The sequence below is a fragment of the Micromonospora qiuiae genome (genome assembly GCF_016863555.1).
Lineage (GTDB): Bacteria > Actinomycetota > Actinomycetes > Mycobacteriales > Micromonosporaceae > Micromonospora > Micromonospora qiuiae.
In genome coordinates this window covers 1-42,312 of record NZ_BOPC01000072.1, presented here as the reverse complement: position 1 = coordinate 42,312, position 42,312 = coordinate 1, and the positions used below count along the sequence as shown (strand labels likewise).

Below are 42,312 nucleotides of genomic sequence, written 5' to 3'. Positions count from 1 at the left end.
GGACCACTGTCCCGGCGGAGGAAGCACGACAACAGTTGCCTGAACTCGTGCGGGTGCTCGACCGCCGGCACGTGCCCGCATCGGCCGAGCACGTGCAGACGGACATCGGCCAGGTGTTCGAGTAAAGGCTGGGCTGCCGTCCCGAGCGGGACGACCCGATCCTCGGCGCCGTGCACGAGCAGCACGGGCGCGCGGACCGCTGCCAGCGTTTGCGCCGAGAGGGTGAGGTCGTCGACCCATCGTGCCCTAGGTGGAGGGAACAACGACGCGAATGCGCTCGCTCCCGCTCGCATCGCAGCTGCACGGGCATCGACGGCCGAATCGGTCACGAGCGCTTGGTCGAGGACGAGGCGACTCAGCATGTCTCGTGCCCCGAGCGGGCCGGCGGGGGCGGCCCAGATCGCGTCGAGCTCGGCGGAGAGCGGTGCCCCGGGGGCGCCCATCGTCGAGACCGCCACGACATGGGTGACCTGCTCAGGGCGCGCGGCCGCCAACGCCAGCGCCACGGCGCCGCCCATGGAGTGCCCCACCACGGCGTAGTACTCGATACCGAGAGCGTCCATCAGGCCCGCGGCCTGCTCCGTCCACAGCCGGAGCCCACCCCTGGAGCCCGCCGGCACAGGTGTACGGCCGAACCCCGCCTGGTCAGGAGCCACCAGGTGCCAGGACGTGCCCAGGGCCTGCGCCGTCGTTGCCCAGGCTCCGGACCCGGTCGTGCCGGGTCCGGAGCCGTGCAGCATCAGCACTGCGGGCCCGGTGCCGCTCTCCAGAAGGTGGACGGGGGAGCCGTGGACTGTAACGGTCCGAAGTGCCGTCACCGGGGCACGCCAGATGTGCTCATGCCGATGCGGGGTTGACGGACTTCGAGAAGAGCTCCATCATCGCTCTGCCGAATTGCGGCATGTCGGGCCACCCCCGGCAGGAGACGAGGTTGCCGTCCACGACGTCGGGAGCGTCGATGACCGTCGCGCCCGCGTTCTCCATGTCACCGGTGATGGGTGGAAAGCAGGCCGTCTTTCGACCCTTCAGTAGCCCGTACACCGCTGGTACCTGCGCGCCGTGGCACACCAGCGCGATGGGGAGGTTGCGCGCGAAGAAGTGCTCGGTGATGCGCCTGACGTCGGGGTCGACCCGGATCCATTCGGGGGCACGTCCCCCGGGGATGATGAGGGCGTCATAGCGCTCGACGTCGACCTCGGCCCAGGGCACGTCGACCGGCAGCTTCCGGCCGTTCTTCTCCACGTAGGCGTCGGAGTTGGGGTCGAACTCGTGGATGACCAGTTGCACGTCACGTCTCGTCCGTGACGAGACGTCAACGTCCCAGCCGCCCTCCTGCACCCGATAGTAGGGATACATGGTGTCGAGCTCCTCGGCGGCGTCGCCGGTCAGGATCAGCGCTCTGGGCACCTGCTTCTCCTCGCATCTGGGGGGCGGGTGAGGTAGATCCAATCCGATCCGATTGATTTAGCATTCCTCGGCCCGGCCCGCCCGTCAAGCCTCTACCGCCGTTCCGTCCGCGTCCTTGGCCTCGTCGAACAATCGTCGGAAACGCTCGCCGGATCGCAAGATGTGCCGACGCATCGCGTAGGCGGCGGCGTCGGGGTCACGCGCGGCGATCGCAGCCACAACTTGTTCGTGCTCGGCCATGGCCAAGTGAGTGACCTGGGTGTCGTGGTGCAGCCTGAAGAGGTGCACGTGGCTGTGCAGGCGAGCGAGCGCTTCACGGATGACCTGGTTCTCCGCGCTCAGGGCGACGAGATCGTGAAAAGCGGCGTCGCGTAGCCCGAAGGCACCATAGGCCATGGGGCCGTTGCCACCCTCCAGCTCCGCCATCTCCTCCAGCATTCGTCGCAGGCCGGCCACCTGCTCCGGGGATGCGCGTTCGGCGGATCTGCGTGCCGCTGCCGGCTCGAGGAGCAGGCGGACCTCGAGCATGTCCTCGAATCGGTGACGGGTGATTTGGGGAGGGATGCGGTAGCCGGCATGGGGCACACGCACGACCAGGCCCTCGGCCTCCATGCGGTTCAGAGCGTCTCGGATCGGCGTCTGCGAGACCCCCAGCTCTCGCGCCAGGACGTCGATCGTGACGCGGGAGCCGGGCTCGATCCGTAGCGACATCAGCTGTCCGAGCAGCGTGTCGTACACCTCGTCGGCAAGCCGGCCGCCCGATCTTCCCGGCGGCGTTCCGCCCGTCACGGCCCTACGGCCCCGCGCGATCATCGCTTCGTCGTCCATCGTGACGTGAGGCCCCTTCTTGCGCCTTGGTGAACCTGTTGACATCAATCACAGCGCTGCGGCATGCTGACGCCCCAGTCGATCGTATAGGAAAAGCGTTGGGTGCCCGTCATCCTGCGCCATCGCGGAACCGCCCGCCATCGCTCCACTTCGATCACCTAAAGCTCCGATGGGCATGCTCGACGTCCTGCTCGGTTCGTCACCTGGCCGCAGAGGAGCCGAAGGACTTCTCGACGGCATGAAGACCCAGTACATCGCGGCGTACTCGTGATGCCGGTCCGCGGGTCGGCCCCCGCGGCAGCCCGGCAACACGCCTGAACAACCCAGCAACTGCTCGGCGAAACACATAGCGAGGTTCTAGAAGTTTCCACCCAGAAAGCAGGCGAGAAGATGCGGCATACACGGCGAACAAGACGAATGCCCGCTCCCGGTCGAAAGGTGCAGTTGGCGACGGCGGCCATGCTGCTGGTGGCCACGACCGTGGCGGCTTGCGGCGACGGCCAGGACGACGGCGCGACGGCGAGCGCCCCCAAGGCGCCGGCGACCATCCCGGAGCTCACCAAGGACCCGCTGACCCTCAGCTTCATCTGGTTCGACTGGCCTCCCGCTCACGCGCTGGAAGACTTCGCGAACGCGGAGTACAAGAAGGAGCGGCCGAACGCGACCATCAAGGTCAACACCGTGCCGAACGCGAACTGGCACGACGCGATGTTCACCCAGTTCGCCGCGCGCAAGACCGACTTCGACATCGCGATCCTGGACTCGCAACACATCGGCGAGGCCGTGACGAACGGCAACATCCTCGACATCACCGACTTCGTCAAGAACAACATCGAGGTCGAGGCCTACAACCCGTACCTCCTGGCGGCCTACGGCCAGTTCCCCCAGGCGGAGACCGGCAAGCGCGACGAAAACGCCAGCCTGTACGGACTGCCGCTGCTCGGCGACACCTGGACGATGATCTACCGCAAGGACCTGATCGGCGACAAGCCACCGCAGACCTGGGACCAGATGATCTCAGTCGCCGAGAGGTGCCAGGCGGACAACCCTGGCGTCAGCGGGCTGGCTTTCCACCAGGCCAACGGCTCCGACGCCGCGGCCGTAACCTACAACACGGTCAACGGCGTCTACGGCGGCAACCTCTGGGACGCCAAGACGCGCAAGATCGAGGGCGTCCTCAACGACGCTGCGGGCCAGGAGGCGATGGACGTCCTGGTCAACAAGATGAAGCCGCTGACCGCCAAGGGATCCGGCAACTGGTTCATCGACGAGGTGAACGCGGCGGTCGCCCAGGGCAAGGCCTGCATCGCGTTCAACTGGATCGCCGCGAGCGGCGGCCTGCTTGATCCGAAGCAGTCGATGCTCGGCACCACGCGGGAGCAGATTCTCGACAAGCTGGGTTTTGCCACCTTGCCGAGCCAGAAGACGAACCTGGTCCCTCTCGGCGGTATGGGAATGCACGTGTCGGCCTACTCCGCCAAGGACAACCAGGCGGAGGCCCTGAACTTCATGAAGTGGTTCGAGCGGGCTGACATCCAGAAGAAGTGGGCCGCGGCTGGTGGTGTGCCATCGCGTACCGACGCCCTGGAGTCGCCCGAGTTCCTCAATGCCGGGCCCTTCAACCAGGTGTACACCGACTCGGTTCCGCGGATGCGGGACATGTGGAACGTGCCCGAGTACGCGCGCCTCGTCGACATTGAGAACACCAACGTGAACGCAGCTCTCAACGGCGCGAAGAAGCCGAAGGAGGCGCTCGACGACATCGCCAAGGAGCAGCAGAGCGTGCTCGACTCCAGCAGCCGCAAGGGCGGCGGCGGACTGTGAGCGCTCCCCTCCCCCTGGCGACCGACCACCCCGGGCAGGTGGCGCCAGCGGCGCCACCTGCACCGGGTCGGTCCCGCCGGCTGAGCGACCGCGGTCTCGCCGCGGCCTTCATCTCCCCCGCGCTGCTGTTGCTGCTCGCAATGTCGGTGTTCCCGTTGCTGTGGGCGTTGTACCTGTCTTTCACCGACTACTCGGCCACCCGCGGGGGGCCCGCCCATTTCGTTGGGTTCGGGAACTACACCGCCATCCTGGCTTCGGCGCAGGTCCACCAGAGGGCCTTGACGACGTTGATCTACGTGGTCGGCGCGGTCGGCCTGCAGACCGTGCTCGGTTTCACCATCGCCTACCTGATCTCACGGCGCACGCACGGGCGAGGACTGCTGACCACTCTGTTCCTGGTGCCGATGATGCTGTCACCGGTCGTGGTCGGGCTGTTCTGGCGATTCATGCTCGACGCGCAATTCGGCGTGATCAACAGCATGCTGGGCTCGCTCGGCCTGGGGCAGGTGGAGTGGCTCACCCGGCAGCGAACGGCGCTGATTTCCCTGATCGTGGTCGACACCTGGCAATGGACGCCGTTCATCATGCTCATCGCACTTGCGGGCCTTACCGCGGTTCCCAAGTACTTGTACGAGGCCGCCTCGATCGACCGGGCATCCGAGTGGTTCCGGTTCCGCACCATCACTCTTCCGCTGGTGTGGCCGCTGCTGCTCATTGCCGTGTTGTTCAGGGCCATCGAGGCCTTCCGGCTGTTCGACCTCGTCTACATCCTCACCAACGGAGGTCCGGGAGTCTCCACCGAGACGTTGTCGTTCCACGTCTACAAGGTCGCGTTCCTGGGCTTCAACACCGGAACCGCCTCGGCGTACGGGATTCTCATGGTCCTCGTCGTCATCGTCCTCACGCAGCTCTACCTGCGCTACTTGAACAAGCTCAAGGAGGACTGATGGCCGTCTCCGTCGACGAGGCCGTGTCCGCAGGTCCTGTCCGGGATCACACGCCGCCCGCGCGCCGCCGTGGCGGCCGGGGCCGCTCCGTGCTGGAGGTCGCGCTGCTGGCCGTACTGGCCGTCGTGATGCTCTTCCCGGTGCTGTGGATGATTCAGACGTCCATCAAGGAAAACCGGGACGTCTACGCCATTCCGGCCAAGTTTTTCGACTTTCAGGTCACCATGGATCATTTCAAGGACGTGTTCGTCGCTTCCGGCGGCGGCCGCTCGGCCCTGTCCGTGTCGTTCCTCAACTCCGTCGTCGTCGCCGGGGCATCCACGGTGCTGGCTACCGTGCTGGGAGTCCCGGCGGCCTGGGCGTACTCACGCTTCGCCGTGAAGGCCAAGAAGGACCAACTGTTCTTCATCCTGTCCACCCGCTTCATGCCGCCCGTGGTGGTCGTGATCCCGATCTTCCTGATGTACCGCCAAGTCGGACTCATCGACACCAAGCTCGGCTTGATCCTCATCTACGCCGCGTACAACCTGCCGTTCACGATCTGGATGATGAAGGGGTTCGTCGACGAGGTGCCCGCGGAGTACGAGGATGCCGCCATGCTCGACGGCTACACCCGCCTGCAGGCGTTCCGCCGTTTCACCCTTCCCCTGCTCGTGCCCGGCATTGCCGCGACGGCGGTCTTCGCACTCATCTTCTCGTGGAACGAGTTCGTGTTCGCCATCTTCCTAACCTCCAGCGACGATGTGCGGACGGCTCCACCCGCCATCGCCGGCCTCATCGGTGGCACCACTGTGGACTGGGGTCTCGTGGCCGCCGCCTCCGTGGTGTTCGCCCTACCCGTGCTCGTCTTCGCCTACCTGGTGCGCAAGCACCTCGTCGCCGGCGTGACGCTCGGGGCGGTGCGACGCTGATGGCGGGCATCGAGGTGAGCGCCCTGCACAAGCGCTACCCGGACGGCACGGTCGCTGTTGATCACGTGGACCTGTCCATCGGCGACGGCGAGCTGTTCGTGATGCTCGGCCCTTCGGGTTGCGGCAAGACGACCACCCTGCGGGCCATAGCCGGCCTGGAGAGGCAGACGACGGGCGACATCCGCATCGGCAACACGCTGGTCAACGACCTGCCGCCCGCCGAGCGTGACATCGCCATGGTGTTTCAGTTCTACGCTCTGTACCCGCATCTGAGAACCCGCGACAACCTGGCGTTCCCACTGCGGGCCGAGGGACTGCCCAAGGCGGAGGTGCGCGAGCGGGTCGACGAGGTAGCCCGGCTGATGCGGCTTGCTCCGCTCCTGGACCGGCGACCGCGCCGGCTGTCCGGCGGCGAGCAGCAGCGCGTCGCGCTCGCCCGCGCCCTGGTGCGGCGACCGCAGGCATTCCTCATGGACGAGCCCCTCACCAATCTGGACGCGGAGCTGAGGGCGGACATGCGCACGGAAATCAAGCACCTGCAGGGTGAGCTGGGGACGACGATGGTCTACGTCACCCACGACCAGGTCGAGGCGATGTCGCTAGGTCACCGAATCGCCATCCTCAACAAGGGCCGCGTCGAGCAGATCGGCACACCGCTGGAAGTCTACGAACGCCCGGCGAGTCTTTTCTGCGCCGCATTCATCGGCTCGCCGCCGATAAACCTGATCGAGGTGGAGGTGGCCGACGGGAAGCTGCGCAGCCAGGGCGGACTGGTCCTCACGCCACCGCCGGGCCTGCCGCGCGACCGTTGCCTGGTCGCCGGCGTCCGGCCGGAGGCGCTGGAAGTAACAGAACCAGGGGCGGAACGTTCGGTCCCGGCCCGCGTGGCCTCAGCGGAGTGGCTGGGCGACGAGATCATCTACGTCGTCGACCACGGCGGCCAACGCGACGTACGGGTTCGGATGCCACCGACTGGCCGTTTCGCCGCTGACGCAGCGGTCGGGCTGCGGCACACCGGCGGAACCCCGGCGGTCTACGACGTGAGCACGGAAGAGCTGGTGGCCTGATGGGAACCGTGGCAGTGCACGGGCTGCGCAAGTCCTTCGGCAAAGTCCAGGCCCTGGACGGGGTGACGCTGGACGTGCCGGACGGCTCGTTCTTCGTCGTGCTCGGACCCTCCGGGGCAGGCAAGACGACGACCCTGCGAGCGATCGCCGGCCTGGAGAAACTTGACGCCGGGTCGGTGCATCTGGACGGGAGGGACGCGACCGGTGACCCCCCGGCCGCACGCGACCTGGCCATGGTCTTTCAGAACTACGCCCTCTACCCGCGACACACGGCGTACGAGAATATCGCTTCGCCGCTGCGGGCACGCCGCTGTTCTTCGAGCGAGATCGCCGCTGCCGTCGAGCAGATGTCGCGCCTGCTGCACATCGAACGTCTGCTGCAGCGTCGTCCCGCGCAGTTGTCGGGCGGTGAGATGCAGCGGGTCGCCCTGGCCCGGGCGCTGGTCCGTCGCCCGCGCGCGTTTCTCATGGACGAGCCGCTGACGAACCTCGACCTCAAACTCCGCGTCGAGATGCGCACCGAGCTCACCCGCATCCACCGGAGCCTCGGAGCAACCTTCGTCTACGTGACCAACGACCAGGTCGAGGCCCTATCCATGGCCGACCAGGTCGCGGTCCTCAAGGAAGGGAAGGTGCAACAGGTCGGAACGCCGACCGAGGTGTACGAGCGTCCAGCCAACCAGTGGGTCGCAGGATTCGTCGGGAGCCCGCCGATCAGCCTGCTCGCCTGCCACGCCGAGGGAGATCGTTTGGTCGGTGCGGAAGGCTGGACGCTGCCGCGGCCCCGCTGGACCACGGCTGAGGACGGTCGTGCGCTGCTGCTGGGCCTGCGCGCGGAGGACCTGTCCGTCGAGCAGCGTGGAAACGCGTCGTTGCCGGGGGAGCTCTACGGGCTTGAGCCGCTCGGTGACCGAACGGTGGTCGACGTCCGAGTGGGAACGGAGATCCTCAAGGTCAAGGCACGACCCACCATCACCGGTACGCCGGGCGAGCGACTGCTTGTCACGGTCGATCTGGACCGTGCGCACCTGTTCGATGCGGGCACCGGGCTGTCACTGTCCGAGGCTGGGCGGTAACCGCGCCGGGCGGCGACGGCAACATGCGCCCGCACATGGCGATCGTGCCTCGGCGGACCGTCACCAGTGAGCACAGGAGGCGACGCAATGAGTGACCCGATGAACGCCCTGGCCCCCGAGCACCGGCGGCTCCGGATCGGCGACGCCTGGCGCGACGCCGCAAGCGGAGCGACCTTTGCCGTCGAGGACCCGGCCACCGGCAAGACCATCGCCGAGGTGGCGGACGCCGACGTCGTTGACGGGCTCGCCGCGCTGGACGTGGCGAGCAAGGCAATGACGGAGTGGGCGGCGACCCCACCGCGGAAACGGTCAGAGTTGTTGACCGCGACGTACCGGGCACTGACCGAGCGATCCGAGGAGGTCGCCCGGCTGATAACGCTCGAGATGGGCAAGCCGCTCGCCGAGGCTCGGGGAGAGGTGGCCTACGGCGCCGAGTTCTTCCGTTGGTTCGCCGAGGAGGCGGTACGCGTCGAGGGGCGCTACAGCACCGCTCCCGCAGGTGGATATCGCATCCTCACCGTGCCGAAGCCGGTCGGACCGTGCGTCTTCGTGACGCCCTGGAACTTTCCGTTGGCCATGGGTGCCCGCAAGATCGCTCCTGCGCTGGCGGCGGGCTGCACGACGATCACCAAGCCAGCAGCCCAGACGCCACTCACCATGCTGTTCCTGGCCCGAATCATGGAGGAGGTCGGCGTTCCCCCGGGCGTTGTCAACGTGGTGACCACCAAGCGTGCCGGCGAGGTGGTCTCAGCACTGCTAGCCGACAGTCGGACCCGCAAGCTTTCGTTCACCGGGTCGACCGAGGTCGGGCGCGTGCTGCTACGACAGGCTGCGGACAACGTGCTGCGCACCTCCATGGAACTGGGCGGCAACGCGGCCTTGATCGTGTGCGCCGACGCTGACCTGGACGTCGCGCTCGACGGTGCGATGGTGGCCAAGATGCGCAACATCGGGCAGTCCTGCATCGCGGCCAACCGGATCTACGTCGAGGAGCCGGTGCGCGAGGAGTTCACGGCGCGCTTCGCCGAGCGGATGGAAGCGCTTTCGGTGGGCCATGGTCTCGACGACGGCGTGGACGTCGGGGCGTTGATCGACGAGGCCTCGGTCACCAAGATCGACGAGCTCGTCGCCGACGCGGTCGATCGCGGCGCCCGGGTCTTGGTGGGCGGCGAGCGTCCGGATGGGCCGGGCCACTTCTACCCGCCTACGGTCCTCGTCGACGTGCCCGAAGATGCCCGGATGCTGGAGGCCGAGATCTTCGGCCCGGTGGCGCCGATCATCTCGTTCACGTCCGACGACGAGGTGATGGCGAAAGCCAACGACACCGAGCACGGCCTGGCCGGATACATCTTCACCCGTGACCTGCAGCGGGCGCTCCGGTTCACCGAGGGGCTAGATACCGGAATGCTCGGCATCAACCGTGGTCTGATATCGGACCCGTCAGCTCCGTTCGGAGGCGTGAAGCAGTCCGGGATCGGCAGGGAGGGGTCACACGAGGGCATTCTTGAGTACCTCGACCTCACCTACGCGTCGATCGACCTATCGTGATCGGCCTGCTGCGCCGGGCGCCCGGCGCGCGCGCCTGCGCCACCCGGGCGACCAACCTCGCCGACGTCGTCCCGGTCTCGCAGGTGACCTGGACGTGCACCCAGCAAATCGCCGCCGACGTTCCGGAAAGGCACTGACATGCTTGAGACCGTCCGCGGACCACGCCAGCTGATAGTGGGCGAAGGGGTCGCGCAGAACATCCCACGAGTGGTGGCCGAGAGTGGCTCGCGAGTCCTCATCGTGACCGACCAGGTCGTTCTGGAGCAGCCGGGCGTGGCCGGGATCGTGGCCGCCGTGCGGGAGAAAGTCGAGGTCGTCGAGGTGTTCTCCGACGCCACTCCAGACGTGCCACTCGCCGATGTCGACCTGGCCGTCTCGGTCGCCGCCGAGGTGGACGCCGACGTGATCCTCGCCATCGGGGGTGGCACGGTGATCGACCTCGCCAAAATCGTCGGCGTCATCTGGCGCCACGGTGGGACGCCGCGCGACTTCTACGGCGAATCGAAGGTGCCGGGGCCGACGATTCCTCTCGTCGCGGTCCCGACGACGTCAGGCACCGGCTCCGAGCTCACACCCGTCTCGGTGCTGACCGACCCGGACCGCGAGCTGAAGGTGGGGGTTTCCAGCGTCCACATCGTGCCCGACTTCGCCATCGTCGACCCCGAACTCACCTACACCTGCCCTGCGACCGTCACCGCCCACTCCGGCATCGACGCGTTCTGTCACGCGGTGGAGAGCTACACCGCGCGACCCCGGGCCCACGGACCGCGCGACCCGGTGGAGCAGGTGTTCCTCGGCCGCAACCCGATCACCGACCACTACGCGCTCCTGGCCGCGGAGCGGATCGCCCGTAGCTTGCTTCGTGCTGTCAGGGACGGAGGCGACACGGACGCGCGCGCGGACATGTCCTATGGGTCCATGCTCGCCGGGCTCGCCTTTTCCCACGCGGGCAACGCGGCCCCGCACGCTCTCCAGTACCCCATCGGCGCAGCCACGCACACGCCGCACGGCCTGGGCGTCGGGCTGCTACTGCCCTACGCGCTGGACGCGGCCAGGGATGCCATCGGCGACCGGTTGGCCATCCTCGCCGGGGTGTGCGGGCTCGACGTGACCGACGCCTCGGATGCCGAGGCCGCAGATACGTTCCTCACCTGGCTCGACGGGCTCCTTGCCGACATCGGCATCCCTCCCACCTTGGCGGACATCGGCGTGGCACGCGCCGACCTCCCGCGTTTCGCGGAGATGGCCAGTGGCGTCACCCGCTTGATCCAGAACCATCCAGGCCCGACCGACACCGCCAGCCTGACCGCGATCCTCGAAGCGGCCTGGACCGGGGATCGGACCCGACACGCCCTGACTCAGAGCAGAGACAGCGACCGGCCTTCCACATGACGGCGCGGTGCCCCACTCTGGGGGTCGGAATGCTCGGCTACGCCATCGCGCCCGACGTCGTAACCCTCCTCGGGTCACTCCCCCCGACCAGGCAGTAATGCTGATCCGGCTCACTGCTGTTGCAGTACCCGGCATTCACGCAGGAGGCCGGCGACGCCGCGGATGCTGTAGGTGCTCATGAAGTCGTAGACGTCCAGCGCCTCGCCGAACTCGTCCTCGATCTTCGAAAGGATTTCGACCGCCACCATCGAGTCGCCGCCGAGGTCCAGGAAGTCGTCGTGCACGCCGATCCATTTCAGGTTCATGGTGCCGGCCCAGATCGACAGGAGCCGTTCTTCGATGTGGTCGACCGGACCTTCGAACAGGGTACACGCGCCGGCGATGACGGCGGACCGGATGTATTCGGTGTCGAGTGCGTCGCCGGCGAGCGGCATGGCGTCGACGAGTAGCACACCGTCCAATCCGCAGCACGCACCGAGCCGGTCCCATACGTAGCCTCGAAGTTCCGGCCCACTCACGTACTGGGAGAACTCGACCACGCCGATCGTGGCGTCCCGATCATCGTGGCGTATCGTCGTCGCCCGGGCATTACGCACGGCCGAATGCTTCCGCAGGGTGGCTGCGAGCTCTGTCAAGCCAACCATCAACCGCTCCTTCCGTAACGGCGGCAGTCCGAGCCGTCGGCATCGATTGAGAACAGTCGCCAATGTGCCACGGAAGCCTGAGTGGTCGCAGAGACGGATCGGCAGAAATCTCGGAAGAGGTTGACTGCCGTTGCTTCTTCCCGCCCATCCTTGCCTGCGCCGGTCGAATCGGACCACAATTCACGCCGATGGGTGGCGAGCCTGCGACCGTTCGCTATTCGCCGCCATATTGTCGCCGACCGAGGGGGTAATGAACGATGAACGAGATCAGCTACGCACAGTCATCGCTCACCGAGGAGGACGTGCCAAGCACCACTACGGAGCGGGTCATCGCCGAGGTGTGGGCCGAGGTACTGAACCTTGACGAGGTCGGACGGCACGACAACTTCTTCGACCTCGGCGGCCATTCGGTGCTCGCGACGCAGGCCGTGGCCAGGTTGCGCGTCGCTCTGGGCCGGCACCTGCCGGAACGAGCGCTGTTCGACTGGCCGACCGTCGCGACCCTGGCCTCGGCCCTGCCCGGTTATCCCGTCTCCGAACAGGATGCACGTATCAGGCGCAGGTGAGCGACGGGTCCGGTGGGAGCCAAGCATGCCGTGCCCACCCGGGCCCGGGAGAACGGCTCCTCGCGGCGACCACCGGGCACAGCAATCAACCATGGGCGGACAAACCGATCAAGCCGGAACCTCACGACATGCCGGAACCTCGCGACATCGAGCGACAGCCAAACCATCCATCAGAATTACCGAGATTCGCCCATATACTCCAACAACAAGACTATCTACAGCCTGTCAAAGCGGCGCTGACGAATTGGGGTTACTCCGCGGTATCCCGGCTCGGCATCTCGCTCGAGTCCGTCCGCTTGCCACCCGAACGGCGACCAGGGCAAATGTGATTGACGTTCGTCGTTGCGTGATACCGTATGCTACTGGCATGGTGCGAGTCGAGTTCCGGGTTCTTGGAACATTGGAAGCCCTGGTCGATGGTTCCCCCGTGCCGATAACCTCCCCCCGGCAACGTACAGTGCTGGCCAATTTGCTGATGGCCGCCAACCATGTCGTGACCGTCGACAAGCTGATCGGCGCCGTTTGGGACGCTTCCCCGCCGTCCAGCGCGCGTGGTCAGATCCAGATCTGCATCTCCGCGCTGCGCCGGGCTCTCCGCAGCCCGGAGATCATCGACACCAACCCACTCGGGTATTCCATCCGGGTGGCTCGCCAGCAGCTCGACTACCTCATGTTCGACGACGCCCTCGCCCAGGGCCGGTCCGCCGCTGCCAAAGGGCGGCTGGACGAGGCGCTGACACATTTGGACCGCGCGATCGACATCTGGTCCGGCCCGGCGTTGGGCGGAGTACCCGGCCGGGCCGCGGAAGTCGTCTCCCACCGTCTGGAGGAGCGGCGGATCATGGCGCTGGAGGATCGCGCCGAGATCCGTCTGGGCCTGGGCGGTCATCGGGAGCTTGTCGAGGAGCTGGCCGCGTTGACCACGGAGCACCCCCTGCGGGAGCGCCTATGGGGGTTCCGAATGCTCGCTCTCTATCGGTCAGGACGGCAGGCTGAAGCCCTGGCGACGTACCGTACGGCCCGCAGCAACCTGGTGAACGAACTGGGCATCGAGCCGAGCCAGTACCTGCGCAAACTGGAACGCGCGATTCTCAGCCAGGACAACAGCATCAGCGGTCCCGTGGACGACAGACGTACCGGGACCGCCACGAGCGTGCACCCTCCGCAGGAGTTGCCCGCCGATCTGCCGGACTTCGTCGGCCATGCCGCGCTGATCGACGGCCTGGCCGCCACCCTGACCAGCGAGGACACCAAACAGATACCGATCGCCGTCATCACCGGCGCACCGGGCTGCGGCAAGACCTCGCTGGCCCTGCACGTCGCGCATCTGTTACGCACCAAGTTCGTCAACGGCAGCCTCTACGCCTGCCTCTACGGGAGCACCGCGCAGCCACGCTCGACCGACGCGGTGCTCAGCGACCTCCTGCACGGACTCGGCGTTGCCCCGGCGGCGATTCCGGTCGCGCCCGGGCAGCGGATCAACCTGCTACGCAGCCAGATGGCGATGCGACGGCTGCTGATCGTGCTGGACGATGTCGGCAACGAGGACCAGATCGCCGACCTGCTCCCCGGCGTGCCGGGTCCGGCGGTGCTGATCACCAGCCGCCGCAGGCTCGCCGGCATCCCGGGCGCTCGGGCCATCGATGTCGCCATGATGTCGGCCGACGAGAGCCTGACCCTGCTCGGCCGGATATGCGGAGAGCAGCGGGTCGCCGCGGCGCCCGACGCCGCTGCGGAGCTGACCCGGATGTGCGGCGGCCTGCCCCTGGCCGTGCGGATCGCCGCGGTCCGACTGGCTGCGCACCCGCACTGGGCGGTTGGCACCCTGCTGGACCGACTGCGCGACGAGCGGTCTCGGCTGGACGAACTGTCCCACGGCGACGTCGGGGTCCGCTCGCTGCTCGCTGACGTGTACGAGTCACTCACCGTGCCGGCGCAGACTCTGTTCTGGCTCCTCAGTGCACTGGAGATACACGAGTTCAGCGCCTGGACCGCGGCGGCTCTGCTGGACTGCGACACGAAGCGGGCGACGACACTCCTCGACGAGCTCGCGGACGTCCGGCTGCTGGAGGCTCACTTCTCCGCACTCACCAGGCAACCCCGCTACCGATTCCACGAGCTGGTGCGGGTGTTTGCGAGCGAGCACCGGCTGACGCAGGACGACAGGAAGGAGTGCGTAGAGGCGGTCACCCGGTCGCTCGGCGCCCTACTCGCCTTCGCCGAGGAGGCTCATCAACGGATCTATGGGGGGCGCTTCGCGGTTCTGCACGGCACGGCGCCCCGATGGGCCGGCGCACGTGCCGAGTTCGACCGTTTCCTCGGCGATCCGACGGCCTGGTTTGACGAGGAGCGCACCACGCTGGAGGTGGCGATCCGCCAGGCGGCGGAGCTGGAGCTGGACGAGCTGTGCTGGGAGTTGGCCATCGTTTCGGTCACCATGTACGAGAGACGCGGCCTGTTCGCCGAGTGGCGTACGGCGCACAACATCGCGCTGGAGGCCACCAGCAGGGCCGGCAATCGCCGGGGCAACGCCGCCGTGTTGGCGTCGCTCGGCTCGCTGGGCATCGCCCAACACGCCGAGGACGACGGCGAGAACCTGCTACACGCCATGAGCCTGTTCGATGCGGCCGGCGATCAGGCCGGGTCGGCATTGACGCTGCGCAACCTTGCTCACCTGGACCGAATTCAGGGCCGGCCCGCCATGGCGGTGCTGCGTTACGAGCAGGCCCTGGAGAAGTTTCGGGCAGTAGGCGATCTGGGCGCACAGGCCCATGTACTAAGTGGACTCGCTCGCAGCCACCTGGATCTCGGTTCCTCGGGCCGGGCTGAGATCCTGGCGAAGGAGTCGCTCGCACTGGGTGAACAACTCGGTAACCGGCGCCTTCAGGCACAGGCGTTGTACCGGCTCGGTGAGGTGTTCGCCGACTCAGGGCAGTCGCTGGCTGCGAAGGCCGTTTTCCAATCGGCACTGGATCTGGCTCGGGCGCAGGACGATCGCATCGGCCAGTCCTATGCCCTCAACGGCCTCGGCGGGGCCCTGTTGGACCAGAACGAATTCACGGCGGCCGAGATTCATTTCAGCGAGGCGGTCGAGATATGCCGGATGACGCACGAGCGGAATGTACACGCACACGCCTTGTTCGGGCTCGGTCGGGTCTACATGGGTCGGGGTGAGTTCGATACCGCGGAACAATTCTTCGTGCAGGCCGCGAACGCATTCGCAATGCAGAAGAACAACCCGTGGCACACGCGTTCCATCGAAGAGCTGGGCGCGTTGCGCCGGGCCGCCGGCCGGCTACCGGCGCGAGGTGGGAACGAGCCGACCGGAGAGAGGTGAAGACCGGGCCGTGATCAGCCCCGCCGGCCGGCCAACCGCCAACGTTCGAGCTTCCCGGCGGCCGAGCGCGGCACCTGATCGACGAACGTCACCCGCGTCGGCACCTTGTAGTTGGCCAGGCCGGCCCGGCAGTGCGCCATGAGCTCACCGCTGCTGACCGAGGCTCCCGGCTTGCAGACGACGTAGGCTCCGACCGTCGATCCGAGCACCTGCTCCTCGGTTGCCACCACCACGGCGTCCAGCACCGCGGGGTGTTCCAGCAACTGAGCCTCGACCTCGTTGGGATAGACCTTCTCGCCGCCCACGTTGATCACGTCGTGCCGTCTGGGGGTGAGGAACAGATAGCCGTCCTCATCGAGCCATCCGAAGTCGCCGACGCTGGCGAAACCGTCGGTCGTCGTTTCCAGCACCTGGCTGCCCAGGTATGCGTCTCCTCTGGAAACCCGGCCGGCGCGCATGAACACCTTACCGGTCTCTCCCGGGCCGAGCCGGTTCCCGGCGTCGTCCCTGATGCTGATCTTCGTAAAGAACCCGCGACCCACCGTTCCGGGCCGCTGTTGCCATTCGTCCCCACGCACCAGAGTGCCGCCGATGTTCTCGGTCGAGCTATACACCTCGTACAGATGTTGTGGCCCGACCAACTCGATCCACCGCTTTTTGGTGAACGAGTCGCACGACGCGGCCGTGTGCATCACCGTGCGCACGCTGGTGAAGGACGCCGGATCGGGCTGGACAAGCAGCAGGATGGTGCGCATGTGCGCCGGGGTGAGCTGGATCCATTCCACCGCGTACCGCTCGACCAGCTCCACCGTCCACGCCGGCAGGAAGTACGGCGGCAAAACGCTGGTGTTGCCGTCGAGGAGCCCGTCCAGCAGCGTGGTGAACGGGGCCGCATGGTGCAAGGGGCCGAGAATCAGTTGCCGCTGACCGGAGCGCCAGCCGGCGCGGCGGCGCAACGGCAACGGCACTTGGCGCGGCTCATAGACGAGCGGCCCGGGGCGAATCGCGATCTTCGGTCGGCCAGAACTGCCGCCGGTCGGCAGCAGGTAGGCGATCGGGCTGGTCATCGACGCCCGCGACCGCGGCCGGCCCACGTCGGCGTCGGCGTCGGCGTCGGCGTCGGCGTCGGCGTCGGCGTCGATGAGCTGAGCCCGTCCGTACGTCTGACCGATGAAGTTGAGGAGCTTCTCCCGCTCGGGTCCGGGCGAGGTGGGGTTCAGCGGCAGCAGTGGCAGCTCCGCGGAGAGGACAGCCACGATGTCGACCACCGTCTGGATCGTGTTGTTCGCCTCGATCGCGACCACGCCCGGACCGGTCCGCCGGGTGGCGGCCTCCACCAGTGCGTCCGCCTGCCGGCCGCTCCGCTCGGCCAACTCCCGCCACGTCAGTACCTGCTCGACGGAGTTCTCGTCGAAGCCGACGACCGCGGGTCGTTCGGTTGACATCTCCGCGATATCGGTGATCCGCTGACGGATCGATACGCTCATTCGGGCCTCCCACGATCGAGTGCGTCGTCATCCACCCGGCGGTCGGCGACATGCCGGACGGGCCGGCCGAGTGAACGAAACGCAAGCCCACGCGGCTTGGACCGAGCCGGCGCACACATGATGGACGCAAATCGATGATGGCTCGCAAACCCTGGCGCATGCAGAGAACAACCGGCAGAACAATGCACACGATCCGATCCGCGAGTCGTTGCCGGTTCTTCTCTACTGCGCGGTGCGGACCGCTCAATAACCTGGCGCACATGGTCTCACCAGGGCAGGTCGATAGCGCCGCGCCGAGCACTCGGACGATGCCGATCCACCAGGCAACCCGAACCCGCGGTCCTCGCCGCCGGGAGCGATCGGTGAGCCTGGTCCCGCGGCCATCGGTGACCGTGCGGTTCAGTGGAACGCGATCGGCCGAAGGGCCGCTCAATATGGGCCAATACAACATTTTGCAGTGGCTGCGCGGTGAGTCGGAGCAGTTCTTCGCGGCCGTCGCGGGAGAACTCGACGTCCCGGCCGCAGCCGTGGTCGATGACGTCGCCGAGGCACTCGCAGTCCTGATCGAACGCCACGAAGGACTGCGTACGACGTACGTCGACGGCGTCGAACCACGGCAGTTCGTGCACGCCACCGGCGACCTTGTCGTAGAGGTTTACGCGATCGAGGCCGCTGACCCACAACTCGTCGACCGGGCCAGCCTGTCCAGGGACCTCACCCGGCGGTTGCGCGCTGCGGGCGCATACCGCATCGGCGAACTGCCGGTCCGGGCCGCCCTCGCGGTGCTGCCGAGTGATGAGTCCACCAGCTCCGCCTGGGTGGTGCAGGCCGCGGTCATCGGCTGCTCGCATCTCGCTGTCGACTATCAGGCAATGGAGATCATCAAGCGAGAGTTCGCGGACCTGATCCGTGATCGCACCGCACAGCCGGCCGGCGGACCACCGATTCAGCCGTTGGACCTGGTCGCCCTGGAACGCACACCCAAGGCCCTGCGGCACGAGGAATCGGTTCTGAGCTACTGGAAAGATGGGTTCTTGCGCATGCCGCAGTGCCTGTACCCCGTCCCGCGGGTCGCTGCCGGCAGTGGGTCGGTAGCCGTCGAGATGACCTCCACCGCTGCCGGGATGGCGCTGCGAGCGGTGACAGCGCGCACCAGGACGAGCCGCGCCAGCGTCGTGCTGGCTGCGATCGGCGCGGTGCTCTCGCACCGGACCGGCACCCGGGAGCTCGTGCTCCCCACCATGTCCGCCAACCGCTTCGAGCCGCGCTTTCGGCAGCACGTCGGCAGCCTCGCGCAGCTCGCGTTGATCACGCTTACGATCAGTGACACCACCTTCGACCGGCTGGTCCGGCAGGCGTGGGCCGCAGTGGTCGACGCGAGCCGGCACGGGCGTTACGACGTGGATCGGCAGAGCGCCATCGCGCGCCGGGTCGAACACGAGCGCGGCGTCGTGTTCGACTGCGAACCGCTGTTCAACAACCTCGTCATCGAGTCCGGTCCGGCGATCGGCAGGGCTACGGCATCGGTGCCCACGCCGGGTGAACTGGACGCCGCGCGGCGCGCGACGCAGCTCCGGCGGCAACCGATGCCCGTCGGGACCACGCTGATCCGGTTCGATCTATACGGGACCGACGGACAGTTGCGTCTCGGCTGTTGGAGCAGCGACACCGGCCGCATCCCCGACGACGAGGTCGAATCGCTGCTCGTAGCGGTCGAGAACCTGTTGATCGCGGCCGGGTCCGGTGACCTCGACGCCCGAGGGATCCGCGGCTCGATCCCGCTGAGCCCGGTACAGCGGGGCCCAGGCTGGCTGCTCGTGGACGGCTGCTGGGTCGAGGTGACCGAAGTGCAACGGCTGCTCGACGACGCGCTGGCGTCCACCGGCGCCAAAGTCTTCGCAGCCGTGAACGGCCTGCCGTTGGTCGCTTATCTGGCGCGGACCGAGGCTGTACGCACTCCCGAACAGGCCCACGCCGCTTGCATGGCCGCGCTGAAGGCGTATCCGACGGCAATGGCGCCACAGAACTACGTCATCTGCGAACGCGTCCCGGGTGACCCCGATGACGCGGCAGCGTGGATCGACGTGTGCTGCCAGGGATCCGGCCGGAAGGGAGCCGACGGGTGACCACGAGCAGGATCAGAGGGGTGCTGATCATCGACAATATGCTTTCGCTCACGGCGGTTGGTTCACCGGGATCACGCAGAATCGCCGTAGCGATGGCCGAACCATTGCCGGTTTCGTGACGACAGGTGGCTCAAGATCGACGGAGGGCGCCTCTGTGGCGGCCCTCCGTAACCCTCGCGGGGGCTGATCAGCCCCATGGAGTGTCGTCGGCGACCACCGATGTGGGCAGCGTGGCGATCAGGCGCGGACCGGAAACCATTGATACTCGCAACTCGGCACCCCTTGTCTGCTTCGGCTCTCGTGCCGGCTGCCGCCGACAGGAACCAAGCTATGGCCGGTCGTTTTCAGCTCCCCATCACGACGCTTTTCCCGCCAGCCTGGACCTACTCGATCGGCGATAGCGATATGGAGGCGCCCGGAACGAGGATTGAGCAAGAATTGCCTACTCTCCACCAACGAAGGCGACCTTCCTCATGGCCTCATCGTCAGACTACCGGACCGATACGTCGCATGTCGGCGCCGCGGCGCTGATCTGCATACCCAGCGCCGGTAACGGCGACTTCCAGTTCGATCGGTGGCCCGACATCGTCGGCCCGTGGTGCGTTGTCCGCACATCGGCTGCGGGCGGTCTAGGCGGCGAAGCAGCGGGGGCGAGCGCCATGGCCTCAGCCCCTCCAGCGCCATCAGGGTTGCCGGAGCGGGCCGTGGAGCTCGTGGCCGACCTCATGCGCCGAGGGGTCGAGAAGTTCGCGTTGTTCGGCCACGAGAGCGCCGCGCTGCTCGGCTACCAGGTCGCGGTCGAGTTGGACCGGCGGGGCGCGCCGGCACCGCTGCGCCTGTTCGTGTCGGGCTGTCCGGCACCTCAGTATCTGAGCCGACATGCCGGCGAAACGCACGCCGAACCGACCGACGACGAACTGATAGAACGCGTGCTGGCGACTGCGGTGGCCATGGGCGGCAACCCGCTGCCATCGATCGTCGCGACCGGCGTGCGTGCGCTCCGGGCCGAACTGGCCGCGTTGCGGGCCTATCGGATGCCCCGCCCGGCGCCGCTGCGCTGCCCGCTGACCGCGATCCGGTGGCTGGACCAAGGCATCGAACCGGAGGCACTGGCCGGCTGGTCGGCGTACGGGGACATCGATCTGGTGCAGTTACCCGGATCCGGGTTGAGCTATGCGACCGACCCGGCCGACCTGTTGCGGGTCATCGGCGACAGCGCGCCGGCCGGTGACATCCGTTGGCCGGCCGAGTGGTGACAGGCCCACGTCGTCCGCGGCTCCACGCTGGCGTGGAGCCGCGGACGACAGACTCAGATCAACCCGGCCTCTACCCCGCAGGCCACAGCGTGGGCGCGGTTGCGAACCTGCAACCGCGACATCATGTCGTAGATGACGTTCTTCACGGTGTGGTTGGAACACATCAGTGACCGGGCGATCATCGCGTTGTCCTGGCCCTCGGCCATCAATGCGAGAACCCTCATCTGCCGGGGGGTCAGCGGTGATCGGCCGGCCGCCCGGGACGTTCCCGCCGGGTCCGGCGTACCGCCGCCCCCGAGCACCCCGACCAGCACCTCGTGTGGCAATCGGACCTCCCCGTCCCGGGCCGCCTGCAATGCGGCGGCCAATCGGCTCGGCGTGGCGTCGGCGAACCGGAGCATCACCAGAGTCCCTGAACGCAGTACGCGTACCACGTCCGCCGGCGAGAAGCGGTCCGCGACCACCAGCGTCCCCTGCGGCGCGGACCGCGGCTGCGGCGGGCATGCCACCAACGCCTCACTCACCGTAGCGACCGCGGTGACGATGACGGTGTCCGGTGATCCGTACGGCTCGGGCACCGACGTGACGCCGGCCTGCCGCAGCGCGGCCAGCACCTCGGCTCGGATGGTCGCGTCCGGGGCCACCACATGTGCGCTCGGTGCCGTCATCCTCTGCTCCCGCTCGCCGTTCACAACATCCCGGCCCGCAGGGCGAAGGCCACCGCGTGGGCCCGGTTGCGCAGCCGGAACCGCCGCGTGATGTCGTGCACGACACCCGTCACGGTGCGCGTCGAGTAGCACAGCTCCTGCGCGATCTCGCCGGTTTCCCGGCCGTCGGCGAGCAGTCGCAGCACCGCGCGTTCTCGGTCGCTGATGTCTGGCGCGAGAGTGCCAGCGGGAACGGCCGGCGCGGCGAGCAACCGGTCGAGCATGTCCGGCGAGACCGTGCAGTCCCCCGCACCGGCGGCCAGCACGGCTCGGGTGAGCCGGTCGGCGGTCGCCTCCCGGCGCCGGAGCAGGCCACGCGCACCAGCCGCGATGGCCCACAGCGCGGCAGCCGGCTCCACCTCGGGCACTATGAGCACCACCTCGGGCCGGTCCGCCCCGGCACGGACGGCCCGCACCGAATCCAGCGCGTCCTGACCCAGATGGTCGACCACCAGGACCGTTACCGCTGCCCTCTCCCGCGTCGTCACCACGACGATGTCCGGGCACCCGAGCATCGCGCTCGTCACGCCCGCCTCCAGCACGGGGTCGGTCGCCACAACATTGACCCATATCGGTTCGCCCATCACGCCTCCTTCGTCGCCGCGCCGTGGCGTGGCGTGGCGTCGGAATGTTTGGGCGTATGGTTCCGCGACGAGCTAACTGGTCGCTGTCAGGTCGCTGTCGGCTGCCGACGCAGGCCGATAGCAGAGCATCGAATCGCTATCACCGTGCAGCGGGCCCAGGCACTCGGCTACCAGGGCCCGTTGCCCGAGTGGGCTATCGAACAGCTGTCATCGCAGCCTGCGTGCCGGTCAGCACCACGGGGCTGAGGCGCCGCAGCGCCACCACGAGGTTGACCGCCGCGAGGGTGGACAGGGCCGCGAGGCCGAACAGGGTCGTCGTCACCCCGAAGCGGCCGATCGCCATCCCGCCAGCGAGGAAGCCCAGCGGGCCGGCGATGTTGCTGATGGTCATGACCGCCTGGATCACCTTCGCGCGAATATCGGCCGCGAACCGAGTGGCCAGGATGCTGAAGAACGGGGCGTTGGAGAGCGGGAGTGCCGCACCGGACACGGCGAGCACGGCGACCAGGGCCGGCACCGGCACGTTGAACAGCAGCACCCACCATGGAAGGACGAGTTGGAAGGCGGCCAGGCCGAAGACCAGCGCCGGGGACAACCGGCTGCCGAGCAGATAGCTGACGGCCGCCCCGGCGATCGCGCCGGCGCCGAAGCCCGAGAGCAGCAGCCCACCGACCTTGGCATCGCCACCGAAGCGCTCGAACGCCAGCAGCGGCAGCGCGAGCATCAGGACCCGCATGAGGAAGCCGAAGCTGACGGTCGTGACCATCACCCGGCGTAGGAAGTCGTCCGCGTGCAGCGCGCGTACGCCGGCCAGGATTCCCGTGTGGGCCGCGGTGACCTGCTGCGCCGGCGGCGGTTCCGCCCGCGATGTGCGCGGAACGAACCACCACAGCAGCAGACCGGACAACGCGTAGGTCGCGGCGTTGAACCACAGCACACTCTCCGCACCGAGCGCCGCGATCAGCACACCCGCCACGGCCGGGCCGGCGAGTGCGGCGACGTTGAAGCACCCTTCCAACACGCTGTTCGCCCGCATGAGCGCCTTCGGGTCCGAGCCGGCGAGCTCGGTGGCCAGGTCGCGTTGGGCGGCGAAATAGGGCACCCCGAGCACGCCGATCACCGCGACGATCGTCAGGAGCAGGGAGAAGCTGAGCCGGTCCACCGCGGCCAGCACAGGTACCGCCGCGATGGCCGCGGCCTGCGCGAAGTCGGCGACCACCATGGTTCGGCGTGCGCCGAACCGTTGAATCACCTCTCCGCCCGCGAATCCGAGCAGAGCCATGGGCAACACCGACACGGCGAAGACCAGACCTGCCCGCGGTGCCGAGCCGGTGCTCTCCAGAACCAGCCACGGCAGCGCGAGCGTCGCCATCTGGGTCCCGAAGGCGGAGCCGCCGCCGGCGGCGTACACCGCCGCGAGCGCCCGCCTGGCGGGGGCCAGTGCGGGCGCTTGCGCGGTTCGCATTTCGTTCACCGTCGCCCGGCCGGCTTGTCGATCAGAGCCGTCACGATGCGAGCGAGGTCCGCCACGTACTCCGTCATGACCGAGAAATGTTCACCCTTCATCCGATGGACCTCCACCTCGGCGGTTCGTTCGCGCCACCGCTCCAGGTAGTCGCTGAAGCTCTGTCCGGAACCGACGACCTCGTGCGCGCCCAGCGCCAGTTCGTCGCTGACGATCAGATCCAGGTGACCGGCGTATGGGCGGTCACGGTAGGAGAGCACCATCTCCATGACCTCCTCCCACATCCGCGCGACGGGCAGCCACATCGTTCCCGCGCCGCGCTCGGGCAGCGTGATCCCGTCGTCGCCGACGATGTCGTCCACGATGTGTTCGAGCAGCGCCAGAGTCTCCTGCCGAAGCAGCGACGTGTCCTCGTCCGGCGACGCCGCGTCGAGCCGCTCCAGGTTCGTCACACACTTCTTGAGCAGGGCGTACTCGTCCCAGAGGTGCTTCTTGCGCCAGGCGTCCTGCCCCGGGTCGAGCAGGATGAAGCTGACCTGTTCACCATCGGCTATCAGCCGGTTGGCCATCTCGCTGCTCACCCCGCTGCCGCCACACCAGCTGAAGATCCGGTACGGCCCGTGCGGGACGGCCTCCCGCAACTCGGCGAGGTAGCGAGCCGCCATCTCCTCGGTGGACGGGACCGTGCCGGTCGACGGGTCAGGGCCCGGCCATTCGAAGGCGACCACCGGCAGATCCGGGTCGAGGTGTTCGGCCAGCCGCCGGTACCAGTGCGCGCTGCCGCCGCCGGGATGCACGCATACCAGCGGGGGCTTGTCACCGGTACGGCGCAGCCAGAGCAACGCTGTGGCCGGCAGCCGCTTGCGATCGATCGACTCGGCGAGTGCCGCGAGCGTGCGGTGCTCGACGAAGGATCGAACGGTCGTCTCGATGCCGTGCCGGTCCCGCAACATCGCGATCGCCCGCAATGTCAGCAGTGAGTGCCCACCGAGGTCGAAGAAGTCGTCGTCACGGCCGACGCGGGGCAGGTTGAACAACTGGGTCCAGACTTCGGCCACGGCCAGTTCCGCCGGCGTGCGCGGTGCGCTGTATTCCCGTGCCGACGTTCCCAGCGCCGGCCGGGGCAGCGCGGCCCGGTCGAGCTTCCCGTTGTTGTTCAACGGGAGCCGGTCCAGGCGCACCCAGGCCGTCGGGACCAGGAAGCCGGGCACCCGGCTCCGCATCAGGTCACCGAGCCGGGCGGGGTCGGCCGGGCCGTTTTCGTCGAGAACGACGTATCCGACGAGCTGCTTGATCCCGTCCACGCCCTCGTACGCCGCCGCCGCGGCGGCCCGTACCGTGGGCAGCTCGGCGATCGCGACCTCCACCTCGCCCAGCTCGACACGGTGTCCGCGGATCTTCACCTGGTGATCGCGCCGCCCGATGAAATGGACGGTGCCGTCCGGGTCCTGGCGGACGATGTCCCCCGTGCGGTAGAGCCGGTTTCCCGGTGAGTTCCCGGAGGGGTCCGGTACGAAGCGCTCGGCGGTCAGGTCCGGGCGGCTCTGGTATCCGCGCGCGATGCCCGGACCACCCAGCAGCAGCTCACCCGGCACGCCGAACGGGACCGGGTCGAGGTTCTCGTCGACGACCTGCACGTAGGTGTGATTGATCGGCTTCCCGATCGGGATGACCTCGGTGACCGCAGGCAGCGGGATCCGCGGGTGGACGGTGGCAAACGTGGTGCTTTCGGTCGGGCCGTACCCGTTGGTGACCGCCACGCCGTGCTCCATCGCCTTACGCACGTGCTGCGACGACAGCACGTCACCACCGACCACCACCTCCCGCACCCCGGCCAGCGCTTGCGGCCGAACGTCCATGACGGTACTGAAGAGGCCGGTGGGCAGGAACAGCACGGTCACCCCGTGCCGGCGCAGGATCTCCTCGAGCTCGGCTGCGGTCGGCGTTTCCGGGGCGACGACCAGCCGCGCCCCGTTGCAGAGCGCGCCCCAGACTTCGAACGTCGACGCGTCGAAGGCGAGCGTGCCGGCCTGCAACAGGACCTGGTCGGCGTCCAGCTGCGCGTATTCCTGGCCGTGCACCAGCCGTACGACGCCGCGGTGCGGGACCAGCACGCCCTTCGGACGGCCGGTGGATCCCGAGGTGTATGTGATGTAGGCCAGGTTCTCCGGTGACAGTTGCACCTGTGGCGCGGTGGTCGGCCGGCTGTTCTCCGACCACCAGTCGGAGTCCAGGCTCAACGTGGTCAGCCCGGCACGCGCCGCGAAACGGTGCGCATGGCTCGGCCCGCTCACCAGGATCCGGGCGCCGGAATCGTCGAGGAGGTACTCGATGCGGCCGTCCGGGTACTTCGGGTCCAGCGGCAGGTAGCAGGCACCGGCCTTGAGGATGCCGAGCAGCGTGACCACCGCGTCGATCCCGCGGTCCAGGCAGACCGCGACGGGAGTTTCCAGGCCGGCGCCGTGCTCGCGAAGCGCCCACGCCAGTTGGTTGGCCTGGGCGTCGAGCTCGCCGTAGGTCAGGCGCGACTCGCCGCACTCGAGTGCGACGGCGTCCGGCCGGGCCTGTGCCTGGGTCGTGAACAGGTCGGTGACGCACACCTCGGGCAGCGCGGGCCAGTCCTGCTGCGGCACGGTGAACCGGTGCGCCGGGGTCGAGCCCAGGTCCACCGGATTCGCACCGTCGTCGGCGATCATCGCGCTGAGCAGTTCGAGGAAGGTCTCTCCCAGGGCGGTCAGCCGCTCCTGCGTCGCCCAGCCGGCCCGGCACTCCAGGCTCAGCTCGCCCGGGAAGGTCAACGTGACCAGGGTGAACTCGTTGGGGCTGTCGTCGACGACCGTGCCGAACACGTCCTGTTGCGCGTCGAGCACGTGGAAGTCGAGGTAGGAGAAGATGGCGCTGATCAGCGGTGTCCCGGAGCCCCAGGCGCGCTGCATCGCGGGGATCGGGTAACGCCGGTGCGGCCAGACGGCAAGCTCCTCGGCGAACACGGCGCGCACGAGGTCGCGCCAACGGGGCGCGCCCAGGTCCACCGCGAACGGCACCGTGTTGAGGTGCATTCCCATGACCTCGTCGCCGCGCAGCAGTTCGGGTCGGCCGTTCACGACCAGACCGCTGAAGAACCGCCGCTGGCCGGTGATGACGCCGAGCATCGCGAGGTGCGCGGTGTGCAGCACGGCCTTGAGGGAGGTCTGCGTCCGCGCGGCCAACTGCCGCAGCCCCGGTTCGAGGTGCCGCCAGGACATCCGCAGCTCCGGCACCGCGCCGTGTCCGGCCGGGGCGGTGTCCGCGGGCAACATGACCCGGTCGTAGTCGCCGACGCGGTCCCGCCAGAACCGTTCATCCGCCTCGGACGACAGCGACCGCCGTTCGAAGCTGACGAAGTCGGCGTAGCGGCCCGGGGGCGGGGGCTTCAGCGCATCGGTGTCCGAGTCCCGGATCGCCCGGTAGGTGTCGCGCAGCTCCGCGATGAGCGAGTGGTGGCTCCAGCCGTCCAGGATGGCGTGACACTCCGTGTGGGTCAGCACCCACGTTCGCTCCCCGGTGCGGTGCACGTGCCAGCGCAGTTGCGGGGCGTGATCGATGGGCAGCATCGTCGACTTCTCCGTCTCCCGATACCGCTCCAGGACGTCCTGCTGCTCGGTTTCCGGGAGCCCGCGCAGATCGTCGAAGCCCACCTCGACCCACGCACTGGCATGGACGAGCTGCATGGGCTCGGAGTAGCCGGACACGTCGAACGTGGTGCGCAGGATCTCGTGCCGGTCGACCAACCATTGCGCGGCCTCGCGCAACGAGGCCAGGGAGAACGGGCCGTCGTCGACGATGTCGAAGCTGGTGACGTTCTGGTACGCCGGATGCGAGCTGTCGACCAGCATCTCGTAGACCATGCCGGCCTGCACCTGGCCCATCGGGTAGGCATCGATCAGGCCGTCCGGGAGCCGGTCGCGGTCGCCCGGGCCGAGTTGTTCGAACGGGCCGACCAGCGGCTCGTCCGCACCGGCCGCCGGCCGGTCGGCGAGCGTCGCCAGCTGCGCCGCGGTCTGGTGGGTGAAGATATCCTGCACCGACAGGCCCAGCCCCACACGGCGCAGGGTCCCGATCGCGCGGATGGCCCGGATGGAGTCACCGCCGACGTCGAAGAACCGATCGTGCACACCGACCCGTTCGACGCCCAGCGCCGCTGCGAGTGCGTCGGTGACGAGGCGTTCGACCTCGGTACGCGGGGCGACGTACGCTCCGGCCGCCCAGGAGCGACCAGGGGTCGGGGCCGGCAGCGCGCGGCGGTCGGTCTTTCCGCTGGTGGTCAGGGGCAGCGCAGGAAGCAGCTGCCAGTGGCTCGGGATCATCGCCTCGGGCAGTCGACCGCGCAGGAACGACGCCACGTCGCTCACATCGACGTCGGTGCCCGTGTCCTGGGCGACGAGATAGCCGACGAGCTGGCCGTCGTGCACCGTGACGGCGACCGCGGAGACGCTCGGATGCTCGGCCGCCACCGCCTCGATCTCGCCGAGTTCGACGCGATGCCCGCGGATCTTCACCTGGTCGTCGAGCCGGCCGAGGTAGTCGATGCGTCCGTCCGACAGGTACCTCGCGAGGTCACCGGTGCGGTACAGCCGCCCACCGCCGGACTCCTCGAACGGGTCGGGAACGAACCGCTCCGCCGTGAGCCCTGGGCGGTTGAGGTAGCCGCGGGCCAGTTGCACCCCACCCAGCAGCAGCTCACCCGGCACTCCGATCGGGACCGGTCGCAGGTTCTCGTCGACGATGTAGGTGCGGGTGTTGGCGATCGGCCGTCCGATCGTGATCGGCGTACCGGGCGCGCATCGCACCGCGGTGACGTCGACAGCCGCCTCGGTCGGCCCGTAGAGGTTGTGCAGCTGGCAACCGATCCGCTCGTGGACGGCGACGGCCAGGTCGGCGGGGAGGGCCTCGCCGCTACAGATCATCCGGCGCACCGACGGCAGCGGCCCGAACGATTCGGCCAGGAACACCCGAAGCATGGACGGTACGAAATGCAGGGTGGTGATCTGCTCGGTGGCGATCAGTTCGGCCAGGTAATGCGGGTCGCGGTGGCCGTCGGGCCGGGCGATCACCAGCGTGGCCCCGGTGATCAGCGGCCAGAAGAACTCCCACACCGAAACGTCGAAGCTGTACGGGGTCTTCTGCAGCACCCGGTCGGACGCGTCCAGCCGGTACGCGTCCTGCATCCAACGCAGCCGGTTGACGATCGCGCGGTGCGTGACCACGACCCCCTTGGGCCGGCCGGTCGAGCCGGACGTGTAGATCACGTACGCCGGGTGGTCCGGCCCCGCCAGCGCCGCCCCCGCCGGCACCGGCCCGGTGTCGGAGATGACCGGTTCGGTGTCGGTGAGCACGATCGTGACACCGGCGTCGGCACACATGTAGTCACGGCGCTCGGCCGGGTGGTCCGGGTCCAGCGGCAGGTAGGCGCCGCCGGCCTTCTGGATCGCCAGCAGGGCCACCACCAGCTCGATGCCGCGCCGACGGCACACACCGACGATCGACTCCGGCCCGACGCCCGCGTCCGTGAGGTACCGCGCCAGCCGGTCGGCTCGCCGGTCCAGCTCGGCGTAGGAGACGTCCTCGCCCTCGAAGCGAAGGGCAACGGCGTCCGGGGTGCGGGCCACCTGCCGCGCGAACAGCTCCGGCAGCGTGCCGGTCGGGTACGCCACCCCGGTCTCGTTCCACTCCCGCACCACCCGCTGCCGCTCCGCGGGTGGGGACTCGACCAGCCGGCTGAGCGGTGCGTCCGGCGTACGCGCGATGTTGCCGATGAGGCCGGTGAAGTGGGTCGCGAACCGGTCAACGGTGTCCCGGTCGAACAGCGCGGTGGCGTAGTTCAGGAAACCGGTGAGGCTCCCGTCGGGCTGGTCGATGACCACCAGCGTCAGGTCGAACTTCGCGTCGCTCTCGCCGACCGGCAGCTCCTCGGCGCGCAGCCCGCCGACGCGGCGGGCCTCGGAGTTCCCGCTGGCCCAAAGGAACATGGTCGAGAACAGCGGGGTCCGGGACGCGTCGCGCACGGGGGCCAGCTCGTCTACCAGCCGTTCGAACGGGAGTTCCTGGTGGGCGTAGGCGCCGAGCGCCATCTCCTTCACCCGCCGGAGCACCTCGCGGAAGGACGGGTCGCCGGAGAGGTCGGTGCGTAGGACGAGCGTATTGAGGAACAGCCCGATCAGGTCCGTCACCTCGGCCCGGTCGCGACAGGCCACCGGGGTGCCGATCGTGATGTCGTTGCTCCGGGCGAACCGGCCGAGCATGATCGCGTATACGGCCATCAGCACCATGAACGGCGTCGCGCCGGCCTGGCGGGCGATCTCGTGCAGGGCTCGGGAGTCCGGCGCGGCCACCGCGAACGGAACCAGGTCGCAGGCGCTCTCCCGGACCTGCGGGCGCGGCCGATCCAGCGGCAGCTCCACCGCGCTGGCGCCGGCCAACGCCTGCCGCCAGTAGTCGAGCTGGCGGTCCAGCGTGGCGCCGGACATCACACCGCGCTGCCACGCGGCGAAGTCCGCGTACTGCACGGGCAGTGGCGCCAGCGGGGACGGTCCGCCGGCCAGCGCAGCGGTGTACAACCGGTCGAGCTCACGCCAGAGCACCTGCTCGGACCAGCCGTCGAAGGCGATGTGGTGCAGGGTCACGACCAGCGCGTGCTCCTCGTCGGCAAGCCGGGCGAGGGTTCCGGTCAGCACCGGCCCGGTCGCGAGGTCGACGGGTGCCCGGTCGTGGGTCATCCAGCCGGCGATCCGCTCGTCCTGCGCGGCGGGGTCGAGGCCACGCAGGTCCACCTCGTGCAGCGTGGCCGGCCCCGGAGGGTCGATCACCTGGCCCGGCTCACCGTCGATGACCACATAGCGGGTGCGCAGCACCTCGTGCCTCGCCACGATCCCGTCCAGCGCCGCCCGCAGTGCGCCCGGCTCCAGCGGCCCGAACAGTCGAAGGCCGGCGCTGGCCAGATACTCCGTACCGTCCGGCCGGACCTGGTCGAGAATCCACAGTCGGCGCTGCGCGAACGACAACGCGGGCGGGGTCTCGCGGGGTACCCGGGCGATCCCTTCGTCCGGCGCGGCGGCTGCGGCACCTACGAGCCTGCGCCGAAGCAACTCCGCGCGCAGACCGGCTCGATCGATCGTCTCAGTCACAGGGCACCATCCTGGGAAATCAGTTCGCTCATCTGGGCGTCGGTCAGCTCGTCAAGCTCCGCTGCGATCAGGTCGGTCACCAGCACCGCCAGCTCCGCCACGGTGGTCGCCTCGAACAGGCAGCGCAGCGGGACCTCGACGGCGAGGGCCGAGCGCAGCCGGGCCAGGACCCGGGTGGCCAGCAGCGAGTGCCCGCCGAGTCCGAAGAAGTCGTCATCGACGCCGATCCTGTCGACGCCGAGGATGTCGGACCAGATTCCGGCGATGATCTCCTCCGCCGGGTCCCGTGGTGCCACGTACCCACGGGCACCATCGAGCTGGGAGGGTGCCGGATCCGGCAGCGCCGCCCGGTCGACCTTCTTGCTCGGTGACAGCGGCAGGGCCGCGATGGTGACCCAGGCCGACGGGATCATGTACGAGGGCAGCGACTCCCGTAGGTACGCCCGCAACTCGTCGATGTCGGGTCCGGTGTCGTGGGGCCACTCCAGGTAGGCGACGAGTCGCTTGTCGCCGGGCCCGACGTCCTTCGCGACGACGGCGGCCGCGGACACCGCGGGGTGCTTGGCCAGCGCGGCTTCGATCTCGGCGAGTTCGATCCGGAAACCACGGATCTTCACCTGGGTGTCGAGGCGGCCGAGGAAGTCGACCGTGCCGTCCGGCCGGTGCCGGACCAGGTCACCGCTGCGGTAGAGGCGTGCTCCCGGTTCGGTCCCGAACGGGTCGGGCACGAACCGCTCCGCGGTCAGCTCGGGCCGGTCGTGATAGCCGCGGGCCAGCCGCACGCCGCCGATGCACAGTTCGCCGGGAACCCCGACCGGAAGCGGACGCAGCTCCGCGTCGAGCACGTACACCTGGGTACCGGCGGGCGCGCGGCCGATGTGCAGGGTGGCCGTGCTGCGCTCGTCGGCGAGGTCGCCCGACACCGGGTTGAGCATGCAGGTGACGCTCGCCTCGGTCGGCCCGTACGTGCAGAGGAACCGGCCGGGCAGGCCGGTCGCGGCCCAGCGTTGGGCGTCGCCGACGGTCACCACGTCCGAGCTGACGTTGATCAGCTTCATTCCGGCGAGCCGGTCCACGCCGGACTCCATCATCTCCCGGTAGTACGCCGGGGTGATCTCCATGATCGTCACGCCGTACTGCTCCAGCTTGGCGGGCAGCTCGCTCGGCGCCCAGAAGACCGGGTCACTCACCACGAGCGTGGCACCGGCGGTCAGGGTGGCGCCGATCTGATCCATGGCGACGTCGAAGGTGAGCGCCGAGAGCAGGACGACCCGCTCGCCGGGGTGGATGCCGTAGTAGTCGGCGATCACCCGGCAGTGGTGCGCGTACGACCGGTGCGAGATCATCACGCCCTTCGGGCGGCCGGTCGACCCGGACGTGTAGATGATGTACGCGAGGTTGTCCGGAACGGTCACCGGTGCCGGATCGACCGATGGCCGGCCACCGCCCCGGTGCGGGGCGTCGACGACCAGCACCGGGCGCTCCTGCCCGGCGAACCGGTCGGCGAACTTGCCGGTGGTCACCACCAGACGCGCGCTGGCGTCGGCGAGCATGTAGCGCAGGCGCTCCGGCGGATGTTCCGGGTCGAACGGCGCGTACACCCCGCCGGCCTTGAGCACCGCCAGCAGCACCACGATCGGCGCGATCCCACGCTCAAGGCATGAGCCGACGACGACCTCCGGGCCGACGCCCATCGAACGGAGATGGTGCGAGAGATCGTCGACCCGTACGTTGAGCTCGGCGTAACTGAGCCGCTCGGCACCGAACACCACCGCAGTCGCGTCCGGGGTCCGGGCCGCCCACCGCTCGAACAGCTCCGGCACCGAGAGATGCCGTTCGCCGGGCGGGTCGAGCAGGTCCAGCCGGTCCGCGTCGGGGTCCGGCCACCGATGCACGATCGCGTGGCGTTCGTCGGCCGACAGCAGATCGAGTTCGCTGATCCGGGCGTGCGGGTCGGCGACCACGCCGCCCAGCAGGCGTAGGTACTGGCGGGCGAGGCGTTCGATCGTGGAGCGGTCGAACAATGCCGTGGCGTACTCGAACCAGCATTCCAGCCGCCCGTCCGGCTGCTCCATCACGGACAGGGTGAGGTCGAACTTCGCCACCGACACGCCGCTACCCAGGCCGACCGCGGTGCACCCGGCGAGGGTGGCCGCCGAGGAGCCGGTGGCGTGCTGTACCTCGAACATGATCTGGAACAGCGGGTTGCGGGACAGGTCGCGGTCCGGTTGCAGGGCGTCGACGAGGTGTTCGAACGGCGCCTCCTGGTTGGCGAACGCCTCCAGGGTGGTCCGGCGAACCCGGTCGATCAGGTCGAGGAAGGTAGGGTCCCCGCCCAGGTCGGCCCGGACCACGAGGTTGTTGACGAAGAAGCCGATCAGGTCCTCGCTCTCCGGCCGCGTCCGGCCGGCGACCGGGGTGCCGATCGCGATGTCGGTGCGGCCGGTGTAGCGGCTCAGCAGCACGTCGAACGCGGCCAGCAGCACCATGAAGAACGTCGCGCCGGTCCGGTTGCCCAGCTCGCGTACCGCCGCTTCGGTAGCCTCCGGAACATCGACGATCAGCAGGTCGCCGCGTAGGTCACGCCCGGGCTGGCGGGGCCGGTCGGGGGTCAGCTCGACCGGCACGAGCCCGGCGAGCTGGGTTCGCCAGTACTCGATCTGGTTGCTGATGGTGCCGTCGGCCTGCCGGTCGCGTTGCCAGGCGGCGAAGTCGCCGTACTGCACCGCAAGCGGCTGTATCGACCATGGGGCACCGGCAAGGCCTGCCGCGTACGCCTCGTTCAGCTCATGCTGGAAGATGCCCAGCGACCAGTTGTCGAAGGCGATGTGGTGCAGGGTGATCGCGACCAGGTGTTCGTCGGCCGCCGTGTGCACGACCGTGACCCGCAGCGGGCGCTCGTGGGCGAGGTCGAACGGCCGGGCGCTCGCCGCCTCGATGATCGCCTTGGCGCGCGGCACGGCATTCGCGGTGCCGGTCAGGTCGACCACGTCGAAGGCCACCGGGCCGGGGGGATCCACGACCTGCAGCGGGACACCGCTGTCCCCGACGTAGCGGGTGCGCAGCACCTCGTGCCGGGCGCTGACCTGCTCCACCGCGTGGTGCAGCGTCGCGGTGTCCAGCGTTCCGGTGAGGTGGTACACCATCGGGATCAGGTATTCGGCGCTGCCCGGTTCGAGCTGGTCCAGGAACCACAGTCGTTGCTGGCCGAACGAGGTCGGCAGGGCGCCGTTGCGGGGAACGGGCACGATCTGCGGCGCACTGTCGGGTGTCGTGCCAGCGTCGATCGCCGCAGCGACCCGCTCCACGGTCCGTCCGTCGAACAGGGCGGCCACCGCCAGCTCCAGCCCGAACCTGCGGCGCAACCGGTGCGCGAGCCGGATCGCCAGCAGCGAATGCCCACCCAACGCGAAGAAGTCGTCTTTCGCGCCGACCCGCTCAACCCCGGTCAGCTCGCCCATGACCGTGGCGACGGCCCACTCGGTCTCCGTTCGTGGCGCGACGTGACCGGGGTCGTCGTCGCGGGGCCGGCGGTCGGGGGCCGGCAGCGCCGACCGGTCGACTTTTCCGTTGGGCAGCGACGGGAGTTCGACCAGCGGGATGATGCCGGTGGGAACCATTGCGGTGGGCAGCCGGGTAGCGAGGAATTCGGACAACTCGTCGGGCTCCACCGTCGCCCCGGCGGCCGGCACCACGTAGCCGGCGAGCTCCAGATCACCGGTGACGGATCGATAGGAGGTGACCACAGCCGCCGCGACCAACGGATGTGCCCGGAGCGCGGTCTCCACCTCACCGGGTTCGACGCGCACCCCCCGCACCTTGACCTGCCCGTCGAGGCGGCCGACGAACTCCAGGGTCCCGTCCTCACGCCACCTGGCGAGGTCTCCGGTGCGGTACCACCGCTGACCCGGTCGGCTGGCGAAGGGGTTCGGGGTGAACCGCTCGCCGGTAAGGTCGCCGCGCCCGGCATAACCGCGGGCGATGCCGATGCCGCCGACACACAACTCGCCGGGTACGCCGATGGGCGCGAGCCGGTCGGCGGAGTCCACCACGTACACGTCGACGCCGGGCAGCGCGGCGCCGATCGGGACCATGCCGTCCGTTTCGCCGCGCTCGTAGCGCCACGCGGTCGCGTCGATCGAACACTCGGTCGGGCCGTATGTGTTGTACAGCTCCACCTCCAGCACGCCGAGCAGTCGCTCGCACAGTTCGGCCGGCAGCGGCTCGCCGGCGGAGCACACCAGCCGCAACGCTGTGCAGGCGGCCAACTCCGGCTCGTCGACCACGGCACGCAGCACGGACGGGACGAGTTGCACCACGGTGATCCGGTACGCCGCGAGGGCAGCGACCATCACGGCGGTGTCGCGGTGCGCGTCCTGCGGCGCCATCACCACACAGCCGCCGGACACCAGCGGTGCCAGGAACTCCCACACCGAAGCGTCGAACCCGATGGTCGTCTTCTGCAGTACGCGGTCGGTATCGGTGAGCTGGTGCTGGTTCACCGCCCACAGCACCCGATTCCGGATCCCGCCGTGGGAGATCACGACGCCCTTCGGGCGGCCGGTGGATCCGGACGTGTACATGACGTAGGCGGCGTTGGCGACGTCGAGTGCCACCGGAGGCGGTGGCGCGGCGCGGGCGATGTCGTCCCACTGCTCGTCGAGCACCACCACCGGCGTGCGCCGCGGAATTCGCTGTCGCAGCGTCGTCTGGGTGAGCACCAGTTCGATGCCGGCGTTGTCGATCATGAACTCCAGCCGATCGGCTGGTAGGTCGGGTGCGAGCGGGACGTAGACCGCGCCGGCGGTGAGCGTCCCGAGCAGTGCGACCACGACATCGATACCGCGGTGCATGGCCACGCCGACGGATGTTTCAGCGCCGACTCCGCAGCTGTGCAGGAAGCCGGCCACGCTGTCCGCCCTGGACATCAGCTCGGCGTAGGTCAGCTGACCGTCACCACAGATCACGGCTACCGCGTCCGGCGTGGCCTCAGCCTGCGCCCGGAACAAATGCGGCAGCAGCGCGTCGGTCGCCTCGCGCGGCGTACGGTTCCAGCCGAGCAGCCGCTGCTGTTCCGCGGCCGTCACGGTCGGCACGTCGCGCAGCGGTGTTTCCGGCGCCGCCGCGAGATTCTCCAGGAGCGCCAGGTAGTTGTCGGCCATCCGCTGGACCCGGGCCCGGTCGAAGAGCGCGGTGGGGTAGGTCATCCGGGCGACCCACGATCCGTCCGGCTCCTCGGCCATCTGTAGCGACATGTCGAAGGTGGCGCCGAGCACAGGGGTCGGCACCCAGTCGACCTCGATGCCGGGCAGGCGCAGCGGCTCCCCCTGGCCGTTCAGGACCGTGAACCCGACCTGGAAGAGCGGGTTGCGGGACAGGTCGCGGTCCGGCACCAGTTCGGCGGCCAGGCGTTGCAGGGGTACGTCCTTGTGTTCGAAGGCGTCCAGGGCCGTGTCGCGGACGCGGCGGAGCAGCGCGACGAAGCTGGGATCGCCGGACAGGTCGGTGCGCAGCACCAGCGTCTGGGCGAGCGAGCCGATCACCGGCTCCAGCTCGACCCGGCTGCGCCCACTGGTCGACACCCCGATGCCGAAGTCGAGCTGGTCCGCGTAACGGCTGATCAGAAGCGCGTAGGCGGCCAGGAACACCATGAACGGGGTCGCCCGGGCGGCGCGTCCCACGGTGATGATTCGGGCCGCCAACGACGCCGGCACAGCGAACGCCACCACGTCGCCGGCCGGCTCCCAGACGGCCGGGCGCTGCCGGTCCGTGGGCAGCTCCAGCGGCGCCAGTCCGGCCAGTTGCTCGCGCCAGTAGTCCAGTTGCCGGGCGAGCGCCGCGTCGTTCGTGCTCCAGCGGTTCCGCTGCCAGTCGGCGAAGTCGGCGTACTGGAGTTCCAACGGCTCCAGCTGCTGGGGCGGGGGCTCCTCACTGCGGGCATGGGCCGCGTAGAGCGCGCCCAGTTCCCTGGCGAGGATGCCCAGCGACGGGCCGTCGAAGGCGATGTGATGCACCACGATCATCAGGATCGTGTCGTTGGGGGAAAGCTGGACGACGGTCAGCCGCCAGGGCGCGGCTGCGCGCAGGTCGATCGGCGTGGTCACCGCGACCTCGCCGATTTCCCGTACCCGTCGGTCCTGTTCACCTGCCGGGTACCCGCTGAGGTCGACCACCGTGATGTCGGCCGGCGCCGGCTCGTCGATGATCTGCACCGGCTGTCCGTCGACCGTCGCATAGCGGGTACGCAGAATCTCGTGCCGGCGGACGATCTCGGTGAAGGCGGCGGTCAGTGCTTGCCGGTCCAATGGCCCGCGCAGGCGGAATCCCCAGTGCAACAGGTACTCCTGCGCGCCGGACCGAACCTGGTCGAGGAACCACAGCTGCTCCTGCTCGAACGACAGTCGCAACTGGTTGTCGGTTTCGAGGATGTCAGTCATGCGTACACCTGCTGCTCAGTCGGTAGTCGGACACCACTTCGCTCCCGTCGATGACGGAGCGGACCTCACCTGCCCTGAAAATCAACACGGCGCCACCTGCATGTCGGGCTTGTTCCACAGATGCGACACGTCGCCGAAGTACGTCATGACCCAGTCGTCGTTGTAGATGGTGTCCAGGTACCGCTCACCGCGGTCGGGAAAGACCAGCGCGCAGGTGGCACCGGGCCGAATCTGATCGCGCATCTGCTCCAGGCCTGCCACGACGGCGCCCGACGAGCCACCGACGAGGATCGCCTCGCGGGCGGCCAGCCGACGGCAAGCCGCGATCGCGTCCAGATCGTCGACCCGGACCACGACGTCGGCCAGATCGCTGCGGTACAGCTTCGGGCGCACCGACGCGCCGTGGCCGGGAATCATCCGCCAACCGACCGCTGGGCCGAATATCGCACTGCCCATCGCGTCCACCGCCACGATGGTCACCGGCAGCTGGTGCGTCCGGATGTACTCGGCGCACCCCCGCAGGGTGCCGCAGGAGCTCGTGGCGCAGAACAGGTAGTCGATCTCGGGCAGGGCCCGCACGATTTCTCGCACGGTCGTCTGGTGTGCCCGCGGGTTGAGGGGGTTTGAGTACTGGTCCGGGCAGTACGCATGGTCGATCGTGGCGACGAGCTCACGAACCCGACGGATGCGAACGGGCAGGTACTCGCCGGTGGCCGGGTCGACGTCGGTGACCACCTCGACCTGCGCGCCAAGGGCACGCATGATGGCGATGTTGTCCCCGTTGGTGCGCGGGTCGACCACACAGATGAAACGGATTCCGTAGTACCCGCACACCTGCGCGAGCCCGATCCCGAGATTGCCGGAACTGGACTCGACCACCACCGACCGTCCGGGTACGAGCCGCCCGTCGCGGATGCGCTCTCGCAGCATCTCCAGCGCCGAGCGGTCCTTGATGCTGCCGCCCGGGTTGTGCGACTCCAACTTAGCGAACGTCCTGAACGGATTTTGTGGGTCGAGTTTCACCAACTCGACGATCGGTGTCGCTCCGATGGTCGCCAGCACTCCTGACCCGGGGGATGTTTGTTCGGTCATAGAGCCGCTCCTCGAATTGCATTCGCTCCGCGATGCGCCTACCACGAGACTGCTCCGCACCACCGCGACAGTGCAGGGAAGAACTCGCAGACTCACCGGTTGACGCCGGCAGCAGTTCTGCCGGAGTTTCTTCTGTGCTTTTGGTGCTGCCGATGCCGGCCGTGCCGTTTCCACCGGACACGATCGCCACCGCGGGGCCGGCAGATCCGCGCCGTAGCGCGCCGGCCAGCGCTACCGCACCGCTCGGCTCCGCGCTGACACCGGCGCGGCGAAGGATCCCCAGCGCGTGGGTGATCGCCTCGTCGGTCACGCCGATCAGATCGTCGACCCGGTGCCGAATGATCGGCCAGGGAACCGCACCGGGTCGTTGCCCTCGGAGGCCGTCGGCGATCGTCATGGACGGTGGCAACTCCGTCGGCGCACCCCGGGCAACCGACACGGCGTAACGACGGGCGGACATCGGCTCCACCCCGACGACCCGCACCGACCGGGACAGCGCCGACGCGGCCAGGCACACGCCGGCCAGCAAGCCACCGCCGCCGGCCGGCACGAAGATCGTCGACACGTTCGGCACCTGCTCGAACACCTCGAGCCCGACGGTGCCGGCCCCGGCCACCACCAGCTCATGGTCGGAGGACGGCACGAAGACCGCCCCGGTCGCCGCCGCGATGTCCTCGGCCCGGCGGTCACGTTCGACCACGCCGCCGGCCACCTGAACCACGCCGGCGCCGAGCGACCGGATCGCCTGTGCCTTGCCGTCGCTGGCCCCGGCGGCCATCACGATGGTCACCCTGATGCCCAATGCGGCACCGAGCATGGCGACGGCGATGCCATGGTTACCGGACGAACCAGCCACCACCTCGTCCGCGTACCGCGCGAGCATCGCGTTCGCCGCGCCCCGCACCTTGAACGAGCCGCCGCGCTGGCGGTGCTCGGCCTTGAGCAGCACCCGCGAATCCAGGGCCAGCACCGGGGTACGATCCACCAGGCCCGTGATCCGGTCGGCGGCCATGCGCACGTCCGCGAGGGTGGGCCCGATGCCTGTCGTCCTCATGGCCCGTCCACGGTGATCGCCCGGCGGTCGGTCTTGCCGCTGACGGTCGTGGGTACGCTGTCGATCCGGGTGAACCGTCGCGGGATCATGTGGTGGGGCAACGTCATCGCGAGATGTGCGCGCAATGCCGAGTCCGTCACCTCCGCCGACGCGACCGCGACGTACGCGATGAGGAAGACTCGGCCTCCGGCATCGGTACCTGCGGTGACCTGCGCGGCAGTGACGGCGGGGTGGGCCAGCAGCGCGCCCTCGATCTCGGCCGGGTCGATCCGGTATCCGCGGACCTTGATTTGCCGGTCGATGCGCCCGAGGTACACGAGGTCGCCGTCGGGCAACCGGCGCGCCAGGTCCCCGGTGCGATACATGCGCGTGCCGGGCGCGCCATGGGGGTCCGGCACGAACCGGGCCGCGGTCAATGCCGGCCGGCCGCTGTAGCCGCGCGCGACACCACATCCACCGATCCACACCTCGCCGATGCCGCCGTCGGGCACGGTGTGCAGATCGTCATCGAGCAGGCGCACGCTGACGCCGTCGATCGGTGTCCCGATCAGGTCGACCGTCGTGTCGGGGACCGGCGGCACGTCGAAGCGTGTCGAGGTCATCGTGGTCTCGGTCGGACCGTACTGGTTGATCATCCGTCCGCGCACGCCGTCCCGGCCACCGGCGATGAGGAACGGGCGCAGCGACTCACCGCTGGACACGGTCAACCGCAGGTCGGGCAGTTCGCTCTGCCGCAGCGACGTCAGGAACGTCGGGGTCGCCGACAGGATCGTGTTCACTCCCCACTTGCGGACGGCCGCGACGAACTCACCGGGCCGCAACAGGGTGGAACGCGGGACCAGGACCACCTGCCCGCCGGCGACGAGCGGGGCGAACGTGTCGCGGATCGAGGCGTCGTACCCGAACGGCGCGAGTTGCAGCACCACGGTGTCCGGACCGAGTTCGTAGTCGTCGACGATGACCCGTAGGTAGTTGGTGACGCCGCGGTGCTCCAGCAGTACCGCGTTCGGCGGCCCGGACGAGCCGGAGGTGTGACTCACGTAGGCGAGCGAACGGGGCGACAACGGTGGCAGGGCCGCCGGCACGTCAGGCGCGTCGACGAATACGGTCGGGCCGTCGATGGGGAAGTCGAGCTGCCCGGCCCGGGACGGCGTGGTGACCAGGAAGCTGGCCTGGGCGGTGCGGACCATGGCCGCCAGCCGCTGATCGGGTAGCTCGGCGTTGAGGGTGAGGAAGGCGCCGCCGGCTCGAAGCACGGCCGCCATCGCGATGACGGCCTCCGGGCCCCGGTCGACCATGACCGCGCAGACCTGCTCCGGTCCGACGCCCCTGGCGACCAACGCCCGGGCCAGTCGATCGGTTCGGGCGGCGAAATCCTCGTAGCACATGACGGTGTCTGGGGTGACGATCGCCGGCGCGTCGGGCCGGGTCGCGGCGTGGGTGAAGATGTCGTCGAGAAAGGTGGTCACAGCGTCACTCCGCCGCTCGGCCAGTCGGCGGCGCACCACTCCAGGACCGCCCGGGCGCTGTGGTACTTGTTCTCGGCTTGGGTGAAGGCGATGCTCCCGGGTCCGTCGAGCACCGCCCCGGTCACCTCCTCGCCCCGGTGCGCCGGCAGGTCATGCATGAACACCGCGCCCGGGCAGGCTGCCATCAGCGCCTCATCGACCTGGAACGGGGAGAATGCGGAACGCCAGTCGGACGTCGGTTTCGTCGATCCCGTGGTCTGCCAACGGGTGGTGTAGACGACATCGACCGGTGGCAGGTCAGACAGATCGTGCCTCTGCTCGACGCGCGCGTCGCAACGCCGGGCGGACGTCGCTGCCTGATCGAGGTACCTCTGTTCGACGCCGTACCCGGGCGGGGTACGCAGGTGCAGCTCGGTGCCGGCGTATCGGGACAGCGCGAGCGTCAGCGCGGAGGCAGTGTTGTTTCCCTCCCCCACGTACAGCACCCGTACGCCCTCGACCCGACCGAAGTGCCGGACGATCGTGGTGAGATCGGCGAGTGCCTGCGTGGGGTGTTCGACGGCGCTCATCGCGTTGATCACCGACATGCGCTTCTGGTCGGCGTACGCCCGAAGCTCGACCTCCGGCCCGGCGGTACGGGCGACCAGAACGTCAAGCATGCCGGACAGCACCGCGCCGGTGTCCTCGACGGACTCGCCGGTGGCCAGCTGCAGGTCGCCAGGGCCGTACGTGATCAGTTCAGCGCCGAGACGCAGTGCGCCGGCGGAGAACGCGGTCCGGGTACGGGTGGACGTCTTACGGAACAGCACGCCGACGACCGCCCCGGACAGGGGACGGCTGGCTCCCGCGGAACCACGCGAGTATTCGGCGCCGCGCTGGACAATCCAGCGCAGCTGGTCGTCGGAAAGGTCGTCAATAGAAATCAGGTGGCGTCGCTCGACCATGTCGATCCCCTTCCAGGTGGCGATCCGCCGTGACCAGAGCCTGCGCGACGCAGGAAACTGTCGAACAGGGACGAGATTGCACAACGCGTCTGCGTGTTTTTCTCTATGGATGGCGCGGGTGGGCCCGGCAACATCGGGCTCACATATTCGGATCACCCGACCACGCCGGAGGGGCCATGACTGACGACGGTGTCTACCGCGTCGTGCGCAACGACGAAGAGCAGTACTCGATCTGGTGGGTTGACCGGGATCTGCCGCTCGGCTGGACCGCGGAAGGAACGTCCGGGTCGAAGCAGGACTGCCTGGATCACATCGGAAAGGTGTGGTCGGACATGCGGCCGCGAAGCCTGCGGGAGCAGATGGCTCAGGCCTGAGGGCCGGAGTTCACACCGCACGAACTGTCACGCCGCCCCGTCGTCCCGCCGAGCGCGGCGTTCGGCGGGTCGGCGGCAGAACCTCCTGGCCGCCGAGGGTCCGCTGTTCAGCGCCGTGGAGGCAGGTATCTCCCTCCGGGGTGATCACGGCCAGCCACGTACGCTGTTTCAGGCGTTGGACAGCCCATGGGCGTTGGAGACAATTCGTGGGGTGGAGACCGTTGCGGGTCCTCGGGGGCTCGCTGTCGCGGTCACCGAGATGCGGGGCCGTCTCACTCCACCACGGACCTGGGCCCAAGACATGCTCGCCCGGCGGCCGGTCGGCGTCATCGGAGTGTCCGCCAAGCTCACTGGCGCGCAACAGACCCAACTGCTCAGCAGGTCGGTGCCACTTGTGGCGTTGGATCCCGCAGGTGACCCTGCGCACCAGGTTCCGTCAGTGGGGGCGATGAACTGGAACGGTGGGCTGGCCGCGAGAGCACTGCCGTACCACTCTCGGCCAGAACGCCATGTCGCCGGTGAACACGAGCTACAAATACATCCGCAAAGACACCAACGGCAACGCCACCTGAGAAAGCAGCGGCAACCGCACCCGCCACAGTGGAGG

At 68.7% G+C, this 42,312-nt stretch carries 26 protein-coding genes and 1 pseudogene; 13 read left to right on the top strand and 14 right to left on the bottom strand.

Annotation, left to right across the window (positions count from 1 at the left end; all coding sequences use genetic code 11):
* From Vqi01_RS23145 to Vqi01_RS23135, 3 genes are all read right to left on the bottom strand, one after another.
* Positions 1–818: alpha/beta fold hydrolase (locus Vqi01_RS23145; RefSeq protein WP_204036946.1), on the bottom strand; the 818-nt coding region annotated here is incomplete at its 3' end.
* 19 nt (positions 819–837) lie between these two features.
* Positions 838–1,407, bottom strand: coding sequence for a DJ-1/PfpI family protein (locus Vqi01_RS23140; RefSeq protein WP_204036945.1), 570 nt, complete (start codon positions 1,405–1,407; stop codon positions 838–840).
* Between the two features lie 84 nt (positions 1,408–1,491).
* Positions 1,492–2,235, bottom strand: a complete 744-nt coding sequence (locus Vqi01_RS23135) for a GntR family transcriptional regulator (RefSeq protein ID WP_239098599.1) — start codon at positions 2,233–2,235, stop codon at positions 1,492–1,494.
* Positions 2,236–2,673: 438 nt separating this feature from the next.
* Between Vqi01_RS23135 and Vqi01_RS23130 the strand changes: the two genes are divergently transcribed.
* From Vqi01_RS23130 to Vqi01_RS23095, 8 genes are all read left to right on the top strand, one after another.
* Complete coding sequence (locus tag Vqi01_RS23130; protein WP_239098598.1) at positions 2,674–4,059, top strand: extracellular solute-binding protein; 1,386 nt, start codon at positions 2,674–2,676, stop codon at positions 4,057–4,059.
* A 38-nt stretch (positions 4,060–4,097) separates the two neighbouring features.
* The gene (locus tag Vqi01_RS23125; protein ID WP_239098597.1) at positions 4,098–5,006 is read left to right on the top strand and encodes a carbohydrate ABC transporter permease; all 909 of its coding nucleotides are present in this window, start codon (positions 4,098–4,100) and stop codon (positions 5,004–5,006) included.
* Between the two features lie 89 nt (positions 5,007–5,095).
* A complete protein-coding gene (locus Vqi01_RS23120) occupies positions 5,096–5,917 on the top strand; it encodes a carbohydrate ABC transporter permease (protein WP_239098596.1) in 822 nt (273 codons plus the stop codon).
* The gene (locus Vqi01_RS23115) at positions 5,917–6,984 is read left to right on the top strand and encodes an ABC transporter ATP-binding protein (protein ID WP_204036940.1); all 1,068 of its coding nucleotides are present in this window, start codon (positions 5,917–5,919) and stop codon (positions 6,982–6,984) included. Before Vqi01_RS23120 ends, Vqi01_RS23115 begins: the two co-directional genes overlap by 1 nt.
* Complete coding sequence (locus tag Vqi01_RS23110) at positions 6,984–8,060, top strand: ABC transporter ATP-binding protein (protein WP_204036939.1); 1,077 nt, start codon at positions 6,984–6,986, stop codon at positions 8,058–8,060. The genes Vqi01_RS23115 and Vqi01_RS23110 overlap by 1 nt, the downstream gene beginning before the upstream one ends.
* Before the next feature lie 87 nt (positions 8,061–8,147).
* Entirely contained in the window at positions 8,148–9,608 is a 1,461-nt protein-coding gene (locus Vqi01_RS23105; RefSeq protein ID WP_204036938.1) for an NAD-dependent succinate-semialdehyde dehydrogenase, read from the top strand.
* Positions 9,605–9,745 carry a hypothetical protein gene (locus Vqi01_RS23100; RefSeq protein ID WP_204036937.1) on the top strand — a complete coding sequence of 47 codons (141 nt, stop codon included), beginning with the start codon at positions 9,605–9,607 and terminating at the stop codon, positions 9,743–9,745. The genes Vqi01_RS23105 and Vqi01_RS23100 overlap by 4 nt, the downstream gene beginning before the upstream one ends.
* Before the next feature lies 1 nt (position 9,746).
* Positions 9,747–11,000: an iron-containing alcohol dehydrogenase gene (locus Vqi01_RS23095; RefSeq protein WP_204036936.1), complete on the top strand. Its 1,254-nt coding sequence runs from the start codon at positions 9,747–9,749 to the stop codon at positions 10,998–11,000.
* Positions 11,001–11,110: 110 nt separating this feature from the next.
* On the opposite strand, the gene Vqi01_RS23090 is transcribed toward Vqi01_RS23095, so the two are convergent.
* Complete coding sequence (locus tag Vqi01_RS23090) at positions 11,111–11,644, bottom strand: acyl carrier protein (RefSeq protein WP_204036935.1); 534 nt, start codon at positions 11,642–11,644, stop codon at positions 11,111–11,113.
* A gap of 257 nt (positions 11,645–11,901) precedes the next feature.
* Between Vqi01_RS23090 and Vqi01_RS23085 the strand changes: the two genes are divergently transcribed.
* Both Vqi01_RS23085 and Vqi01_RS23080 read left to right on the top strand, forming a co-directional pair.
* Complete coding sequence (locus Vqi01_RS23085) at positions 11,902–12,210, top strand: phosphopantetheine-binding protein (RefSeq protein ID WP_204036934.1); 309 nt, start codon at positions 11,902–11,904, stop codon at positions 12,208–12,210.
* Positions 12,188–15,547, top strand: coding sequence for an AfsR/SARP family transcriptional regulator (locus tag Vqi01_RS23080; protein WP_307825173.1), 3,360 nt, complete (start codon positions 12,188–12,190; stop codon positions 15,545–15,547). Before Vqi01_RS23085 ends, Vqi01_RS23080 begins: the two co-directional genes overlap by 23 nt.
* 14 nt (positions 15,548–15,561) lie before the next feature.
* Here Vqi01_RS23080 and Vqi01_RS23075 read toward each other — a convergent pair whose 3' ends face one another.
* Positions 15,562–17,034, bottom strand: a complete 1,473-nt coding sequence (locus tag Vqi01_RS23075; protein ID WP_204036932.1) for a class I adenylate-forming enzyme family protein — start codon at positions 17,032–17,034, stop codon at positions 15,562–15,564.
* Between the two features lie 434 nt (positions 17,035–17,468).
* Between Vqi01_RS23075 and Vqi01_RS23070 the strand changes: the two genes are divergently transcribed.
* Both Vqi01_RS23070 and Vqi01_RS23065 read left to right on the top strand, forming a co-directional pair.
* Positions 17,469–19,160: a condensation domain-containing protein gene (locus tag Vqi01_RS23070; protein WP_204036931.1), complete on the top strand. Its 1,692-nt coding sequence runs from the start codon at positions 17,469–17,471 to the stop codon at positions 19,158–19,160.
* Between the two features lie 704 nt (positions 19,161–19,864).
* Positions 19,865–20,416: a thioesterase II family protein gene (locus tag Vqi01_RS23065; RefSeq protein WP_372444415.1), complete on the top strand. Its 552-nt coding sequence runs from the start codon at positions 19,865–19,867 to the stop codon at positions 20,414–20,416.
* A 53-nt stretch (positions 20,417–20,469) separates the two neighbouring features.
* Here the strand turns inward: Vqi01_RS23065 and Vqi01_RS23060 are convergent, their stop codons facing one another.
* From Vqi01_RS23060 to Vqi01_RS23020, 9 genes and pseudogenes are all read right to left on the bottom strand, one after another.
* Complete coding sequence (locus Vqi01_RS23060; protein ID WP_204036929.1) at positions 20,470–21,084, bottom strand: helix-turn-helix transcriptional regulator; 615 nt, start codon at positions 21,082–21,084, stop codon at positions 20,470–20,472.
* A 20-nt stretch (positions 21,085–21,104) separates the two neighbouring features.
* The gene (locus Vqi01_RS23055) at positions 21,105–21,707 is read right to left on the bottom strand and encodes a helix-turn-helix transcriptional regulator (protein ID WP_204036928.1); all 603 of its coding nucleotides are present in this window, start codon (positions 21,705–21,707) and stop codon (positions 21,105–21,107) included.
* Positions 21,708–21,900: 193 nt separating this feature from the next.
* The gene (locus Vqi01_RS23050) at positions 21,901–23,172 is read right to left on the bottom strand and encodes an MFS transporter (RefSeq protein ID WP_239098595.1); all 1,272 of its coding nucleotides are present in this window, start codon (positions 23,170–23,172) and stop codon (positions 21,901–21,903) included.
* A gap of 5 nt (positions 23,173–23,177) precedes the next feature.
* A complete protein-coding gene (locus Vqi01_RS23045; RefSeq protein ID WP_204036926.1) occupies positions 23,178–30,335 on the bottom strand; it encodes a non-ribosomal peptide synthetase in 7,158 nt (2,385 codons plus the stop codon).
* On the bottom strand, positions 30,332–36,763 hold the full coding sequence (locus Vqi01_RS23040) for a non-ribosomal peptide synthetase (protein WP_443673864.1): 6,432 nt from the start codon (positions 36,761–36,763) through the stop codon (positions 30,332–30,334). The genes Vqi01_RS23045 and Vqi01_RS23040 overlap by 4 nt, the downstream gene beginning before the upstream one ends.
* Positions 36,764–36,853: 90 nt before the next feature.
* Positions 36,854–37,864 (bottom strand): 2,3-diaminopropionate biosynthesis protein SbnA, encoded by a 1,011-nt coding sequence (gene sbnA, locus Vqi01_RS23035; protein WP_204036924.1) that lies wholly within the window; start codon positions 37,862–37,864, stop codon positions 36,854–36,856.
* Positions 37,865–37,979: 115 nt separating this feature from the next.
* Positions 37,980–38,918 (bottom strand): annotated as a pseudogene (locus tag Vqi01_RS23030) (threonine ammonia-lyase); the annotation flags it as partial.
* On the bottom strand, positions 38,915–40,387 hold the full coding sequence (locus Vqi01_RS23025) for an amino acid adenylation domain-containing protein (protein WP_204036922.1): 1,473 nt from the start codon (positions 40,385–40,387) through the stop codon (positions 38,915–38,917). The pseudogene Vqi01_RS23030 and the gene Vqi01_RS23025, both read right to left, overlap by 4 nt.
* A complete protein-coding gene (locus tag Vqi01_RS23020; protein WP_204036921.1) occupies positions 40,384–41,331 on the bottom strand; it encodes an ornithine carbamoyltransferase in 948 nt (315 codons plus the stop codon). Before Vqi01_RS23020 ends, Vqi01_RS23025 begins: the two co-directional genes overlap by 4 nt.
* Before the next feature lie 176 nt (positions 41,332–41,507).
* Here Vqi01_RS23020 and Vqi01_RS23015 point away from each other — a divergent pair, with 176 nt between their 5' ends.
* Positions 41,508–41,705 carry an MbtH family protein gene (locus tag Vqi01_RS23015; protein ID WP_204036920.1) on the top strand — a complete coding sequence of 66 codons (198 nt, stop codon included), beginning with the start codon at positions 41,508–41,510 and terminating at the stop codon, positions 41,703–41,705.
* Positions 41,706–42,312 lie beyond the last annotated feature (607 nt).

Excerpts from the sequence above, each read along its gene's own strand:
- Vqi01_RS23095 (WP_204036936.1), top strand. The coding sequence starts at position 9,747 with ATGCTTGAGACCGTCCGCGGACCACGCCAGCTGATAGTGGGCGAAGGG.
- Vqi01_RS23135 (WP_239098599.1), bottom strand. The coding sequence starts at position 2,235 with ATGGACGACGAAGCGATGATCGCGCGGGGCCGTAGGGCCGTGACGGGC.
- Vqi01_RS23015 (WP_204036920.1), top strand. The coding sequence starts at position 41,508 with ATGACTGACGACGGTGTCTACCGCGTCGTGCGCAACGACGAAGAGCAG.
- Vqi01_RS23050 (WP_239098595.1), bottom strand. The coding sequence starts at position 23,172 with ATGCGAACCGCGCAAGCGCCCGCACTGGCCCCCGCCAGGCGGGCGCTC.
- Vqi01_RS23090 (WP_204036935.1), bottom strand. The coding sequence starts at position 11,644 with ATGGTTGGCTTGACAGAGCTCGCAGCCACCCTGCGGAAGCATTCGGCC.
- Vqi01_RS23055 (WP_204036928.1), bottom strand. The coding sequence starts at position 21,707 with ATGGGCGAACCGATATGGGTCAATGTTGTGGCGACCGACCCCGTGCTG.
- Vqi01_RS23070 (WP_204036931.1), top strand. The coding sequence starts at position 17,469 with ATGGGCCAATACAACATTTTGCAGTGGCTGCGCGGTGAGTCGGAGCAG.
- Vqi01_RS23115 (WP_204036940.1), top strand. The coding sequence starts at position 5,917 with ATGGCGGGCATCGAGGTGAGCGCCCTGCACAAGCGCTACCCGGACGGC.
- Vqi01_RS23110 (WP_204036939.1), top strand. The coding sequence starts at position 6,984 with ATGGGAACCGTGGCAGTGCACGGGCTGCGCAAGTCCTTCGGCAAAGTC.
- Vqi01_RS23080 (WP_307825173.1), top strand. The coding sequence starts at position 12,188 with ATGCACGTATCAGGCGCAGGTGAGCGACGGGTCCGGTGGGAGCCAAGC.
- Vqi01_RS23085 (WP_204036934.1), top strand. The coding sequence starts at position 11,902 with ATGAACGAGATCAGCTACGCACAGTCATCGCTCACCGAGGAGGACGTG.
- Vqi01_RS23020 (WP_204036921.1), bottom strand. The coding sequence starts at position 41,331 with ATGGTCGAGCGACGCCACCTGATTTCTATTGACGACCTTTCCGACGAC.
- Vqi01_RS23075 (WP_204036932.1), bottom strand. The coding sequence starts at position 17,034 with ATGAGCGTATCGATCCGTCAGCGGATCACCGATATCGCGGAGATGTCA.
- Vqi01_RS23060 (WP_204036929.1), bottom strand. The coding sequence starts at position 21,084 with ATGACGGCACCGAGCGCACATGTGGTGGCCCCGGACGCGACCATCCGA.
- Vqi01_RS23105 (WP_204036938.1), top strand. The coding sequence starts at position 8,148 with ATGAGTGACCCGATGAACGCCCTGGCCCCCGAGCACCGGCGGCTCCGG.
- sbnA (WP_204036924.1), bottom strand. The coding sequence starts at position 37,864 with ATGACCGAACAAACATCCCCCGGGTCAGGAGTGCTGGCGACCATCGGA.